Source organism: Variovorax sp. 10N420 (assembly GCF_056394705.1).
The window spans coordinates 791,714-845,614 of the sequence record NZ_JBFTIJ010000001.1 but is presented as its reverse complement, the minus strand read 5'-3'; the positions used below and the strand labels follow the sequence as shown (position 1 = coordinate 845,614).

Sequence of the window (53,901 nt, the reverse complement as noted above, 5' to 3'; positions counted from 1 at the left end):
AAATCAGCCGCCGCGAAATTGCCGGGCTGACCTTGCTGAACCTTCGCATTGCCCGATTGCTGCAGCAGCACGGGCAGCCATCCGATCTCCAGCTCGGCACCGGTGCAGACAACGAGGTCGGCACTGCGCGCGCGGGAGATCAGGCTCGGCTTGGCCTGGATCTGGTGCGGATCCTGCAGCGCATTGGTCGCCACGGAGACATCGACCAGACTACCGCCGAGCTCCTGTGTCAGCGCGCCCCATTCGGGCTCGCAGGCGAAGACGCGTAGCGCCGCGTGAGAGGGCAGCGCCAGCAGCATCAGTGGCACGGCGAGCAGCCCGAAAAGAGAAGAGTGAGAAGCGCGAGAAGAGTGGATCTTCATGATGTGTTCCTTTGATGCCTTTACATGGAAAGCGGCACGGGCGAGGCCAGAAACCCCGCGGAACCGGCTTTGCCGGGCCGCAGGGGTTGCCCCCGGAGAGGGGGGTGGTGGCCACACGAAGTGGGCAAGCCTGGGGGAGAGCCTCATTTCAGTAGCTGTGCGCACCATGCGCGCCGAGGCTCATCTGGTATTGCAGGAAGATCTGGTTGTCGGTGCGACCCTGCGCCGCGCGGTCTTGCGCGAATTGCAATCGGATGCGCGAGAACTCGCTCGGGTTGAAGTCCAGCATTACCGAGTTCTTGCGCGGCTTGTAGCTGCTGAAGAGCAACGGCGACGCGAACCCGAAGTCCGGCGTGCCGGGGTCCAATGCCTCCGTGCGAACGCCGATGCGCCAGCGCGGCATGAATTGGTACACGCCCTGCACATACCAGCCTGATTGCGCAACCCGGTAGTTGCCGAAGGCGTCGAGGTTGCCCACGTCGTAAAGCAGGTTGCCGCTGCGCGTGCTGTGCAGGTATTCGCCTTGCAGCTTGAAGTTGGTGCGCGTGGCGTTTCCGTTGGGCGCCCACTTCCAGACGCCGTCGAGCACCCAGACGCGCGTATTGCCGTTGAAGATGTCGTTCACCGAGGCGCCGGCTGCGTCGGTTGCGACGAGCGCCTGGTCGCTCGCCTTCGCGTTCAACACCGACGCGCCCGCGCGCCAACTGCTGCTGTTGCCGATGTCGCCGCCCGTGTGCAGACTCAGTGCCGTCATGCCCGCGCCGTTGATGCTCGAATTGCTGCCCGGATAGGTGAGGCCGCGCCCGACTTCGGCGTTGATTTCCAGGTACTGGTCGATGGGCGCGATCCAGCTCAGTTGCATGCCGTCGTCGCCGTACTGGTTGCCCAGCATGGCCTGGTAGGCCAGCGGGCTGTCGACGAAGTCCCAGGTGTGCGAATGCTGCGGATTGAGATAGCCGATGCTGGAGAAGAAGCGGCCGCCCTTGAGCGACAACCCATTGCCGAGCGAAGTCGTCTGCACGTAGGCTTCTTCGATGGACACCGAGTTGTCCGCCTCAAGCGCGATGTTCGCGGCGCCGCGCAGCCAAGGGTCGATGCTTGCCGAGAACCCCAGTTCTGTTTCGGCCAGGCTGAAGCCGCGCGTACCAGGTCCGATTTCGGCGTTGGGCGGCAGCGGAAAGCCGCTGATCGTGTATTTGGCGGGGTCTTGCGATGTGTTGGTGTAGCCGCCCGAAAGGATCAGCGACATCGCAGGGTTGAAGGCATTCGCGCCGCCGCCGCCGCCGCCGCCGGTGGACGCCACTGCCGACGCCGCCGGCAGGGCAGCGGGCGCTGCACCGGCAACGGTTGCCGGCGGTGCGCTCGTCGCTGCGGCGGTCGCACTCGCGGCAGTCGCTTCAGCCGCCTTGACGCGCTGTTCGAGTGCCTCCATGCGCGTCTCGTAATCCGCGCGCATGGATTTGATCTCCTGTCGAAGTGCTTCGACGTCAGAGGAAGATGAGTCGGCCATCGCGCCGAATGGCGTGGCCAGGGCCAGCGCAAGGCTGACCCGGGAAAGGGTATGCATGAAAAGAAAACTCCTCGCAAGGACGTTGGATGGCACCCGCCCGCTCTGTGAGCGGACCGGGGGCCGGCGATCAACGGTCGAAGCGAGGTGTCGGGGGTGCGCGGCTTTCGTAGATGCGCGGGGGCAATCCTGGCCATACGCTTGCGACGGCTACAGCCGGCGCTTCGTGCGGCGCGGAATACGGTGCAAAGACAACCGGCGTGCTGGGCAGCGCGCCCCCGTGAATGGCCGCGGCGGCCAGGCAGAGGTCGCAATGTGCGGCGTCCGGTGTCTGCTTGCCCTTGAGGTCGCCACTCTCGGAATTGCCCTCGGAAACGGCCTCGGAACTGGCTTGGGCCGTGTGCGAGACCGTATGCCACGTCGTGGCCGCCTGCGCGACCGGAAGCAGCAGCACGAGCCACAGCAGCCATGCGAGATGGCGCGGGGGGCGGGTGCGGAAGCGAAGGGCGCGAAGGGCGGACATGGCGAAGACCCGCATCTTAGCGACTGCGGGAGCCTCGCCCGCCGGACTACGGCTGTGATCGCCAGGGCATGCTGCGCATCCGTTCGCGGTTTTCTTCTTCGTCGAAATGCACGATCGATGGCTTGATCAGATCGCTGCGCGCCACGATGCCGACGAGCGCCATCGAGACTGGATCGGCGACGACGGGAAGGCGTTCTATCCGATGCCTCGCCATCCGCGTGGCGACCGTGCGGCAGCTCTCGCCCGGCAGCGCGTAGTGTGGCACCGAGCCTTCGCAGGCGCTGCCCACCGTGGCGCCGGGCGTGCGAAGTGCATGCGCCAGCATCCCGCGATCCACGATGCCGCGCAGTGCACCGCCGCTGAGCACCGGGAACGCCCGGTGCGCCTGCCCTTGGCCGAAGTGGGTCGCCATTGCATGGTCGATGGTCGATGCGGCATCGATCGCCACGACGTCGCGCGTCATTACTTCCTCGACGAAATGACGCTCCAACGGATCGATGCCGTATTCGCGGTAGATGTGATAGCCGCGCCGCGCGATCTTTTCGGTGAGGATCGAGCGCCGCATCGTCAGCACGGTGAACCCATACGCAACGGCTGAAGTCGTGAGCAGTGGCAGCAGCGCATTGCTGTCGTGCGTGAGGCCAAAGGCGAAGATGGTTGCCGTGAGAGGCGCACGCATCACGCCACCCAGCGTCGCGGCCATGCACACCAGCGGCCACAGCATCGGGTCGTTGCCAGGCAGCACCTGGGCCAGGCCAACACCGAGGCCCGCTCCCATCATCAGCAGCGGCGCCAGCACGCCGCCCGATGTCCCGGAGCCAAGCGCGATCACCCAGATCACCGCCTTGACCGCAAGCAGCGCCAGGACGACGCCAATCGCAAGATGGTTGTGCAGAAGATCGCCGATGACGTCGTAGCCCACGCCGAGTGCGCGGGGCTGGAGATAGCCCCCGATGCCGACCGCCAGCCCGCCAATGGCCGGCCACCACATCCAATGGACAGGCAGCTTGCCGAAAAGATCTTCGACCTTGTAGAGCGAGGCGGACAGCGCCGCCGCCAGCAAGCCGCACATCAGCCCGGCAATGATGCAGGACATCATCGCCACCGGACCGGGCACGGCCGTCTGCAGCGGAAAGAGCGGCCCGGGATCCATGAGCAGCGGGCGGGTGAAGCCGGCTACCGCACAAGCGACAGCGACTGGCAGCAGGCTGCGCGGGCGCAACTCGAACAGCAATAACTCCACCGCGAGCAGCACCGCCGCGACCGGCGTGCCGAAGACAGCCGTCATGCCGGCGGTGGCGCCCGCCACGAGCAGCGCCTTGCGTTCGGCAGAGGAGAGGTGAAAGTACTGAGCGATCAGGGAGCCGATGGCGCCGCCCGTCATGATGATCGGCCCTTCGGCCCCGAACGGGCCGCCGCTGCCGATCACGATGCCCGACGAAAGCGGCTTGAGCACCGCGACCTTTGCCGACATCTTGCTTTTGCCGAACAGGATGGCTTCGATCGCCTCGGGGATGCCGTGGCCGCGGATCTTGTCCGAGCCATAGCGTGCCATCAAGCCGACGATGAGGCCGCCGATCACCGGCACCGCGATGACCCACGCGCCCAGTGTGTTCGTGGCCGGCGATCGCTCGGCGATGGACAGCGTCTGAAAGAAAAAGAGATTGGTAAAGAAGCGAATGAGGTCCAGCAGCACGAAGGCCGCGACCGTACCGAGCGCGCCGATGGCGGCGGCCATGGCCGTGATCTGCAAAAGCCGCGCATTGAGCGCGAAATCGCCGCGATGGCCGTGATGGCTGTTGTGGCCGCTATCGCTATGGGATTTGCTCATGGTGCGTCCGGGTGATCGATATGGGGAACCTGGAACACGCCCTTCAGGGACTTGAGCTCCGCCCGGTGAACGGCTGCGAGGCGCTGCAGCAGTTGTTCGCCGCGCTCCAGAAGGTGTACCTCGACCTGGCGGCGATCCGTCTCGCTCGGCCTGCGCTCGACGAGATGCAATGCCTCGCAGCGGGTGACCAGGGCCACCGCGCCATGCGCCTGCGATTGAAGCCGTTGGGCGATTTCGCCCACTGTCGCCCAGGTACGAGCCGGAAAGCCCTTGATGTGCAGCAGCATCAAATACTGCTGCGGCGTGATGCCTTCGGCTTGCGCCGCGCGCTCGGAGAAGCGCTCGAAACGGCGCATCTGGTAGCGAAATTCGGAAAGGGCTTCGAAGTCTTTCTTGATGAGTGCGCGTGCGGGAGGCGACATCGGGTGGCGGCGTAGAAAGCCGCATTTATATCACGACGTGATATATCTGAGCCGCCTCCAGGGCTCTTCAGGTCATGAACGCCGCAGGCACCGGCGCTTCGCCGACGGCTTGGCGCAGAACCGCCCAGTGCATGGCTTCGTCGCCGAGGATGCTGGCCGCCGCCTTCGCCAGATCGCGCTCGCTGAACAGTGGCACTGCGCCCAGATAAGCACTGACGGCGCCTTGTTCGAGCTTGGCTGCGAACTTCAGTACGTCGGCCTGTGATTTCAGCTGATCGGCCGGGAAGTCGTACTTCGCCTTGGCCGAGACGGGTTGGCCGCCGAGCTTCGCGACGGTGGCGGCAAGCAACGCCGCGTGCGCCTTGTGATGGCCTTGGAAGGTCACGGCGAGGTCGAGCACCGGCTTCTCCAGCAGTTTGCTGTCGGCGCCGAGCTGGTAGGCCGCAATGGCTTCGAGTTCAGCACCGAGCGCGGTGTTGAGGATCTGCACGTCGTTGCCCTCGGAACCGCCCGTTTTCGCTGCGAGCGCATCGTTTCCGGCCAGCAGCGCGACTGCGGCGCCCGACAACATCAACCCCGACTTGCCCAGGAACAGGCGCCGTGCGGCGACGGGTGTGGGCATTTGAAGAAAAGACAGGGACAGCATGATGATCTTCCTTTCGAGTGGTGAGTGGGGGGTGGTGGGTGGTGATCAGCGGTTCGGGAGCCTGGTGAGCACGCCGGCGACGATGCGATCGCATCGCACGCCATCGAACGAGAAGGCGTCATCGACCGCAATATCGATGTCGCGCGAAAGCGATTCGCGCAACATGCTGCGGGCCCGCAGAAAGCGCGTTCGCACCGTTGCTTCGGTGAGCTCGAGCACCATGGCTGTTTCGGCCACGCTCATTTCTTCGACCGCGCGCAGCACGAATACCGTGCGATATGCATCGGGCAGGCGGTCGATGCGCCGTTCCATGAGTCGACGAATTTCCTCACGCATGGCGACGCGCTCCGGCTGGTGGTCCGGGTCGTCGGGCGCCTGCGATTCCACCGTTTCTCCGGAGGCGGACACCGCCGGATCCAGGGGAATGACCAATGCGCTGCGGCGGCGCAGGCGACCCAATGACTCGTTGATGACGATGCGCGCGAGCCAGGTCGAAAGCCGGGCGTCTTCCCGAAAGCTCCCGATCGCCCGCCAGGCGCGAAGGTAGGCCTCCTGCAAGGCGTCTTCCGTTTCTTCGTCGCTCTTGAGGATGCTTCGCGCCGTGCGGAACAGCAGCTGGTTGTGGCGCCGCATGATGCATTCGAATGCGAGGGGATCGCCGCGCGAGGCGCGTGTCGCGAGTTCGCCATCGGACGCCTCCCCAGGCGGGGGCGGTGCGGCGTCGAGGTTGGGGTGGGTGGAGGGCATGGCTTGTTTGCTTCCTTCGCCCATTAGATGGCTTGGCGGCGCGGCACGTTTCAAGTTTCTGGCTGGAGCGCCTCCTGCGGGCTTCGCGGGGCAGAAACTGCGGCAATATCGCTGCTTCGCCCGGAGAATCGGTGCAACAGGAGAAGTTATGGATCGGGTTCAGCGCATGGCGCGCGCGATCATGGTTCTGGTGCTTGCGTCGGCATTCGGCGGGCAAGGCAGCGCCGCGACGAAAGAAGACATGGAGCGAGAGATCCAGCGCTTCAGCGTCGCCTGCGCCAAGAACGAGATCTACCCCGAGCTATACGACTGCCAGTGCCTGACCGAGGGGTACCGGAAGGGTGTGCAGGCGGCGGATTCGACGCATCAACGCAAGGCGATCGTGCGCGAGCTGAAGCTGCTGGAGTCTTGCCCCGCTCCGAAGCCGAAGATCTTCGGATGGTTCAAGCGAGACTGCCTCACGAGCTTTCGCAAGCAGGCTGATCGTGTCGAGCGCTGCGACTGCGGCGCGGAGCGTTTCACGACGGCTTTTCATGGCAGCCCGCCGACTTCGCGCCGTGAGATGGATGCGATGAAGAAAAGCTCGCTGCAGGCCTGCGGGCTGCCGGGCAAATAGCTGCGCAAACAGCTGCGCAAACAGCGGCAGTGACCGCCTGTACGCCGCCGCTACAACTGCCGGCTGCGCGCCAGGGGCGGGTTCTGCGCAAAGTAGCGCTGGATGCCGCGCATGAGCGCGTCCGCAAGGTCTTCCTGGTAGGCGGTGCTGCGCAGCTTGGCTTCTTCTTCGGGATTGCTGATAAACGCTGTTTCGACCAGCACGCTCGGAATGTCCGGTGCCTTGAGAACGGCAAAGCCGGCTTGCTCGACCTGACCCTTGTGAAGACGGGCGCCGATGCTGCGGATCTCCCCTAGCATCGCGCCGCCGAGCTTGATGCTGTCGTTGATCTGCGCGGTGGTGCTCATGTCGAGCAAGGCGCGTTGGACCTGCACTTCGTGGCTCCCGACGTTCACGCCGCCGACGCTGTCGGCCTGGTTTTCCTTGTTAGCGAGCCAGCGTGCGGCGCTGCTCGACGCGCCGCTCTGGCTGAGGGCGAACACGCTCGCCCCGCGTGCATCAGGCGTGGTGAACGCGTCGGCGTGGATGCTCACGAAGAGGTCGGCCTGTACGCGGCGCGCCTTCTGCACGCGCACGCCGAGCGGCACGAAGAAGTCGGAGTCGCGCGTGAGAAAGGCGCGCATCGGATTGCCGTTGACGCTGCTGGCGTTGATGCGTTGGCGCAGCCGGTGCGCGATCTGCAGCACGATGTCTTTTTCACGCGTGCCGTTCGATCCGGTCGCGCCGGGGTCTTCACCGCCGTGGCCCGGGTCGAGCGCGACGATGATGATCCGATCGGTCTGGCTGGCGGTCGCGCCTCCGCGTGCAACGGCTGGGGGCGCTGCGGGTGGCGGCGCGCTCGCGGCGGGAGGCACTTGCAGCGGCAGGCCGGTGCCCGCGGGCGCCCGATTGCCAGGCGCCAATGAGGACGGCTGCGGCGGGCGTGCCGATTGCTGGGCCATCAGCTCACCCAACGGATCGGGTGCTTCCGGGCCGGGCCGGGCCGGTTGACTTGCAGCCTGCGGGGCCTTCTGGGCATCACGCATGCGCTCCGTGATGAGTGCTTCGAGCGGGTCAATGGCTTGCTGCGGATAGAGATCGAGCACAAGCCGATCGCGGTAGGCCGCCACCGGCGCGAGCGAAAAGACCTGCGGTGCGACCGCCTGCTTCAGATCGAAGACGATGCGTACCACGCTGGGCGCGAACTGCCCGACGCGCAAGCCATTGATGTAGGGGTCGTCGGGCTTGATCTTGCCGACGAGCTCGCGCAGGGCCGGATTGAGGTCGATGCCTTCGACGTCCACTGCCAGGCGGGGTGGGTTGCCGACCACCAGTTGCTGCGACTTGAGCCGGCCGTCCGATTCGATGGTGACGCGTGTGTAGTCTTCAGCGGGCCAGACGCGGACTGCCACGATGGTGGCGCCACGGGCGATTTCCTGCACCCCGAGCAACAGGGCCAGGCTACCGCCTTGCAGCAGGGTGCGTCGCTTCAGTCCGGCGCTCATGCGGCGTCGGCCAGCAACTGGGTGCCGCGCGGCGTATTGGCACGAAGGGTCACGGTGCGAGTGTCGTCGGTCATTGCTTCGATTTTAATAGCGAGGTCCGCAAGTGGAATGCGCCCCGCGGCGTTTTCTGGCCACTCAGCCAACTTGAGGCCGGGGCCGGCGAAGATGTCGCGGAAGCCGGCGTCTTCCCATTCGCGCGGATCGCTGAATCGGTAGAAGTCGAAATGGAAGATGGCGAGCCCGTCCGGCGCCTCGTGCGGTTCGACCACCGCATAGGTTGGGCTCTTGATGCGACCGGTGATGCCCAAGGCGCGCAGAAGGTGACGGACAAAGGTCGTCTTCCCGGCGCCGAGGTCGCCCTGCAGCGCGATGAAGGCATCGCGCAGCGCGGGCGATCGAGCCAGCGCGAGTGCCAGTGCATCCGTGTCGTCCTCGGTGCGCCACACGCGCGTGGCGCTGTGCGTTTCTACAATCGGCAGGTGATCGGCAGCCATCAACTCGTCATTCGGATTCAGGCCTTGGCCCGGGAGCTCGGATTCTCCCAAATCGGGGTCGCAGGTGTCGACCTGTCGAGTGCGGAAGAGGGCCTGATGCAGTGGCTCGCCGAGGGATTTCATGGCGACATGCACTACATGGCCGCGCATGGGACCCGGCGCGCAAGGCCGGCAGAGCTGGTCCCGGGCACGGTTTCGGTGATCACCGCGCGCATGGACTACTTGCCGCGGGACACGCCTGACGGGTGGCAAGCCATCGAGTTCGCGCGGTTGCAGCGGCCCAGCGAGGCCATCGTGTCGATGTATGCGCGAGGCCGCGACTATCACAAGGTGCTGCGGTCCCGCCTGTCGAAGCTGGCCGAGCGCATCGCAGAAGAAGTCGGCCCCTTCGGCCATCGTGCGTTCACCGATTCAGCCCCCGTGCTCGAAGCCGAACTGGCGTCGCGCAGCGGCCAGGGCTGGCGCGGCAAGCACACGCTGGTGCTCGACCGCGAGGCGGGCTCGATGTTTTTCCTCGGCGAAATCTACGTGGACATGGCGCTGCCGCCCAGTGAGCCTGTTACGCCGCACTGCGGAAGCTGCAGCGCCTGCATCGACGTGTGCCCGACGCGCGCCATCATCGCGCCTCATCGGCTCGACGCGCGTCGCTGCATCTCCTACCTGACGATCGAACATGCAGGTTCCATTCCGCTCGAACTGCGGCCGCTGATGGCCAACCGCATCTACGGCTGCGACGACTGCCAACTGATCTGTCCGTGGAACAAGTTTGCAAAGAAGAGTGCGCTTGCCGATTTCGATGCGCGGGAGGGCCTCACGGGCCGGCAGCTCGGCGAACTCTTTGCATGGACCGAGGAAGAGTTTCTCCGCTACACCGAAGGCAGTCCGATCCGCCGTATCGGCCATGAACGCTGGCTGCGCAACGTGGCCGTGGCGCTCGGCAATGCGCTGCGGGCCGGCGACGAAAGCGCTCGTGCCGCATTGGCCCCGCGCCTCTCGCACCCCAGCGCGCTCGTTCGCGAGCATGTCGAATGGGCGCTGGATGTCAGTGTCGGATGATGGCCGAAATCTGCGCCGTGCCCGCGTCCATCGAGCGAATCGAACTCAATCGGAGCGATGCGTACTTCAACGCCGGGTTGTTGAGCAGCTTGCCGTTGTAGTGGCCATTGAAGCGCGTGTCCCTGCAGCCGCTCACATCGAGGTCGATCGATGCATTGATGGGCGAGACATAGTCGGTGCTGGACCCTTTCATCATGCAGGCCGCATCCGGCACGCTGCCACCCACTGCGCCGTCGGCCTCGATCTGGAGCGTGCCGGGATAGACCTCCGGCGGACCCAGCGCGCCGGTGTCCTGCTGCGCCACATAAAACAAGAAGGAACCATTCCAGGCGCCCTGATAGTGCGCGTAGTCCTGTGCCTGTGCCGCACCTGCAAAAGACGCTGCGGCGACAACGACCAGAAGGGAAGGGCGCATCGCCGAATGGTAGCCGTGGACCACGGTCAACGGGGCGCTACTTGCTGATCAGTGCCAACCCGAAAGGCAGGCTCGCCACGCCCAGCACGGTCGAGAGCGTCACCAGTCCCGCGACGTAGGGGCCGTTGTAGCCCATGCGAGCGGCCAATACATAGGCGCTCGAGGCGGTCGGCACGGCCGAGAAGGTCATCAGCACTGCGGCCTGCGCAGGATCGAGCTTCAACACCACGGCGAGGCTCCATCCGATCAGCGGCAGCGCCAGGTGCCGGATGGCGAGCACCGAAAAGGCAAGCACCTTGCCACGCGCGAGCGTCGCGAACTGCATGCCGGCGCCCGCAGCCATCAATCCCAATGCGAGCGATGCGGCACCGATGCGCGACAACGTCGGCGTCAACCAAGTCGGCACGCCCAGACCGAGCAAATTCGCGATGAGCCCTGTCACGGTGGCGATGATCAGCGGATTGCGCGCCAATTGCCGCAGGAACCCGCTTTGCGCGTGTCTCGCCATCGGCCACACCGCCGCGATATTGAAGAGCGGCACGCAGACGCCGATCAGCACCGCGATCATGAGCAGTCCTTCAGGGCCCGCCAAGCGTTCAGACAATGCCAGACAGATGAAAGAGTTGAAGCGAAAGGACACCTGCGCACTCGCCGCGTGATCGCGTCGGTCGATGTGCGGCCCGATCACCGGCAGAAATGGCAATGCATAGGCCAGGGCGATGCCGGAAAGCCCGACTCCGACACCCGCCGTAATCAGGTTCGACGTGGCTCCGAAATCGAGCGGGCTGCGGATGATGGAATGAAACAGCAGCACCGGAAAAAGAAAGTAGTACACCAGGCTTTCGACGTGGTCCCAGACACGGCGATCGAGCGCCGTGTAGCGACACAGCAACCAGCCGCATGCGATGAGTGAGAAGTCGGGGAAGAGCAGTTGCGCATAGTTCACCCGGTCGAGGATAAACGGCGGCTGCCTGTGGGTTATCCACGAAGCGGCGGGAGGACCGAGCCGGTAGCATGGCGGCTTTCGTTTACTGGCTCAAGGAGGCCAATCAATGAACCGTCGTCAATGGAATGCGATCGCCGGCGCCGCCGCGCTTGCCGCGTTCGCAACATCCAGCTGGGCGCAAAGCTATCCGAACAAGCCGATCGAACTTCAGGTCCCGTTTGCACCCGGAGGCACGACCGACATCGTAGCGCGAGTGATTTCGGAACCGCTGAGCAAGGCGCTTGGCCAGAGCGTGGTCGTCATCAACCGCGCGGGCGGCGGCGGCATCGTGGGCGCGGCCGAAACCGCGCGGTCCGCGCCTGATGGGTACAAGCTCGGCGTGGCAACGGTGTCGAGCACGGCGGCCAATCCGGCCATCAATCCGAAGACGCCCTACGACCCGATCAACGACTTCACGCCGATCGTCAACATCGCGGCCACGCCGAACATCATCGCGGTGAACCCGAGCTTCCCTGCGAAGAACTACGCAGAGTTTGTTGCCGAACTGAAGAAGAACCCGGGCAAGTATTCGTACGCCTCGTCAGGCACCGGCGGCATCGGGCATCTGCTGATGGAGCTCTACAAGAGCCTCACCAACACCTACGTCACGCACATTCCCTATCGCGGCGCGGGGCCGGCGCTGAACGATGTCGTGGCCGGACAGGTGGCGATCATGTTCGACAACATCCCGTCGACGCTGCCCTTCATCAAGGCCGGCAGGCTGGTGCCGATCGTGGTGTCGGCACCGCAGCGGCTGAAGGAACTCCCGAATGTGCCCACCTTCAAGGAAGTGGGCCTGGAGCCCGTGAACCGCATGGCCTATTACGGCATCCTCGGTCCGAAGGGCCTGCCAAAGGACGTGGTCGACAAGGTCAACGCGGGCGTCAAGAAGTCGGTCGAAGATCCGGCTGTTCGCAAGCGCATCGAAGACACCGGCTCGCTCGTCGTGGCCAACACGCCCGAGCAGTTCGCCGAGCAGATCAAGGCGGAGTTCGCCGTCTACAAGGACGTGGTCGTCAAGCAGAAGCTGCAGCTCGACTGAGGAGGAGCCGCGGAGGCAGGGCGGCGACACGACGCCCTGACGACGCGGCGACCTACAGCCGACCGCTTGAGATTCACCAGAGAATGACAAGGGCCCTCTCGACAAGGGCCCTCCCAAGAATCGTCGAAGGATGAAGCGCCGCCAGCCAAAGGAGATGGATCGTGCATGAGTTGACCTTTCGCACTCTCGTGTATCGCTACTTCTTCTTCGAGTGGCTTTTCGTCGACGTTACGCTGGGCAATGTCTTCGAACGATCCGCAGCCATGCGGCACAACCGGTCGCAGGCGCACTGGCTTCTCATCTATATGCGGCGGTGGCTGTGGTGCGCCGTGTTGTTTTTCGGCTTGGGTGGAATCGTCGAGATCCTGTTGGGCGCCCCCGCGATATCGGCACTGTTTTATGTGCCCAGCGCCCTGAGTGTGTCGGTCAATGCGGTCATCGCGGCTGCCTGGCTGGGACTCAAAACCCTTGCCGAGCCGGCTTGATGTTCAAACTGTTGCAATTAAACAAGACATTTCCCCCAAAAGGTCCGGAGTCGACGACAATAGCCGCGCGTCGCGAGCTTTACAGCCCGCACGTGAACCGGTGATCGGTCAGTTTCGCGCCACAGCGCCTGTTTAGTTTGTTGTGATATAGGGACTCCATCGCTTTGTGTTTTTGGTTTGATTTAGGAGTCCCTCCATGGGCAAGAAACTTTACGTAGGCAACCTCGCTTACTCCATCCGTGACAACGACCTCGAGCAGGCTTTCAGCCAATACGGCACTGTCGCCAGCGCCAAGGTCATGATGGAGCGCGACACCGGCCGTTCCAAGGGCTTCGGCTTCGTCGAAATGGGTTCGGACGCCGAGGCGCTTGCAGCTATTGAAGGCCTCCACGAGCAAGCGCTCGGCGGTCGCAACCTCACCGTCAATGAAGCCCGTCCGATGGAGCCACGCTCGCCCGGCGGCTTCGGCGGCGGCGGTCGCAGCGGTGGCGGCGGCTACGGCGGCGGCGGCGGCGGTGGTTACGGCGGTGGTGGTGGTGGTGGCAACCGCAGCGGCGGTGGCGGCGGCTACGGCGGCGGTGGTCGCGGCGGCTACTAAGCACACACTGCTGCAGCACCCTGCAGCGCACCGGCAACGGTAAAAAGGCTCCTTCGGAGCCTTTTTTGTTTTGGGCGCCCGTCTTTTGTTATCTTGCACCGCATGACCACGGCCATCGAAACGCCTGAAATCGACGACTTCATCGACGCCTTGTGGCTCGAAGACGGACTCTCCAAGAACACGCTGGCGGCTTATCGCCTCGATCTCGAGCTCTTTGCGAACTGGTTGGAGGCCGAGCGCGGCAAGCCACTGGGTGCCGCACTGGAGAACGACCTACAGGCCTACATGGGCGCGCGCCTCTCGGACAACGGCAAGGCGACCTCGGCCAACCGGCGCCTCACGGTGTTCAAGCGCTATTACCGGTGGGCGCTGCGCGAGCAGCGCATCGCGGCGGATCCCACCTTGCGCCTCGCGCCGGCCCGGCAGATGCCGCGCGCGATCAAGACCTTGTCTGAAAAGCAAGTCGACGACCTGCTGGCCACGCCGGACGTCGACACACCCCTTGGTCTGCGCGACCGCGCCATGCTGGAACTGATGTACGCAAGCGGGCTACGCGTGAGCGAACTCGTAGCGCTCAAGGTGTTTGAGATGAGCCTGAACGACGGCGTGCTGCGCGTGCTAGGCAAGGGCAGCAAGGAGCGCCTGGTGCCTTTCGGCGGCGAGGCCAGGCGCTGGATCGAGCGTTATTTGCAGGAGTCGCGTCCCGTCATCCTCGATGGCCAGCAGACTTCCGATCTTTTCGTGACCCACCGAGGGGCTGGCATGACCCGGATGATGTTCTGGGTCATCGTGAAGAAGACAGCCTTGGCGGCGGACATCCACGTGCCGTTGTCTCCGCATACCCTGCGCCATGCCTTTGCGACGCACTTGCTCAACCATGGTGCGGATCTGCGTGCGGTGCAGATGCTGCTCGGCCACGCCGACATCTCCACCACCACCATCTATACGCACGTCGCGCGGGAACGCTTGAAGCAACTGCATGCCAAACACCATCCGCGCGGCTGAATCGCTTCGCCGATTGCCGGAAAATCGCATGACCGAGGAGTTGAATCGATGCTTTTGAGTTCTTGCCGGCGCGCCGTTGTGGCCGCGCTGGGTCTTTCGTTGATTGCCGTGGCGGCGCAGGCCCAGGTCGTGCCGAAGACGGTGCGGATGGTGGTCGCTTATCCGGCGGGCGGGGTCAGCGATGTCGTCGCGCGCGCCTTGGCCGACAAGCTTGCAGCGCAGCTTGGCGTGACCTTCGTCGTCGAGAACAAGGCCGGCGCGAGTGGCACGATCGGCATGGATGCGGTTGCGAAAGCGCCACCCGACGGCGCAACATTGGGCTTTTCGGCAATCAGTCCGTTGGTGCTCAACCCGCACCTGGGCAAGTCGCCTTTCGACCCGATGAAGGACATCGCCCCCGTCGCGAGCGTGATGTATTCACCCGTGCTGCTCCTCGCGACGACGGCCACCGGCACGCGCGACTTTCGCACCTTGCTGGATGACGCGCGTGCCCGGCCGGGCGCGATTCGATGGGCCACATCGGGGCAAGCTTCGCTGGGGCACGTCGTGCTTGAACAACTTCGTTCGGCGGCCAGGATCGACGTCACGCACATTCCGTACAAAGGCGGCGGGCAACAGCTCAACGATGCGATCGGCGGGCAGTTCGAGATCCTGTCGACCAATGCGGGCGCAACCGTTTCCGCGCAGATCCAGGCGGGCAGGCTGCGTCCGCTGGCCGTCGCTGCGCCAGCGCGCCTGGACAAACTACCCAAGGTGCCGACGCTGGCCGAGCTGGGCTATCCCGCCGCCAACATGTCGTCGCTCTTTGGCGTGTTTGCGCCGGGCGGCACGCCGTCCATCCTCATTGAAAAATACAACGTCGAGATCAACAAGGCGCTGAACAACCCCGATCTGCGCGCGAAGCTGCTTGCGACAGACAACGTGCCGACCGGCGGCCGGGTGGAAGATTTCGAGAACGAGATCGCGAGCGAGTACGAGAGCAACGGGCGCATCGTGCGGTCGGCGGGGATCAAATCAGATTAGCCTGTTGCTCGCCCCCAGGCTGCGCGCACTTCGTGTCGCTTCTCCTTCCCCCTGACCGGGGGCAACACCGGTGGCCCGGCGAAGCCGGTTCCACGGTGTTCCACTGAGGGGGCTGGCTGCGCCGGCCGGGGGACAGGTGGACAATGGCGCGGGTGCATGATCTAGGAACACGCCATGGCTCAATTGACGTCTGCTACTCGGAATCTCTATCTTGAAGACTTGAAGGTGGGGGATCGCTTTGTCAGCGACGAGCATGCGCTGGATGAGGCGCAGATCATTGAATTTGCTGCGCGGTTTGATCCGCAGCCTTTTCATCTGGATGCTGAGGCTGCCAAGAACACTTTTTTTCATGGACTGGCGGCGAGTGGGTGGCACACGGCGGCGATCACGATGCGGTTGCTGGTCACGAGCGGGATTCCGCTGGCCGATGGCGTGATCGGGTCGGGGGGCGAGCTTCAGTGGCCGAAGCCGACGCGGCCCGGTGACGTGCTGCGGGTCGAGAGCGAAGTGATGGAAGTGATTCCGTCGCGCTCGCGGCCCGAGCGGGGGATGGTGCTGATGCGCTGCGAAACGAAGAACCAGCACGGCGACGTGCTGCAGCGCTTCTCGCCGAAGATGGTTGTCTCGCGGCGGCCGACCTGACGGCTTAGGGCCCAAGGGCCCAAGGGCTTGAGGCGCTAGAGCGACTCGGACGGGGCGAAATCCAGCTCGACCTTTGCGCCGTTGGGATCGTGGCAGAACAACTGCCAGGTGCCCGCGCCGGGTATTTGGCGCAGTTCGTACTTGGTGCCGCTCTGGTCGAAGCGGGCTTTGACTTCCTTGAGGCCGCGCGCGGTGAAGGCCATGTGGTCGATCACGCCTGCGCGCTGTTCCGGCGGTTTGCGATCGAAGTACAGGTGCAGCACCGCTTGGGGCGCTTCGCCGTACAGCCATGCGCCGTCAAAGCCGAGATCGGGCCGTTGGCCAACCTTGAGGCCCAGCAGGCCGGTGTAGAAATCCAAGGTGGCTTTCGGGTCTTCCGCGATGACGGTGAAGTGGTTCATTCCGACGATCATTGCTTTCTCCTGGCAGAGTGGATTCGAGATTCAAGGCAGCAGCACGAGGGCGCCGATGGTGCCGCGCGATTCAAGGCGCGCATGAGCATCGGCCGCAGCATCGAGGCCGAAGCGTTGGATGGGCGGCAGTTTGATCGTGCCGTCTGCCAGCGCGCTCCAGACGCGCTGCGCGCGCACCGCAAGTTGGTCGTTGGTGGCCACGTAGTCGAACACCACCGGACGTGAAAAGCTCAGCGATTTGGCGACGAGCGCGTCGGGCGGCAGGGGAGACAGCGGTCCGCTCGCCTGGCCGAGGCTGATCCAGTGGCCGCGCCTTGCGAGGGCGGCGAGATTTTCTTCGCGCGCGGCATCGCCCAGACCGTCGATCACGACGTCGGCGCCACCGCAGGCGCGTTGCACGGCATCGGCGAAGCGGTAGTAGCGCGTCACGATGACGTGTTCGCAGCCGTACTCGCGTGCGATGCGGGCTTTTTCTTCGGTGGACACGGTGCCCAATACAGTGGCGCCAAGACGGCGCGCCCATGCGCACACGAGCAATCCGACGCCGCCGGCAGCCGCATGTACCAGCAGACGTGTGCCGCGTTGCACGTGGCCGAGGTCGTGAAGCAGGTAGTCTGCCGTGATGCCTTTCAGAAGCAAGGCGGCGGCGGTCTCGTCTTCCACGGCTGCGGGCAACCGCACCACCCAATCGGCAGGCACGCAGCGCACGCCGCAATACGCGCCGGGCATCGGGCCGAGGTAGGCGACGCGATCGCCAGGGAGAAAGCCTGTCACCTGAGGACCGACGTCGAGCACACTGCCCGCGGCCTCCATACCCGGCACGCCGGGCGCTTGCGGCGAAACCGGCATCAGTCCCGGCACCCAGCCCCGACGCAGATACACATCGAGATAGTTCACGCCGACAGCGCGCTGCTGAATGCGAATCTCGCCCGCGCGAGGCGCTTCCACTTCGCTGGTTTGCGTGTGCATCACTTCGGGTCCGCCATAGCGCTCGACGGCGACGCGGCGCGTGGGGAGGGGCAGGGCGGTCGGCATCGCCGCGCTGCCGCCAGGTCGCAAATCGCCGCCGCGCCGCAGATGCCGACGCAGGTTCTCGAAGCCTGCTTCGTACACGTCCTGCGCAACCATGTCGCGCAATTCGCGCTCTCTGCCCGGTGGCGTCGAGAAGGTCGACGTCCAGTGCCAGAAGGTGCGGTTGCCGTCCGTCACGCGCTTGAGGGTGAGTGTGGAAACGTAGCGCTGCAGCGGCACGGTTGCTTCGACGATGCAGTAGGTGCTCCTGTGCTCGGTGTCCGACAGCGTCAGCAATTGTTCGCGGATTCGATGGCCGTCGCGCAACGTGAAGCTGCGCACACAGCCGACCTGATCGCCGCGCTCCTGCGCTTCGATGCGGCTCGCTTCGACGACGTCGTGCCATTGCGCATGGCTGTTGAAGTCGCGCAGCACGGCCCACACGCGCTCGATGGGCGCATCGATGACGGTCGATCGAACCACGCGCTGGAGCATGTCAGCGGCTCGATCCGAAGTGGCGCTTGAGCGCGTCGAAGCCACCCTGGAACACGCCGCCGCCGATGGTCTCGGTCAGGTCGCGCTCGCGGCCTTCGTCGCAATCGAATTCGACGCTCCATTCGGCAAAGCAGCGCGCACCGTCAGTCACCGGCGTGAGCTTGAGCGTCGAGATGTAGTTCGACACGCCCATCGGGCTTTCGAGGATTTCGTAGGTGCAGCTGTACTCGTAATCGGACAGCGCCAGCAATCGCTCGCGGATCGCACCGCCATCGCGGGTGTGAATGTGGCGGATGCAGCCGACTCGATCGGCCGGCTGGCTGTTCTCGATGCGGCTGTCGGCAATGCCGGGGTGCCAGAGCGGCAGGCCGTTGAAATCGCGGATGCGGGACCACACATTGTCCGCGCTGGCGTCGATGACGCTCGAGACGTAGACCTGCACCATGCGCTATTCCCTTTCCTGGGGAGCCCCCGATGGCAGCGCCGTCTGTGCGCCGCTGACCTCGCCGACGAGACGCTGGATGTCGCCGCCTTGAATGCCGATTTCGCGCAGCAACTGATCGACCAGTGGCGCCTGTGCCCGGAATCGCAATGCCGAATTGACCAGCCCGTCCGCGAAGCCGCCGCCGTCGCCGTTGCGCTCGCCGCCGCCCGACGAGCCGCCGAGGCCGTCCACGTGCAGGATCTTGATGCCCTCGATGCGCTCCATCGGCTTCACCGACTCGCGAATGATGGCCTCGGCCTTCTCCACCAGCTTCATGCGCAGTGCCGACATGCGTGCTTCGGGCGACAGCATGTTGTGGGCTTCGTTCATCATGCGCATCGCCTCCGCTTCGATCTCTGCGCGGACACGCATCGCCATCGACTTGATTTTCTCGGCGTCGGCATCGGCTTCGGCTTGCGCGCGCACTGCCGCACCCCGATCGGCGCTTGCATCCTTCTCGGCCTGCGCGGCAGTGGTGAGGCGCAGGGCGTCGCGCTGGGCAACCTGTGCGGCGCCGATCAGGTCGATCGCCTTCTTGCGTTCGGCCATCTCGACCTCGCGTGCGGTAAACACCTTTTCTTCGGCAGAGACGGCCTGGGCGCGCGCAGTTTCGGCCTCGGCCTGGGCCTCGCTCTGCGCCTTGCTCTCGCGGGCGATGGCGATCGCACGCTGTTGCTCGGCGAGTTCAAGCGACAAGCGACGCTCGATCTCGGCACTCTGGATCGCGCGCTCCTTGCCGATGCGTTCCTGCTCGATGGTCTGTTCGGAGCGGATGCGCGCCGTATCAATGCTCTGCTTGGCGGTGATCTGTGCGCTTTCCGCATCCTGCTCGCGATGGGCGCGCTCGGCGGTCAACTCCGCACGCTGCCGTGCGCGGGCGATTTCCACTTCTCGCTGCTGGGCCAGGCGGGCATGCTCGCCTTCGCGATCGATCTCCAGCGAGAGCTTCTCGGCTTCGAGGTTCTTGTTGCGGATCGCGATGAGCGTGTCCTGCTCAACGTCGTTGCGTTGCTTCTTGCGGTGCTCGATCTGTTCTGTCAGCCGTGTCAAACCTTCGGCGTCGAAGGCATTGCTTGGGTTGAAGAATTCCATGCCGGTCTGATCGAGTTGCGTGAGCGATGCGGCTTCGAGTTCGAGTCCGTTCTTGGTCAGGTCCTCGGCCACCGATTCGCGCACCCGCTTCACATAAGCGCCGCGCTTTTCGTGCAGTTCTTCCATCGTCATCTCTGCCGCCGCAGTGCGCAGCGCATCGACGAACTTGCCTTCCACCAGTTCCTTGAGCTGATCGGGCTCCATGGTACGCAGGCCGAGCGTCTGCGCAGCGGCGGCGACGGCTTCAGCCTTCGCTGCCACGCGCACGTAGAACTCGGCGATCACGTCGACGCGCATGCGGTCCTTGGTGATGAGCGCCTTGTCGCGCCCCCGGCTGACTTCGAGCCGCAGCGTGTTCATGTTGACGGGGATCACGTCATGCACGATGGGCAGCACGAAGGCGCCGCCGTCGAGCACCACCTTCTGGCCGCCAAGGCCCGTGCGCACGAAGGCCCGTTCCTTCGAACTGCGCAGGTAGAGCCAGTGCAGCAGCCAGACCGCGAGCGCGACGATGATCGCGACCACGATGAGACCAAGGATGAAGTTGCCGAATTGAGCACCTGACATGGACGTCGTCTCCTCTTATTGCGTGTCGCGTGTGATCTGGACGAAGCGGCGCGTCGTCTCGGTGAGCGCCGTTTCCGCAGGCAGCCGCTCCATCGAGCTGGCGCCGTAGAAGCCGTGGCATTCGGGACAGCGCGAGAGCACATAGCGCGCGTCGTTCGGGGTGGCGATCGGGCCGCCGTGACACAGCACGATGGCATCGGGCTTGATCTTCTTCGCCGCAGCCGCCCATTGGTTGATGTGCTCCACGCAGCCGTCGAGCGTCAGCGCCGTCTCGGCGCCGATCGCGCCGCCGGTGGTCAGTCCCATGTGGCAGACCACGATGTCGGCGCCGGCCCGTGCCATGGCGCGCGCATCGTTCTCGCTGAAGACATAGGGCGTCGTCAAGAGATCGAGCTTGCGGGCGCGTTCGACCAGTTCGACTTCCAATCCGTAGCCCATGCCGGTCTCTTCGAGATTCGCGCGAAAGGTGCCGTCGATGAGGCCCACCGTTGGAAAGTTCTGGATGCCGGAGAACCCGAGCGCGATCAACCGCCGCAGGAACTCGTCGGGAATCATGAACGGATCGGTGCCGTTGACACCCGCAAGCACCGGCGTGTGCTTCACGACGGGGAGCACTTCGCGCGCCATCTCGCAGACGATCTCGTTGGCATTGCCATAAGCGAGCAGGCCAGCGAGCGAGCCGCGCCCCGCCATGCGGTAGCGCCCCGAGTTGTAGATCACGATCAGGTCGATGCCGCCGGCTTCCTCGCACTTGGCCGAAAGGCCCGTGCCGGCGCCGCCCCCGATGATCGGCCGGCCGGCCGCGATCTTTGCGCGCAGCCGTTGCAGGAGCGTGGAGCGATCGATGCGTGGCATAGGGCTGGGCTGCTCCTGGGTTCAGGCGCGAAGGGCGCTGGTGGTCGGGCGCGATACCTCGTGCCACGCGGCAGCCAGCGCATCCGCAAAGGCTTCGTCGTTGATGTGCAGCGGCAGCCGCATGAGCTTGCGGTTCCCGCCGGGCCGGAACCCCTGCTCGATGGCGGCGAACAGCGCGCGGTCTGCTTCGGGATCATGAAACGGCTGGCCGGGCCGGTCGATGGCGGACACGCCGCCTTCCGGAATGAGAAAGCGCACCGGCCCGCGCATCGCGTTGAGCTTGGCGGCGATGAATTCGCCCATGGCGCGGCATTCGTCGGGTGTGGTGCGCATCAGGGTCACCGTGGTGTTGTGCCGATAGAGCTTGCGGGCGCGAAAGCGCTCGGGCACGCTGTCCCAGGCGCCGAAGTTCACCATATCGAGCGCGCCGCACGAGCCCACGTAGGGGAGGGCATGGCGCGCGAACACGTCCATGCGCGTGGGGCCGGCGGAGAGCACGCCTCCCGCAATCTCGTCGGCGATCTCGGTGGTGGTGACATCGATGACGCCGGCCAGCAAACCGGAGTCGGCGAGCTTCTCCATCGACTGGCCTCCCACCCCTGTCGCATGGAAGACGAGGCAGTCGTGGCTGTCTTCCAGCCGCTTCGTCAGCATCTGAACGCAAGGCGTGGTGACGCCGAACATGGTGAGTCCGACCGCCGGCTTTCCGTCATTGGAGACAACGGGCGGGTGAGCGATCATGCCGGCCAGCGCGTTCGCGGCGTTGGCAAGAACGCGTTCGCTGATCCGGTTGATTCCCTGTACATCGGTGACCGAATACATCATGCAGATGTCGCTCGGGCCGACATAGGGGCGCGTGTCGCCGCTCGCCATGGTCGACACCATCATCTTCGGCACGCCGATGGGCAGCGCGCGCATGCCTTGCGTTGCCATCGAAGTGCCGCCGGAGCCGCCTGCTGAGATGATTCCACCCAGATCGCGCCGCCCTTGCACGAAGGCTTCGAAGGCGAGCGCCATTGCAGCGGTCGCGTTGCCGCGGTCGCCGCTGAAGACGGCCGATTCGCCATTGGGATGGTGGCGCGCCACTTCGCGCGGATGCACGTTGGCAGGCGAGGTCTTGCCCGAGGTCGACAGATCGACGGTGACGACCCGCAGACCGAGCCGCTCCAGGCATTGCCGCAGGAAGAGCAGCTCTCGACCCTTGGTGTCGAAGGTTCCGGCGACGTACGCGGCGCGCACGCTGCTGGCAGCGACGGGAAAGTCGAAGATCTGCGGTGCGGCGGTTTTCGGAGGCGCAGCCGGCTGGCGCTCGATGTCGGCCACCGGCGCTGCGGTGCCGCCGGCGTTCCAGCGATTGAAGCCTCTCACCGTGCGCGGCGCGAGGTCGTCGAGAGTGGGCGCGCCATCGCCATGCGTGCGGCGCACCGTGAAGACCTGCGTCGGCTCGGGGGCGCCCTGAGTCGCCAAGCCGGCACTTTCGGCAGCTTCCTCGTCGTGCCCGTTGGAACGCACGCCGAGCAGCCTTTCCTGCAAGTCGAGATCGGCCGCCAGTTCGGCTGCCGGCATCTGCTGCGCAATCCGGCCATTGACCATCACGCCGATGCGATCGGCCACCGAGATGGCGACGCCGAGGTTCTGCTCGATCAGCAGCACGGCGATGCGGCCTTCGACTGCCAGGTCGCGCAGCGATTGCGCCACCTGCTCGACGATGATCGGCGCGAGGCCTTCGGTGGGCTCGTCCATCACCAGCAGCTTGGGATTGAGCAGCAACGCGCGCCCGATGGCGAGCATCTGCTGTTCGCCACCCGAAAGTTGCGCGCCGCCGTGCCCGCGCCGTTCAGCAAGGCGGGGGAACATCGCGTAGATGCGGTCGACCTCCCGGCGCCGGCTCGCGACCAGCCGCAATGTTTCGTCGACTGACAACGACGGCCATACGCGGCGACCCTGCGGCACGTAGGCGATGCCGCGCCGCGTGATTTCGTTGGGCGCGAGGCCGAGGATCTCTTCGCCCGCCAGCCGGATGCTGCCGCGCGCCGGGACCATGCCGGTGATCGCGTTGCACAGCGTGGTCTTGCCCATGCCGTTGCGACCGACGATGCCGAGCACGCCGCGTTCGACCGACAGGCTCACACCTTGCAATGCATGGGCGTGGCCGTAATACACGTCGAGGCTGTCGATGGCGAGCACCGGCGTGTTGCCGCCCACCACGTTGTCGCCTCCGCTCTCGCGCTTGATGCCGAACCAGGCCATCAGTGACGGCTCCCCATGTAGATCGCCTGCACCTGGGCGTCGCCTTCGATTTCTTCAGGGCTGCCAGTGCGCAGCGTGCGGCCGTTGTGCATCACAGTCACCCGATCGACCACGCGCAGGGCAATCTCGAGGTCGTGCTCGATCAGTACGAAGCTCATGTGCGACGGCAGCGAGCGCAGCAGCGCGACCAGTTCGCGGCGCTCTGCCGGCGACAAGCCTGCCGCCGGTTCGTCCAGCAGGATCAGCCGTGGCGCGCCGGCCAGCGCCATGCCAATTTCGAGTTGGCGTTGCTGCCCATGCGCGAGGTTGGCGACCTTCTCTTCCGCGATGTGCGTCAGCCGCGTGCGTTCGAGCAGGTCCTGCGCGGCCCGGGTCGACGCATGCCCTTCGCGTGCCCGCAGAAAGCTGAAGCGCCCATTGGCGACGCCGCGCACGGCGAGGAAAAGGTTGTCGCGCACCGTCAGCTCCCGGAACAGAAGCGACGATTGATAAGTACGGCGCAACCCTTTGCGGATGCGCTCATAGGGCGGCAAGTCCGTGATGTCCTCGCCGAAAAAATGGATGCGACCCGCCGTCGGCGGAAAGTCGCCGGTGATCGCGTTGAACAGCGTCGTCTTGCCGGCGCCGTTGGAGCCGAGGATGGCGTACTTCTCGCCGGCTGCGACGGTGAGCGAAACATCGTCCACCGCACGCAGTGCCCCGAAGGCACGCGTCACCCCCGCGAGCCGCAAGGCATCGCCCGTCAGCAGCTGGGTGCTGCCGCCGGCATTTACGGCACCGCGTGACGCGGCCGATCGCAGGGGGGTGATCGTGGCCATTCGGGCTCAGGTCCTGCAGTCGGGTACGTCGCGCGTGCCGAGGCCCATCTTCTTGAATTCGGCTTCAGGCAGTCCCAAGGTTTGCGAGATGTCGGGCACTGTCTTCACGACTTTGTTGTAGAAGGAGCCGTCCGGTGCCTTCGTCACTTCGGTGATGTAGGTCGTGCCGACGCCGTTGCGGTTGCCGTCGATCTTCACCACACCGGCCGGCCCTTGGAAGTTGGTCTTCTGAAGCGCCTCGCGATAGGCCTTCTGTCCATTCGAGAGATCGCCCTTGACTGCATCCAGCGCATCGAGCGTCGCCTTGGTGTTGATGTAGTAGAGGTAGGCAAAGAGCGAGGGGCTCGGGAAGCCGTCCTTGAAGTTCGCCTTGTAGTCGGCCACGAACTTCTTCCACTCCGGCGTGTCGATCGAATCGGCCATCGGGCCTGCCGATGCAGTGCCCAGCAGCGACTCGCGGCGCTTGCCCTTGAAGTTGAGGACCGTCTGGTCGACCGTGATGGAGCCGCCGATCATCGGCTTGTCGCCGCCGGCTTGCTCATACTGCGTGAGGAAGTTCACCGCGTCGGAGCCGCCCAGCACCACCAGCAGCGCATCCGCCTCTTTGGGAATTTTCGCGATCACCGATGCGTAGTCCTTGGTGCCCAGCGGCACCCACGCCTTGTCGATCACCTTGCCGCCCTTGGCGCAGTAGCTGGCCATGAAGCCCTGCACCTGCGAATACGGAAAGCCGTAGTCCTCCGCAATCAGGAAGGTCTTCTTGTAGCCCTTGGAGAGCGCATGCTCGCCCAGGCCCACCATCCATTGAGCGCCTTCGGTGTTGAAGCGATAGAAGTTGGGAGCAGGGTCTGCAAGCGTCGCGCCCTGCGCACCTGAGGAGCCGTTGATGAAGGTGATGTTGGGCTGCGTCTTCGCGTAGTTCTTGACCGCGATGCCTTCGTCGCCCGACAGCGGGCCGATCATGATCTGCACCTTGTCCTGCTCCACGGCCTTGCGGGTGGAGTTCACGGCCTTGTCCGGCGTGGCGTCGGATGAGACCTTGACGAACTCGATCTTCTTGCCGCCCGCCATGCCGTTCTTCTGCTTGAGCGCGAGGTCCGCGCCACGCATGCCGTCCTGCCCGGGCGCTGCGAACGGGCCCTCCAGCGATGCGAGGAGCCCGATTTTCACGGTCTCCTGCGCGTATGAAATTCCGGTCACTGCAATCAGCGCCGCCGCGGCGACGATGCTGCGCCCGAACATTCTTCTGCCTTTGCTCATGTCTCGCTCCTGGTTGTCATTGATGAATGCGGCTCCGGCCGCGCTGGGTGAAAAGGCGGGCCAGGCGTGTGCGGCTCTGCCACAAGCCCAGAAGCCCGTCGGGGGAAAACAGGACGATCGCGAGGAAGACGCCGCCGATCACGAGATTGAAGCGTTCGCGATCGACGAGGTCGATGGCGAAGTTCTGCAGCAGCACGAAGACAATCGCACCGACGAAGGCACCGATCGGGTGCTTCATGCCGCCGAGCACGGCAATGATGAGGATGTTGATCATCGCGCCGGTACCGATGGTGCCGGGCGAGATGCGGCCGTTGTACCAGACCATCAGCACCCCGCCGACCGCAGCCAGGAGCCCCGCGACGGCATACGCGGCGACTCGGTGCGCGGTGACGTTGTAGCCCAGCGCCGCCATGCGGCGCGGGTTGTCTCGAATACCTTGCAGCGCAATGCCGAAGGGCGCGCGAATCAGATACTTGACCCAGAAGTAGCCCGCGAGCGTGCAGGCCAGCACCAGGAAGTAGAAGGGGACCGGCTCGTGCAGGTCCAGCCCGAACACGGTCGGCGGCCCGAGCTTGCTGAAGCCCTGGAAGCCGTTGAACATCGTGTAGTTCTGCTGCGCGAGATAGAAGAAGGCGACGCCGACCGCGAGCGTGATCATGATCGTGTAGATGCCTTCGGTGCGCACCGAAAGCCACCCGATGCCGGCCGCGAAGATCGTGGCCAGCGCAACGGCAATCACGAGTGCCAGCCACCATGGCCAGCCGAGGCTGATCGCGATGTTGCTGCTGCTGCCGAAGATCGCAAGCATGTAGGCCGCGAAGCCCGCGATCGTCATCTGTGCGAGCGAGACCATTCCGCCATAGCCGCCCAGGAAGGTGAGCGACAGTGCGATGAGCCCGAGTGCGAGCGATTGCGCGCCGATCTGGAAGGTGAAGAAAGGCGAAGCAACGAAGGGATAGACGAGCACAAAGGCCAGCACCACCACGTGATACCAGTGCACCGCCCGCCACGCGGAACGCCAGCGCTGAGATGGCGCGCTTGTGGCCAGGCCCGTGGCGGTCGGCGCCGTTGCAACCGGATGAAGCCTACCCGTCTCACCACCGCGCCGCGCGACGCCAGCCGCCGCAGCCGATGAGTTCATGGCCCGTCGCCATTGCGCTGCGCTCATTACGTAACCTCCGTGCTGCGCACTGCGGTGCGAGCTTGCTTGGGGCGGCCCGGCGCGGCGCTCATGCGTTTCTCCCCATCAGCCCGCGCGGCTTGAACGCCAGGGCGACCACCATGATCACGAAGGTGAACACCACGCTGTACGTCGGCGCGTACGCCAGCCCGAATTGCTCTGCCAAGCCAATGAGCAGTGCGCCAATCGCCGCACCGACCACGCTGCCCATGCCGCCGACGATCACCACCACCAGGGATGCGAGCAGGTAACGCGTGTCCTCTCCTGGCGAGATTGAAAGCGCGGTGCCGCCGACCACGCCGGCGAGCCCGGCCAGCCCCGCACCGATGGCAAAGGTCAGCGCAAACACGCGTTGGACGTTCACGCCCGATGCCGCGAGCATCCCGCGGTCATCCACACCGGCGCGGATCATCATGCCGATGCGCGTGCGTGCCAGCAGCAGCCACAGGCCGACGCCGATCACGATGGAAGCCAGCAGCACCATCAGCCGATAGGTCGGGAATTTGTTCACCAGCGGCAGCGTGGTCGAACCGTAGATCCAGGCGGGAGGATCGAAGGTGTAGATCTCCGCGCCCCAGATCCAGAGCGCGACGTCGGCCATCACGATCGAAAGGCCGATGGTCACCAGCGTCTGCCGCAAGTCCTGGCCCTGCATGTGCCGGAAGATCAGCACCTGCATCAGCAGCCCCAGCACCGCTGCCGAGAGAAAGCCGGCAACGACCGCGAGCACCCAGGAGCCCGTGTGTTCGCCGACGACCCATCCGACGTAGGCACCGATCAGATAGAGCGAGCCATGCGCCAGATTGACGTTGCGCATCAGCCCGAACACGAGCGTGAAGCCGCTCGCGACCAGAAAGTAGAGTGAAGCCAGCGTGAGCCCGTTGAGCAATGTCTTGAAGAAGAGCGATGCGTTGTCCGTGACCGCCCAGACTGCGAACACGGCGACCGGGATGCCGAACACGAGCAACGGCACCCACTGGCTGCGTTTCATGCGGCGCGCTCCCACAGGCGCTGCGCGCTGAACTCCGGCGCCTTGGCGAACTCCCCGTCCTTCATCACGGCCAGGATGCGCTTTGGGTCACGCAGGATCGAGAGATTGGCGAGCGGATCGCCATCCACCAGCAGCATGTCGGCGAGGTAGCCGTCCTGGATTGTGCCGAGTTCGTTGCCGCGCATCATGATCTGCCCGCCGTAGAGTGTGGCCGAGCGGATTGCCTCCATCGGCGTGAAGCCGAGATACTTGACGAAGAACTCCATGTCGCGCGCGTTCTGGCAATGGGGCGTGAAGGCAAATCCGTAGTCGCCGCCCGGGAGGATGCGCACGCCGCGCCGGTGCATGGCCTTGAGCGACTCGATGGCGGCATCCCATTCGATCTGGTAGCCCATTGCGCAGGCCTTCTCGTAGGTGATGCCGTAGGCCTCGGCTTCGTGCAGCATCGCGTAGATGATGGCAATGCCAGGTGCGACGAAGACGCGGTCCTTCGCGGCTTCGAGCATGTCGAGCGTTTCCTCGTCCGTGAAGCTTGCGTGATAGATCACGTCGATGCCGTGCCGCAGCGCCTGCTTGACCGATGCGGCTGAGCGCGCGTGCGCCGTGCCGCGCTTTCCGCGCACGCGCACTTCGGTCATGGCCGCATCGACCTCGGCGTCGCTCATCCAGGTGGTCTCGGCCGGCGAATCCGGCGTGAAGTTGTCGCCCGAGAGATTGAGCTTGATCGAGTCGACACCGTACTTGAGGAACATCCGCACCACCTTGCGCATCTCGTCCGCGGAGTTGACGTTGACACCGAAACTGAACTCAGGAAAGGGCAGATGCGGCAAGGTCTCGTCGCCCAGTCCGCCGGGCACTGTGATCTCCTGGCTGGCCGCAAGATAGCGCGGCCCCGGAATCTGGCCGGCAGCGATGGCGTTGCGGATCACCACATCCAAGCGAGGCTTGGCGCAGGCGGCGCCCACGCAGGACGTGAAGCCCGCCTGCAGATATCGACTGGCGACTTTGGCGCACCACAGCACGTGCTCTTCGAGCGGCATGCGCTGGATGGCGGAGAGGGTGGCCGCGTCATTCCACGAAAAGTGCGTGTGCGCCTCGCACATGCCCGGCATCAGCGTGGCGCCCGCGGCGTCGACGACCATCGCACCACTGGGTGCGATCGGTGCCGTGCTGCGCCCCACCTGGCGGATGCGATTTCCACGCACCAGCACGCTGCCGTTGAAGGGGTTCTGCCCCGTGCCGTCGATGATTCGAACGTTAGTGAAGACGACGTCAGCCATGATCTTCTCCTGTGTTCAAGCAGTTGCCCAGCGCGTGGTGTGCGAGCGTCGCACGGGCGGAGCGCGATGAAACTCACCATCTTTCATCACGGCCAGGATGCGCGCCTTGTCCTGCAGCACCGTGATGTCCGCAAGCGGGTCGCCGTCGATGAGGAGGATGTCCGCGAGATAGCCTTCGCGGATGTAGCCGAGCACTTTGCCCATGCGCATCATCGGACCGCCCCATGCGGTGGCTGACAGCAGCGCTTCCATGGTGCTCATGCCCACATACTTGACGAAGTACTCCAGGTCCTTCGCGTTGGTGCCGTGCGGTGTCCACGCAAAGCCATAGTCGCCGCCCGGCAGGATGCGGATGCCGCGCTTGCGCATCGCGCGCATGCTTTCGACCGCTGCTTCGAGTTCCCGGTGATAGCCCATCTTGCGGGTGACTTCGGGCGTGAGGCCCCATTCGCTCGCGTGATGGCAGGTGTTGATGAGCCATGCCAATCCTGGCGCGATGAAGTGCTCGAACTTGTGCGCTTCAAGCATGTCGAGCGCTTCCTCGTCGGTGAAGCTCGCGTGGTAGATGACTTCAATGCCCTGCTTGACGCACTGCTTGATCGACCATGTGGAGCGCGCATGCGCCGCGACGCGCCGACCCCATGCCTTGGCCTCCTGCACGCAGACGGCGATCTCCTCTTCGGTGAACTGGCTCATCTCGCTGGGCATGCCGGTGATCGATTCGCCCGACAAATTGATCTTGAGCGAATCGACGCCGTACTTGACGAACATGCGCACGCAGCGCCGCATCTCCTCGACCCCACTGACCACTGCGCCGAATGCGAATTCGGGCTGCGGCAGGTGCGGCTGCGTGGTGTCGCCCAAGCCACCAGGGACGGTGATCTCCTGGCTCGCGGCCAGGTAGCGCGGGCCGATGATGGTGCCGTCGGCAATCGCGTTGCGGATCACGACATCCAGGCGCGGCTTGGCGGTCGCTGCGCCGACGCAACTGGTCCAGCCCATGTCGAGATAGCGCTTGGCGACTTCGGCGCACCACAGGATGTGTTCCTCAGGCGGCATGCGCTGGATTGCATCCAGGCTAGGCTGGTCGTTCCATGAGAAATGCGTGTGGGCCTCGACCATGCCGGGCATCAGGAAGGCGCCCGCGCCATCGATCACGCGCGCTCCGGTGACCGGCGCGGATTGCATGCCATAGCCGGTCCGCACGACACGTGCGATACGGTTGCCCTGCACCAGCACATCCCCGGTGAAGGGCGCTTCGCCGCCCCCATCGAAGATGCGCACATTGGTGAACATCACATCGGCCATGTTCAGGTCCTCGCTTGTGCCGCCAAGAAGTCGCGCAACTCGCGCTGGCATTCCTCATGGCGTTCGATGGGTGTCCAGTGGCCGCAGCGCGGCAGCACTACCACGCGCTTGCTGGCTGCACGGTGCAGCTTGTCGGCCATGGCCCTGACGGATTGCGGCGGTGCGACGCCGTCTTCGTCCCCGGTCACCAGCAGCACGGGCGCTTCGATGCGCTCGACCGCCGCCGCCTGCGCGCCTGCCAGAGCCTCGCAACTGCGCGCGTAGGCTTCGCCGTCCTGGCGCATCAGGCTTTCGCGCACGAAGGCGACGGCGACGGGAAGGCGCTCGCGCGTGTCGGCGGAGATCGCGCCCTGCAGCAATGCCTGGGTGATCTCCTGCATGCCGGCCGCGCCTTCGCGTGCCTTCAAGGCGCGAGCCTTCATTGCGGTGCGTGCGGCATCGGGTGGTGCGATCAGCGGACCGAAGAGCGCGATGCTCGCCACCTTCCCGGGATGATCGGCTGCGATGTGCTGGCAGACGATGGTGCCCATCGAATGTCCGATCCAGTGGGCACGGGAGACACCGAGCCGCTCGCAGAGGCGCAACAGCGTTTCGACATAGCGCTCGATCGTCAGCTCGCCCTCGGCACGCTGCGAGCGCCCGCTGCCGGGCAGGTCCACGCGAATCACACGGTGCCGGGCCATCGCGGGCATCAGCGGCGTGAAGGTGTTGCCGCTGCCGCCCAGGCCGTGTACGCAGACGATGGCGGGGCCTTCACCTTCTTCCTCGACTGCGATTCGATCGATCAGTTGAAATGCCATGGCTTACTCGAATCTGTTTTCAATGACGCCAATGCCGTCGATTTCGATGCGCACCACGTCGCCCGATTTCAACCAACGTGGTGGATCGAGGCCCATGCCGACGCCGGCAGGGGTGCCCGTGGCGATCACGTCGCCGGGATAGAGCGTGATCCCGCGCGAGCAGGTTTCGATGAGCGTGGGGATGTCGAAGATCATGTCCTTCGTCAATCCGTCCTGCCGCAGTTCGCCGTTGACCCAGCCTCGCACCCGGGTCGCGCGGCCGTCGACTTGATCCGCGGTCACGATCCATGGGCCCATCGGACAGAAGTCGTCGAAGCTCTTGCCCAGGTCCCATTGCTGGTGACGCATCTGCACGTCGCGTGCCGTCACGTCATTGACGAGGGTGTAGCCGAACACGTGATCCATGGCGCGGGATCGTGCGATGTCGCGCCCACCGCGGCCGATCACGACGGCGAGCTCGGATTCGTAGTCGACCTGCACGGTGGTGGAAGGCGAGGGCAGCCGCACTGCATCGCGAGGCCCGATCACGCATTCACCGAGCTTGCCGAAGACGATCGGCCAGGGATCGCTCGCGGGCATCGATTCGCGGAAGACTGTGCCGGCAAGCTCCTTCGCATGCGCCCGGTAGTTGCGTCCGACGCAGAACAGGCTGCGCAAGGGGCGTGGCAGTGGGGCGCGCAGCGTGATGACCTCGATCGGCAGACGCGTGCCCGACGGCAGCGGGAGCGGTTCGCCGCGGTCCAGCGCCTGGATGAGCGGCAAGACGCCCGCGGAAGCATCGCGCACCGCAAGCGGCGCGGCTTCGCGACCGTCGGCCGAGATCGTGCCGACGTGCTCGCGTCCACCCCAACTCCAGCTGGCCAAGCGCATGCCGTTGTCTCCGGGTTGTCTCGCGTTGCTCAAGCCTTGCGCTCTTTGCCGCGAAGATCAGGGAACCTGCGTTTTTGAGACTTGCGTCTCAAAACGGGATCGGTGCATCATACGATCCGTCCTCGGACACACACAAGCCAAGTCAGGCCCCCTAGAACCCGTATAAACCCCATGGCTCGCCTGAAACACAAGCTGAGTGAACCCCCCGTCCCGCCGGAACGCGGCGTCAAGGCCGCTACCTTCAAGTTGCTGCTCGGCGCAGCGATGGACATCATCCAGCAGAGCGGACACATTCCTTCGGTCGCGGAAGCGGCAGCGCGCTCGAAAGTGTCGCGCGCCACGGCCTACCGTTACTTCCCGAGCCGCAGCGCGCTGGTCACCGCCGTGATCGACAGTTCGCTCGGGCCGGTCAGAAAGCTGGCTTCGGACATCCCGACCGGGCGCGAGCGCGTCCACGAACTCTTCCTGCAGACTTTTCCACGCTTCAAGGAATTCGAGGCGCAGTTGCGTGCTGCCGCGCAGCTCTCGCTGGAGCAGTGGGGGTTGGAGCGCGCCGGCCTTCTTGAAGAAGAACCCTACCGGCGAGGCCATCGCGTGCGCATCCTCGAACATGCGATTGCGCCGCTTGCACCGCAGTTGCGCCCGGCCGTGAGAGACAGGCTGCATCGCGCGCTGTCAGTGGTCTATGGCATCGAGCCTTATGTGATCCTGAAGGACATCTGGGGGCTGCGCGACCGCGAGGTCGAGCGCACTGCGCTGTGGATGGCCGATGCGCTGATCGACGCCGCGTTGCGCGAGTCCGCGCAGAAGGCGCCGCCGCGAGTCGTGCGTTCCAATGGCGCGGCCGGTGCGGCCCGCTCGGCTGTGGCAGCAAAGCGGAACGGCGTTTCTGGCCGAAGTCCCGCCGTAAAAAAGCCGAAGTCGCCACGCGGGTCGTCACGCGGCCAAGCGAGGATCGCCGAATGACCGTCAGGCCTGTGCAAGCGCCTGCAACTCTTCTTCGGTAAAGCCGGCGCGGGCGCGCGCATCCATGTTGAACGGCGCCTTCAGACGCGGCGCCTCGTGCCGGCGATAGAGCAGGCGATAGTGCAAGACCGGATCGAGCGCATCGCGTGTGCACAGCCAGCGGTACCAGCGATTGCCGATTGCCACATGCCCTACCTCGTCGCGCAGGATGATGTCGAGGATGGCGCACGCCTCCAACGCATCAGGCGTGTTGACGCGGCGCAGCTTGGCCTGGATCAACGGCGTCGCGTCGAGGCCGCGGGCTTCGAGCGTACGCGGTACCAGGGCCATGCGCGCGACCACATCGTCCTTGGTCTTCTCGCACATGTTCCAGAGGCCGTCATGGCCGCTGAAGTCGCCGTAGCTGTAGCCCATGCCACGCAGGTGATCGTGCAGCAGTGTGAAATGCTGTGCTTCCTCGTCGGCCACCCGCAGCCAGTCGCTGTAGTAGGCCTCGGGCATGCCGTCGTAGCGCCACGCGGCATCGAGCGCGAGATTGATCGCGTTGAACTCGATGTGGCAGATCGAGTGGATCAGCGCGGCGCGGCCTTCGGGCGTGAAGGGCGAGCGCTTTTCGACGGCGGTGGCGGACACGCGCAGCGGTCGCTCCGGACGGCCGGGGACGCCGGCTTCGTCACCGGGCTGTCGCACGGGCGTGGCGAGGGCGTGAGCGCCTGGCGCACCGAGTTGCGCGAAGACCGCGCGCGCAGCCCCCACCTTCTGTTCGGGATCGGTCAGGCGAAGCGCTGCCAGAGCGCGAAGGCGGGGGTGCATCCCTACAATTCTAGTTTTTGACCTTGGAGACTCCGCGATGGCCTTGTATGAACTCGACGGCGTGGCGCCGCAGCTTGGCGAAGGCGCCTGGGTCGCCGACAGCGCGCAGGTGATCGGCAATGTCGTGCTCGCGGAAAACGCGAGCGTCTGGTTCGGCGCGGTGCTGCGCGGGGACACCGAATCGCTCAGCATCGGTCGCAACAGCAATGTGCAGGACCTGTCGGTGCTCCATGCCGACCACGGCTGCCCGCTGACCATCGGCGAAAACGTCACAGTCGGCCATCAGGTCATGCTGCACGGCTGCACCATCGGCGACAACTCGCTGGTCGGGATTCAGGCGGTGATCTTGAATAACGCCAGGATCGGCCGCAATTCGATCGTTGGCGCCGGCAGTGTCGTGACCGAGGGCAAGGAATTCCCGGACAACTCGCTCATCATCGGCTCGCCCGCCAAGGTGGTTCGCACGCTCGACGATGCGGCTGCCGCCAAGCTGCGGCAGAGCGCCGAGCACTATGTGGAAAACGGCCGTCGCTTTGCGAAGGGCCTCAAGAAAATCGCCTGAAGCGGCGGGAGAGCGAGTTCCAATTGAGCGAGTTGCACAAGTTCCTGTTCGACGGCCTGCCGGTGCGCGGGATGATCGTGCGCCTGACGGATGCCTGGCAGGAAATCCTGGCGCGCCGCGCGTCCAATACGGCGACAGGCGCGTATCCCGCGCCCGTGGCTGAGCTCCTCGGCGAGATGACGGCCGCGGCCACGCTGATGCAGTCCAACATCAAGTTCAACGGCGCGTTGATCCTGCAGATCTTCGGTGACGGCCCGGTCAAGATCGCCGTCGCGGAGGTCAAGCCGGATCTCAGCCTGCGCGCCACCGCCAAGGTGACTGGCGAGCTGTCCGCCGACGCACGGCTCCCTGACATGGTCAACGTGCACAGCAAGGGGCGATGCGCGATCACGCTCGACCCCAAGGACAAGCTCCCGGGCCAGCAGGCGTACCAGGGTGTGGTGCCGCTCGTCGGTGACGAGGGTCAGAAGCTCGATCGCCTGAGCGACGTGCTGCAGCACTACATGTTGCAGAGCGAACAGCTCGACACCACGCTCGTGCTGGCGGCCGACGACAAGGTGGCGGCGGGCTTGCTGATCCAGCGCCTGCCCGTCAAGGGCGAGGCCAATCTCGAAGGCACCGCGAAGGGCAATCAGGACCAGGCCCAGCAGGACCAGATCGGTTTCAACGAGGACTACAACCGGATTTCGATCCTTGCTTCGAGCCTCACGCGCGACGAACTGCTGACGCTGGACGTCGACACCATTCTTCGCCGCCTGTTCTGGGAAGAAAAGGTCCTGCGCTTTGAGCCGCAATCCGGAATGCTGGGGCCGCATTTTGCGTGCACCTGCGGACGTGCCCGCGTGGAGGGAATGATCCGCGGGCTCGGTCAAGAAGAGGCCGAGAGCATCCTCGCCGAGCGCGGCGACATCGAGGTCGGTTGCGACTTCTGCGGCAAGCAATACCGTTTCGATGCGGTCGATGCCGCGCAGATCTTCACGGCGCCGGGCGACCAGATGCCCGGCACGGCCATCGTGCAGTAGATCAGTCGCGCGGCGATGCCTCGAATCCGCTGAAGCGGATGTCGGGTGCGCTGGTGTTGTGACGCGATGGAATCGTTCGTCCGAAGCGGACTTGTGCGGCCTGCAGCGTCGTGACCTGCTGCAGTGGCGTCTTCTGCGGTTCGGCCGACCGGCTTGCTTGCCATTCGATGTCGCTCATGTCGGCGTTGTCGGCCGCCACATACATCGATCGCAGCACCGCGAATGGCCGCGTGGCCTGCGTCGGCGGTTGAAGTGCCACGTCGAGCGCGGTGCGCTTCTGGCTGATCTCGGCAACCTTGACCACCGCGCTGCCGCCATCCGCGAAACGAAGGTGAATCGACAAGGGCTGCGGCTGGATCGTGATCGAGGCGATGTTCACCACCGGGCGGCCATCTTGCGCCACCGGCCCCATCAGGAAAGACGATCCGTACACGCCATCGCCAAATCCGGGCAGCGGCAGCGGCTTGAGGCGCCAGTAGCCGTCGGCGGGATAGAGCACCAGCGCCTCCATCGGTTTGCTACCGTGACCTTTTGCTTTGCCTTTGGCGAAGATCTGGATCAGGTGGAAATCGTCGCCCGAGTGCGCACCCACCTTGACCGGCACCCGGTTGGGGCGCCAGAAGGTCGGCAGGGTCATTCCGACGATCGTCCATTGCTTGCCGTCGTGAAGCACGACGCGACGCTGCTTGAATGCGAAGCTTGGATCCGTCGGATGCGCGCCGCCGTCGAAGTTGCAGCCGGAGAAATCCGGTGCGGTGACGTCACCCTTGATCGAATTGATATACGCCGGCTGCAGCGCTTCGACCCGGAATCGCCGGATGCCTTCGCCCCGAAGCGTCAGGGAGACGTTGTCTTCCTCGGCGCAGGCCGTGGGGCGCGTCTGGTTTTCGACGATGACGCTGGCTGGCGCCGCCCAGGCTGCCCCGAAGGAACAAGCCAGAGTGATGAGAAAGCCGGCGGCGGCAAAGGCTCTGGAGTGCAACGAACTTGCCATCTGGTCTTTGATCGTGAATGAGGTGTGGACCCGGGGTGCGCCGTGAACTCTAAGAGCGCTTGGCCAGGAGATCGCGAAACAGCCGGTGTTCGCAAGCCGGATCGGAGCATTTGTCGCAAGGCCAGAACCAGGGCCTCTCGCCGTTCGCCGATCGGCCTGAGGTGGACGATACGCCCGCCGATTCGGCACGGGAATTGATCGCGTTCCATGCGCTGGCAAGACGCTCCGGGCCGCGGCCGTGGATGACGGCGAAAGGTGAGCCAAAGCGCGTGAGGGCGGCTCGCAACAGGGCATCGGTCCTTTGCGCTCGATTATTCGTCGCGGGCTCTTCCCGGCGTGGCAAGTCGAGCGCCATCAGCAGCGTGACGGCATAGCCGCGGTGTGCGGCCAGTGCCAGTTGATACAGGGAGTTCTCGTTCGAGGGGCCCGACCGCTCCGATCGCACTTCGCCTTCGACCGCCGTGGTCAGGGCGGTGGTGTCCGCGACGACCACGCCCTGTTCAGCCGCCGATGCGATGCGAAACGCTTGTTCGGCGGCCATTTCGGCCCGCTCGATATCGTCCGGTTCACGCGCGAGGCGCGTCCGCCATTCGAGCGAAACGTCGGGCACGAGTTCGGCGGCGATGCCGCGCTGCACGAGGCGCGCGGTGAGAGCACTTGCGAGCTGGGTCTTGCCGGTGCCTTGCGCACCCAGAACCGCGATGACACAGCCAATGGGGAGAGCGGGCGTCACGTTGCCGCCGAGCTTGAAGCCATTCAGTGCGTGATCTGCACGAACACTTCGTTGGGCTTGACCATGCCCAACTCCTGGCGGGCGCGCTCTTCGACCATTTCCAGCCCCTCCTTGAGATCGTTGACTTCGTTCGCCAGCCGCTCATTGGCGAGCGCGGCGCGGGCGTTGGCCTCTTTTTGCTGGGTCAGCTTCTCTTGAAGTTGCGCCACGTCGCGGACGCTGCCGCGCCCGGTCCAAAGCTGCCATTGAACAATCAGCAGCAACAGGACAAGGATGATCGGGACGATGCGTGAGCGCATGGGAATGGCCGGTACGCCTTCAGGCGGACTTCACCGACCCCAGGGCCGCTGGATCAGTGATCCTGGGGGCGGGCTTCATTTCAGGTTGTAGAAGGCCGCACGGCCGGGGTAGCTCGCGACGTCGCCGAGGTCTTCCTCGATGCGCAGCAACTGGTTGTACTTGGCGATGCGGTCCGAGCGCGACAGCGAACCCGTCTTGATCTGACCGGCGTTGGTGCCGACTGCGATGTCCGCGATGGTGCTGTCTTCGGTTTCGCCCGAGCGGTGGCTGATGACCGCGGTGTAGCCCGCGCGCTTGGCCATTTCGATGGCGGCGAAAGTTTCGGTCAGCGTGCCGATCTGGTTGATCTTGATCAGGATCGAATTGGCGATGCCCTTGTCGATGCCTTCTTGCAGGATCTTCGTGTTGGTCACGAAGAGATCGTCGCCGACCAGCTGCACGCGCTTGCCGAGGCGCTCGGTCAGGTGCTTCCAGCCGTCCCAATCGCCTTCGTGCATGCCGTCTTCGATGCTGATGATCGGGTACTTGTCGACCCAGGTCGCCAGCATGTCGGTCCAGCTTTCGGCGGAGAGGCTGAGGTTTTCGCCGGAGAGGACGTACTTGCCGTCCTTGTAGAACTCGCTGGCGGCGCAGTCCAGGCCCAGGGCAATCTGTTCGCCGGCCGTGTAGCCGGCCTTGTCGATGGCTTCGAGGATCAGCTGGATCGCCGCTTCGTGGCTTTCGACGCTCGGCGCGAATCCGCCTTCGTCGCCCACCGCCGTGCTGATGCCGCGGTCGCCGAGGATCTTCTTGAGCGCGTGGAACACTTCGGCGCCGTAGCGCACGGCCTCGCGGAAGCTTGTCGCGCCCACGGGGATGATCATGAACTCCTGCAGGTCGAGACTGTTGTTGGCATGCGCGCCGCCGTTGATGACGTTCATCATCGGCACCGGCAACTGCATGCCGCCCATGCCGCCGAAGTAGCGGTAGAGGGGCAGGCCCGACTCTTCGGCAGCCGCACGGGCCACGGCCATCGACACGGCCAGCGTGGCGTTCGCGCCCAGGCGGGCCTTGTTGTCCGTACCGTCCAGGTCGTTCAGCGTGCGGTCCAGGAAAGCCTGTTCGCTGGCGTCCAGGCCGAGCACCGATTCCGAAATCTCGGTGTTGATGTTCTCGACTGCCTTGAGCACGCCCTTGCCGAGATAGCGGCTCTTGTCGCCGTCACGCAGTTCGATCGCTTCGCGCGACCCGGTCGAAGCGCCCGAAGGGACGGCCGCGCGGCCCATGGTGCCCGATTCGAGCAACACGTCGCATTCGACGGTGGGGTTGCCGCGGCTGTCGAGGATTTCGCGCCCGACGATGTCTACGATTGCACTCATTGTTCTCTTGCTCCGAAAAAAACCTTGTAATCACTCAGCGATCAAAACATGCACAGTCTCATCCCAGGGATACCGCAGAACCGGCTTCGCCGGGCTGCTGGTATCGCCCCCTGAAAGGGGGTGGGCGGCTACACGAAGTGAGCCAACCTGGGGGTCAGCTTATTAAATACCTTCGACGACGATCATTCGCATGACCGCGGCACCCTGGCGCGAAGCACGCGCCTTGCTGTATTCGGGCGAATCATTGAATTTCTTCGCGGCCTCCACGTTGGGAAACTTGAGGATCACGATGCGCTCGGGATGCCAGTCGCCTTCAAGCACTTCGACCTTGCCGCCGCGCACGCAGACTTCGGCACCATACGCCTTCATGGCTTCCGAGGACCACTTCTTGTAATCCTCGTACTGCGCGGGATTGGTGACCTGGACGCTGGCGATGATGTAGGCGCTCATGCTTGAAAAGTATCCTCGAGGAATGGGTTCTTCTTGGTAACGGTGTCGAGCGCGACCAGCGTTTCGAGCAGCGCCTTCATGTGCTTGAGAGGCACGGCGTTGGGGCCGTCGCTCAGTGCCTTGGCAGGGTCTGGATGGGTTTCCATGAACAGGCCTGCCACGCCCACCGCCACTGCGGCACGCGACAGCACGGGCACCATCTCGCGTTGTCCGCCGGAAGTGGTTCCCTGGCCGCCGGGCAACTGCACGGAGTGCGTGGCATCGAAGACCACCGGGGCGCCGGTCTCGCGCATGATCGCGAGCGAGCGCATATCGGAAACGAGGTTGTTGTAGCCGAAGCTCGCACCCCGCTCGCATGCCATGAAGAGGTCTTCGGGCAAGCCCTTTTCCTTGGCCGCCGCACGCGCCTTGTCGATCACGTTCTTCATGTCGTGGGGCGCGAGGAACTGGCCCTTCTTGATGTTCACCGGCTTGCCCGATTGCGCCGCGGCGCGGATGAAGTCGGTCTGGCGGCACAGGAACGCGGGGGTCTGGAGCACGTCGACCACTGCGGCCGCAGCAGTGATGTCGTCTTCGGTGTGCACGTCCGTCAGCACCGGCAGGCCCAGTTCGCGCTTGACCTTCGCGAGGATCTCAAGACCGCGCTCCCGGCCCGGACCGCGAAAGCTCGTGCCCGACGAGCGATTGGCCTTGTCGAAGCTGCTCTTGAAGATGAAGGGGATGCCCAGCGAGGCCGTGATTTCCTTCAGCGTGCCGGCGGTGTCCATCTGAAGCTGCTCGGACTCGACCACGCACGGGCCCGCGATCAGGAAAAACCTTCTATCCAGCCCGATGTCGAACCCGCAAAGCTTCATGCCACCACCTTCAAAGCCTTCTTGTCCGCATTCTGGTGTTCCAGCGCTGCCTTGATGAACGCGTTGAACAACGGATGGCCGCTCCATGGTGTGGACTTGAATTCGGGGTGGAATTGCACACCCATGAACCACGGATGCACGCCTTGCGGCAGTTCGACGATTTCAGTCAGGTGCTCGCGCTGGGTGAGGGCCGAGATCACCAGGCCGGCACGGCGCAATTCGTCGAGGTAGTTGACGTTGGCTTCGTAGCGATGGCGGTGGCGCTCGGTCACGACGTCGCCGTAGATGCTGTGCGCTAAGGTGCCGGGCGCCACGTCGGAGCTCTGCGCGCCGAGGCGCATCGTGCCGCCGAGATCGGACTTCTCGTTGCGGACCTTGACGGTGCCGTCCGCGTCCTTCCATTCGGTGATCAGCGCGATCACGGGGCAGGGCGTGTCGGGCTCGAATTCGGTGCTGTTGGCGTTCTTGAGGCCGGCCACGTTGCGGGCATATTCGATCGTCGCCACCTGCATGCCGAGGCAGATGCCCAGGTACGGAACCTTGGTTTCGCGTGCGAAACGCGCGGCGGCAATCTTGCCTTCGACGCCGCGCTGGCCGAATCCGCCGGGCACCAGGATCGCGTCGTACTTGGCGAGCCGCGCAACGTCCTGCGGCGTGATGGTTTCGGAGTCGACGTAGTCGATCTTCACGCGCGCATGGTTCTTCATGCCCGCATGGCGCAGCGCTTCATTCAGCGACTTGTAGCTGTCGGAGAGGTCCACGTATTTGCCGACCATTGCAATGGTGACTTCCTTCTGCGGATGCTCGACCTCATACACGAGGTCGTCCCAGCGCTTGAGCTTGGCCGGCGGCGTGTTGATGCGCAGCTTGTCGCAGATGAGGCCGTCCAGACCCTGCTCGTGAAGCATGCGCGGCACCTTGTAGATGGTGTCCACGTCCCACATCGAGATCACGCCCCATTCGGGCACGTTCGAGAAGAGCGAGATCTTGGCGCGCTCGTCGTCGGGAATGGGCCGGTCGGCGCGGCACAGCAGGGCGTCGGCCTGGATGCCGATTTCGCGCAGCTTCTGCGCGGTGTGCTGGGTTGGCTTGGTCTTGAGTTCGCCGGCGGCGGCGATCCAGGGCACGTAGCTCAGGTGCACGAAAGCCGAATTGTTCGGTCCCATGCGCAGGCTCATCTGGCGCACGGCTTCGAGGAAGGGCAGGGATTCGATGTCGCCGACCGTGCCGCCGATCTCGACGATCGCGACGTCGACTTCATGGGCGGTACCGATACCGGCGCCGCGCTTGACGTATTCCTGGATTTCGTTGGTGATGTGCGGAATGACCTGCACCGTCTTGCCGAGATAGTCTCCGCGACGCTCTTTTTCGAGCACGGTCTTGTAGATCTGGCCGGTGGTGAAGTTGTTGGCGCGCCGCATGCGGGTCGTGATGAAGCGCTCGTAGTGGCCGAGGTCGAGGTCGGTTTCCGCCCCGTCGTCCGTGACGAACACTTCGCCATGCTGGAACGGCGACATCGTGCCCGGGTCGACGTTGATGTACGGATCGAGCTTGATGAGGGTGACTTGGAGGCCGCGCGATTCAAGAAGGGCGGCGAGCGAGGCGGAAGCGATTCCCTTGCCCAGGGAAGACACCACGCCACCGGTGACGAAGACAAATTTGGTCATGCCAGCTCCGGATGCAGATCCGGGAAGTGGGAAATGGGGATTGTATAGGCTCCCCCCCAGGCTTCGCGCACTGCGTGTCGCTGCGCCTACCCCCTGCCGGGGGCGGGCCGGCCGCTTCGGGCGGCCGCGCGCGGCGGCCCTCGCGAACACCCAGTGCGGCGCGCGTGGGCGGCATTAAACTGCTTTGATGCAACAAGAACTTGCGGGCAAACACATCGTTTTGGGACTGACGGGGGGGATCGCCTGCTACAAGTCGGCCGAGCTGTGCCGGCTGCTGGTGAAGGCGGGCGCGACCGTGCAGGTGGTGATGACGGAAGCGGCGACGCAGTTCATCACGCCGGTCACTATGCAGGCGCTGTCGGGGCGGCCTGTATACACCTCGCAGTGGGATGCGCGCGAGCTCAACAACATGCCGCACATCAACTTGAGCCGCGAGGCGGATGCCATCGTGCTGGCGCCCGCGAGCGCGGATTTCATCGCGCGGCTAGTGCAGGGGCGCTCGGATGAACTGTTGAGCCTGATGTGCCTCGCGCGGCCGATGGATCGCGTGCCGCTCTTGATCGCGCCGGCGATGAACCGCGAGATGTGGGGCCATCCGGCGACGCAGCGCAATCTCCGCCAGGTGGACGCCGATGGTGCGCGTGTGCTGGGGGTCGGAAACGGCTGGCAGGCGTGCGGCGAAACGGGCGATGGACGCATGCTGGAGGCCGAGCAGCTCTTCGAAGAAATCGTCGCGCAGTTCCAGCCCAAGGTGCTCTCGGGCCAGCGCGTGGTCGTCACCGCCGGGCCGACTTTCGAGGCACTCGATCCGATCCGCGGCATCACCAATCATTCGTCCGGAAAAATGGGCTTCGCCATCGCACGGGCAGCACGCGATGCCGGCGCCCAAGTCACCTTGGTGGCCGGACCGGTCCATCTGCCGACGCCGCGCGGCGTGCAGCGTGTCGACGTCAAATCCGCGCAGGAAATGCTCGAAGCGACTCTCCGCTCCGTGGCGACGGCATCGGTCTTTGTTGCGACCGCGGCGGTGGCCGATTGGCGTCCGGCTTCTCACAGCGCGCAGAAGATCAAGAAGGACGGCAGCGGCAAGCCGCCCGTCCTGCACTTCGTCGAGAACGAGGACATCCTCTTGACGGTCGCGCAGGGCAAACGAGCCAAGGGTGGCGAACTCTTCTGCGTCGGCTTTGCGGCGGAGAGTGAGAACCTCCTCGAGCACGCCAAGGCCAAGCGAGAGCGCAAGGGCATTCCGCTGCTGGTGGGCAACATCGGTCCGCTGACCTTCGGGCAGGACGACAACAGCCTCCTGCTGGTCGACGCGAATGGTGTCCGTGAACTGCCGAGGGCGCCCAAATTGACGCTGGCGCGCGAGCTGGTGGTGGAGATCGCCTCGCGGCTCCCCGCCTATGCCGCCGCCGGCAAGAATCCGTAGATCAACCCATCCCAACCCATCCGAAAGCCAAAGGCATCTTCAGTGAAAGTCGACGTTCGCATCCTCGATCCCCGCATGCAGGACCAACTGCCAGCCTACGCAACCCCGGGCAGTGCCGGGCTGGACCTCCGGGCTTGCCTGGATGCGCCCATCACCCTTGAGCCGAACGGCTGGCAGCTGGTGGGAACCGGCATCGCGATCCATCTCGCCGACCCGGGCTTTGCCGCGATGATCCTGCCGCGCTCCGGGCTCGGTCACAAGCACGGCATCGTGCTGGGCAACCTCGTGGGCCTGATCGACAGTGACTACCAGGGCGAACTCAAGATCAGCGCCTGGAACCGCAGCGACACGCCCTTTGTCCTGCAGCCGATGGAGCGGCTGGCGCAACTCGTGATCGTGCCAGTGGTGCAGGCGCAATTCAACGTCGTCGGCGAGTTTCCGCCCAGCGAACGTGGCGAGGGCGGTTACGGCTCGACCGGTAAACACTGATCGCTTTTGTAGGCAGCCACTCGCACTGCCTTGAACACGTTTCCCACGCGTAAAGACAGGAACCCGATACGCGCCGCAGCGTCGAAAGTTTCAGCATGTGTCCACGTCAGTCATCGTGGCCGCTGCCCGGACGTTAAGTCATGGATGGGGCGCGTCAATGGCGCCGTATTTTGAGGAAGCAATACATCATGAAAAATCCAACCCGTCTCTTGGCTGTCACCGCTTCGGTGCTCGCCATTTCTGCTCTTACCGCTTGCGTGGCGCCGCAACCGGTTTATGAAACGGGGCGCTATCCGTACCAGCCGCCGCAACCTGTGGCGCAAGGGCCCTACGTCGAATACGGTCGCGTGGCCAACATCGAGGTCATCCGCAGCCAGTCGTCCGGCGCGCCCACTTCTGGTGGCGGTGCAGTTGCCGGCGGCTTGGTCGGTGGTGTGCTGGGCAACCAGATCGGCAGCGGAAACGGCCGCGCAGCGGCAACCGCGCTGGGCGTGGTCGGCGGTGCCTTGCTGGGCAACAGCGTCGAAGCCAACAACAACCGGCCTCGCGTGTATGAAAGCTACCGCGTGTCGGTCCAGACGGACAACGGCGGCTATCGCGCTTTCGACGTTCCTTCGCCCGGCGACCTTCGCATCGGCGACCGTGTGCGAATCGACAACGGCCAGATTTCGCGCTACTGAGCAGCGCGTCGTAGCGGTCCGGTCCAACGGAAAAAGCCGGGCAATGCCCGGCTTTTTTATGCCCGTTTCCGGATGGTTCGCGGATGGTCTGCGGGGGATGCTCAGTGCAGGAGATCATTCCCCGGCGCCGTCGTCGGGATCTTGAAAAAGCCGGTGCCGGCTGTGCCGCGTCCGATTTCTTCTTCCGTCGCTTCGCGCACCGATCTCACCGTCATGTCCAGCCGGATCGCGATACCGGCCAGAGGATGGTTGCCGTCGAGCACCAGGTGATCCGGATAGATCTCGCTCACTGTGTAGAGGACATCTTTCGGCATGTCCGGGTTCACGCCTGCCGGAAGTGCCGCACCGTCGAAGGTCATGCCTTCTTCAGTCCCTTCGGGGAAAAGATTGCGAGGTTCAAGAAACAGCAATTGGTCGTTGAAGTCGCCGAAAGCCTGCTCGGGCTCCAACTGCAGTTGCACCCGGGCGCCCGGCTCATGGCCAAGCAGCGCAGCTTCGATCGCGTCGAAGAGATCCTCACCACCGACGAGGAATTCGACGGGCTCGTCCAGCACGTCCAGCACTTCGCCCAGCGTGTCTTTCAGCGTCCAAGTCAAGCCGACCACGCATTGTTCAGAGATTTCCATTGCAGAATTCTCCCATGGAGATTGATCAACCCTTGCCCCTGCTTGGCGGCTTAAGTGCTCAGCAGTTCATGCGCCGTCACTGGCAGAAGAAGCCGCTGCTGATTCGACAGGCAGTGCCCGACATGGTGCCACCAATCGAGCGGGCACAACTGTTCGATTTGGCTGCGCAGGAGGGCGTCGAATCTCGCCTGATACGCCATGCGAAGACCGGTTGGTCACTGCGACACGGGCCGTTCGCTCGGCGGGCGCTGCCGTCATTGAAGCAAGCCGCGTGGACGCTTCTGGTCCAGGGAGTCGATCTGCACCATCAGGGTGTGCATGAGTTGTTGCAGCGGTTTCGATTCGTGCCCGACGCGCGGCTGGACGATTTGATGATCAGCTACGCGAGCGACGGCGGTGGCGTCGGGCCGCATTTCGACAGCTACGACGTGTTTCTGCTCCAGGCGCAGGGTCGCCGCCGCTGGTCGATCGGTCGTCAGCGCGATCTGCGGCTTCAACCGGATGTCCCGCTCAAGATCCTCGCGCAGTTCGAGCCTGAACAGACTTTCATCCTCGAGCCTGGCGACATGCTGTATCTGCCGCCGCGCTATGCGCACGATGGCGTCGCGGTTGGCGGCGATTGCGTGACCTACTCGATCGGTCTTCGTTCGCCTGCCGCTGCGCCGCTCGGCGCCGACCTGCTGGCGCGCATCGCCGAAGCGCAGGCCGATGCCGTGCAGGACGCAGTCGGCCAAGCCGCGGTGCACTACCGCGACCCCGCTCAGCCTGCGCTCGCCAATCCCGCGGAAATGCCGGCTGGGCTGCAAGCTTTTGCGCGCCAAGCCGTCCTTGCCGTCATGCGCGATGAAGACGTGATCGATCGCGCACTGGGCGAATCCATGACCGAACCCAAGCCGACCGTCTGGTTCGACCAGGGCGAGCCGCCTGCCGATCTGAACGCCATTGCACTGGATCGGCGCACGCGCATGCTGTATGACGCGCGCCATCTCTACATCAACGGCGAGAGTTTTCGTGCCTCGGGTCGCGATGCCAAGCTCATGCGCCGGTTGGCGGACCAGCGCACCCTCGGCCCGCGCGACTTGGCCGCCGCGAGCGACGATGCGCTAGCGCTATTGAGCGACTGGTGCGAAGCAGGATGGGCCCATGCCGAGTGAAAGCGAGGGCGCCGCCGCCATTCAACTGCCCAAAGGCGCATTCGACGGTCGCGATGCGTTCGACCTTCATCTGCGCAGCGCCTTGGCGGCCGCATCGCAGCAGAATTGGCGCGAAGTCGTATGGAGCGATCCGGACTTCAACGACTGGCCCCTCGGCGAACGCTCGGTCATCGAAGCGCTTCAGGCATGGGCGTCTTCGGGTCGCAGTCTCGTTCTGCTCGCCAGGACCTTCGATGTGTTTCAGCGCCACCACGCGCGATTCGTTCACTGGCGCCGTATGTGGGGCCACATCATCGACTGCCGCGTTTGCGATGGACCGGGTCTTCCGCAGGTGCCGAGCGCCATCTGGACGCCATCATGGTTTTTGCATCGCATCGACGTTGAGCATGTGCGGGGTGTCTGCGGGCACAGTCCGGAGGGGCGCCGTGCCATTCGCGAGCGTATCGAAGAGTGTCTTCGCCATGCGAAATCCGGCTTTCCGACCTCGACTCTGGGCTTGTAAGCCAATGCCGCGAATCGGGGCCTGAGACTTATCCGCGTGCAGATGCGGGTCTAGAATTTTCGAAACCTTCATCCAAAGGAGCCACGTAATGAAGAAGTCTCTCTTGCTCGCATCATTGATCGCCGCCGCCGCGTTGACGGCCTGCGGAAAAAAGGATGAGTCTGCGGTCCCACCGGCAGCACCAGCAGCATCAACAACGCCCGCTCCGGCGACAACCGCTCCGGCGCCTGCACCTGCTGCGCCTGCTGCATCGTCGACAGCGACGCCCGGCGCTTCGTCTTCAGCGCTCGACGCGGCCAACTCGGCGACGGATCAGGCCAAGAAGCAGCAGGACGGAACGGCTCCTTCCAAGCCCTGATGTGTCCATCCGTGAATGCGAAGGCCGCCCGAGGGCGGCCTTTTTCATGGACTGGGTTCTGATCTTCAGAGCGAGTCCATCAGATCGTCAGAGATCCAGCCAGGGCGAGCCTTCGGCGGCGGTGGCGGTGAGCATCTCGTGTTCGCTCGCACCCAGAGCTTCGGCCATGGCACGCCGCACGACGTCCGGCCTGTTGTTCTGCTCGCTCAAATGAGCGCCAACCACATGCCGAAGCCCCGGATGACACACCGCGCGCGCAATGGCCGCCGCGGCGATATTCGACAGATGGCCGTAGTTGCCCCCGACGCGCATCTTGAGAAAGGGTGGGTATGCAGAGCCCGCCAGCATTTCGCTGTCATGGTTGAACTCGAGCAACAAGGCGTCCAGCTGCATCAGCCGGGCCAGCACGTGCGGCGTTGCATGGCCTAAATCGGTCAGGATGCCGAGGCTGCGCGCGCCATCGGTGCAACGAAGCTGTAGCGGTTCGCGCGCATCATGCGGCACGGTGAAGGGCTGCACGAGCAGATCGCCCATCACGATTTCGAGGCCGTCCCTTGCGAGGTTCAGGCGGCCCTGGAAATCGCGGCCACCGGTGGCGAGCCATGTTCCTTCGCTCATCCAGACCGGAATGCGTTCGCGCCTTGAGAGCGCGTGCGCGCAGCCGATGTGGTCGCCGTGTTCATGCGTGATGAAAACGGCGTCGATGTCACAGGCAGCGACGCCGGCGTGCGCGAGGCGGGCGTCCAGGTGACGCAGCGCAAAGCCGCAGTCGACCAGGAGCCGTGACGTTCGGCCGCCGCTGGTCGCTTCGACCAGCGTGGCGTTGCCGGTGCTGCCGCTGCCCAGGCTGCGGAAGCGGAGCATGCGAGCCTGGCTTTACTTCAGGTCGTCAGCGATGACCTGGACGATGCGCTGCGCGTTGGCGGTGCTGTCCGGTGCGCCGGTGCCGTCGAGCACAGACACGGTGCTCGTATCGCCCTGGCTCTTGACGAGGATGCGGAACTTGAGCGGTGCCTCGGACTTGCTTGAGCCGAAGGTGAACAGCTTGCCGAAGAAGCCCGCCTCGTTCTTGTCTGCCTTCGGCGGCACGTAGCGGACGAAGTAGGTGCCGGCGCTGCGGTCGCGGTCTTCGACGGTGAAGCCGGTACGGTCGAGCGCCAGGCCCACGCGGCGCCATGCGCGTTCGAAGCCTTCGCTGATTTGCACGACCGGTTGGCCGCTGACGTTCGCGACGCGGGCGGTTTGCGCAGGGGCGGCAGCCGCGGCGAGCACCTTCGATTGCTCTTGCGACACGCCGAGCTTCACCATCAGGCGGCGGAGGAATTCGGCTTCGAGTTCAGGATCGCTCGGGCGCGGCTGCCACACCGTCTGGTCCTTGGTGTTGGTGCTGTAGACCTCTTGCATGCCGCGGTGGCTGATGAAGATCTCGGTGCCCGTCGGCGTGCGTTCCATGCGCGTGCGGAAGCGGTCGAGTTCGCCGGTCGAATAGACCGAATCCATGAACCTGCCGACCGTGCTGCGGATGATGTCCTGCGGCAGCTTGGCGCGGTTTTCGGCCCAGTCGGTTTCCATGATGCCGAGGTTGCGCTGCTCGGTGGTGAGCAGAAAGCCGCTCTCTTGCCAGAAGTCCTTGACGGGCTCCCAGAGTTGGTCCGCCGGTCGGTTGATGACCAGCCAGCGCTGCGTGCCCGAGCGTTCCATGCGCACGTCGCCCACGGAGCTCACGGCCGTCGGAAGGCTCGGCGCATTGGCAAGGCCTGCCTGGTAGCTGTTGGCGGTGACGGCACCGCCGGGCACCACGTAGCGGTTGTCGCGCGACAACTGCGTCAGGTCGGGCGGCACTTCGAGTGTGGGTGCCTTGCCGGCGCTCTTGTAGTCGATCTTGTCGCTTTCGAGGACCGAGCAAGCGGCAAGACTGGTGACCAGCGCCAGCAGTGCGAATCGCGAAATGGTGTTCAACGTCGTCTTCCTTCTAGGAATGTTTAGCTCAATCGATGGGCTGCAGCGCCCGCAGTTTCAGAGCGCAGTCCGGGCAAAAGGTTGCCGGGTTCGCAAACAGCGCAGTAAAGATGGGTCAATCCTTGAGGAGGCCGCTGGCGCGCAGGGCTGCCTCCACGACCGGCCGGCCGGCTTCGGCAAGCTCGGTCAGGGGCAGGCGCAACGCGCCGCCGCACAGGCCCAGCCGTGCCATGGCCCACTTGACCGGAATGGGGTTGGGTTCAACAAAGAGATGGCGATGCAGCGGCATCAGCTCGAACTGGATCTGCATCGCGCGCTTCACGTCGCCGGCGATTGCCGCCACGCAAAGCTCGTGCATCTTGCGTGGCGCCACGTTGGCGGTGACGCTGATGTTGCCTTGACCGCCGCATAGCATCAGTGCGACGGCGGTGGGGTCGTCCCCCGAATACACCGCGAAATTCTTGGGCACTTCGCGGATCAGCCATTGGGCGCGCTCGATGTTGCCCGTCGCTTCCTTGATGCCGATGATGCCGGGCACTTGCGCGAGGCGCAGCACGGTGTCGTGCGCCATATCGGCGACGGTGCGGCCTGGCACGTTGTAGAGCACGATCGGGAGGTCACCCACAGCTTCGGCGATGGCCTTGAAGTGCTGGAACTGGCCTTCCTGTGTCGGCTTGTTGTAGTAGGGGACGACCTGGAGCTGGCAATCGGCGCCGACGCCCTTGGCGAACCTGGCGAGCTCGATGGCTTCCTTGGTGGAATTGGCACCGCAGCCGGCCATGACTGGAACGCGGCCCCGGGCCTGTTCGACCGAGACGCGGATGATTTCGCAGTGCTCTTCGACGTCGACGGTGGGGGACTCGCCGGTGGTTCCGACCACGCCGAGACAATCCGTTCCTTCGTCGATGTGCCAGTCGATGAGTCGGCGCAGTGCGGGATAGTCGACGCTGCCGTCGTCAAGCATCGGCGTGACCAGTGCGACGATGCTGCCTGTCAGTTGCTCCAAGGGGATCTCTTTGTCGGTTGGACGAAAAGAGAGCATTCTACTGATCCGCCGCGGCGCCCGACTCAGGACCTGCCCGTGGTGAGCAGGGCCGCGAGCCTACGGGTCCTGGAGCGGATACCGCGATGGCGCGCCCGGCGCCGTCGGCTCCGGACGGACGGCCGCGATGCGCTGGACGAAGCGATCGGGCGAGGCGAGGAAGCCGTTTTCATACGCGATGACCTGCAGGTCGGCGCAAGCGGCCAGCAGCTCGCCGGGCTTCAGCAGGAAGTCGGGCCGGGACGGTTTGCCGACCGTTTCGTTGCCTTGCGCAAAGGTTTCATAAAGCAAAACCCCGCCCGGCGCGACGGCTGCCACGATATCTGGCAGCCGCGGACGCCAGAGATACCGGGTAACGACCACTGCGCCGAACACCTGTCCGGCGAAAGGCCACGGGCCTTCCTCGATGTCGGCCTGAAGAACCCGCCCGTAGGGTGCCGCCGTCGCGACCGCTTCCGGCGACCGATCCACACCCGTGACCGCATGGCCGCGTTCGGCGAACCAGCGCATATGGCGGCCCGAACCGCAGGCGACGTCCAGCACGGTAGCGCCCGGCGCCAGCAAAGACGACCAGCGGACGATCCAGGGCAACGGGGCCAGCGAGTGGTGATCGGGTGGCATCAGAAGCAAGCCCAGAGCTGGTCGATCAGGGTCACGAGGAACGCGGGGCGCGTATAGAGGGCGAACACGCCCGCCAGCGCGGCCATTGCTGCCGCGAGCCAGCCGGCGTGGATCAGGCGTTCGCGGTTCGGGCTTCGCATGGCGCTCTCAGGCCGGTTGCGCCGCCGGGCGCACGATGGCGCCTTCCTTCACCGGCAGGTTGATCAGCGCCGCGAACACGCCGAGCGCGATGGCCATGTACCAGACGACGTCGTAGCTGCCGGTGCGATCGTAGAGATAGCCGCCAAGCCACACCCCCAGGAACGAACCCACCTGGTGGCTGAAAAAGACGACGCCGCCCAGCATGGAGAGATGCGCCACGCCAAAGATCTGCGCCACGATGCCGCTCGTCAGCGGCACGGTCGACAGCCACAGGAACCCCATCACGCTCGCAAAGACATACACCGTCAGGGGCGAGATCGGAACGACCACGAACAAGGCGATCGCCAGCGCGCGGGCGATGTAGATCGCTGCGAGCAGCTTGCGCTTTGCCAGCCGCGCGCCGAGCGCTCCGGCGGTGTACGTGCCGAAGACGTTGAAGAGGCCGACCAGCGCGAGCGCGTAGCTCGCGACTTCGGGCGGCAGGCCCTTGTCACGCAGGTAGCTCGGCATGTGCACGCCAATGAACGCCAGCTGGAAGCCGCAAACCAGATAGCCGGCGGTCAGCAGCATGAAGCTCCGATATTTGAGGGCTTCCCGGATGGCTTCGCCAATGGTCTGGCTGCGGCGCACGGAACTCGCCGCCACGCGCGGCTCGCGAAGGCCGAAGGCCAGTGGTACGATGATCAGCACCATCATTGCGAGCACCACCAGTGCGGTCTGCCAGCCGAGATGGGCAATCAGCAGCCCTTCGACCGGCACCATGAGGAACTGCCCGAACGAGCCCGCGGCCGCGGCCACGCCCATGGCCCAGGAGCGCCGCTCGGGCGCGATTTGCCGGCCGATCACGCCGTAGATGACTGCGTAGGTCGTGCCGGCCTGCGCGGCACCGATCAGCACACCGGCCGTCAGCGCGAAGATGAAGGTCGAAGTCGAAAAGGCCATGCCGACCAGGCCCAGCGCATAGAGCACGGCGCCGGCCAGCAGGACGCGGAAGGCCCCCAGCTTGTCGGCCAGCATCCCGGCGAACACGCCGATCACGCCCCAGGAAAGATTCTGGATGGCGATGGCCAGCGAGAAGGCCTGCCGCGACCATCCGTTTTCCTGCGTGATCGGCTGCAGCCAAAGCCCGAACCCATGCCGGATGCCCATGGACATCGTGACGATCATGGCGCCGCAGATGAGAACCTGCTTGACGCTGAGAGGCTGGGTGGGGGAGGAAGTCATTCCGGGCAATGTACCGAAAAGGCGCATCGCGCGTGTGCGGCGAACGCGATGCGATTGTTGATATTTGCTCATCGGACTGATGCGCCACCGCGCTGTCGGGCGCGAGCCCTAGAATCCCGCGCCATGGCAAGCAAGGAACCAGGCAGTTACGGCGAGGCGTCTATACGCGTCCTCAAGGGGCTCGAGCCCGTCAAGCAGCGGCCGGGCATGTACACCCGCACCGACAACCCGCTGCACATCATTCAGGAAGTACTGGACAACGCCGCCGATGAGGCGCTCGCGGGGTACGGCAAGAAAATCAAGGTCACGCTGCACGCCGACGGCTCGACCAGCGTCGAAGACGACGGTCGCGGCATTCCATTCGGGTTGCATCCCGAAGAAAAGGCGCCGGTCGTCGAGCTGGTGTTCACGCGCCTGCACGCCGGTGGCAAGTTCGACAAGGGCTCCGGCGGCGCCTACAGCTTCTCCGGCGGCCTGCACGGGGTGGGCGTGTCGGTGACCAACGCGCTTTCGAAGCGGCTGGAAGTGACGTCGTACCGCGAGGGCTCGGTCGCGCAGATCGCTTTTGCCGCCGGCGACGTCATCGACAAACTGAAAGTGCGCCCGCAGGAAGTCGCGGCCGCCTCCAACGGCGACGGCCCGCGTGACCGCAAGCAAGGCACCACGGTGCGGGCATGGCCCGATCCGAAGTACTTCGAATCGCCGGCGCTCCCGATCAACGAGCTCACGCATCTCCTGCGAAGCAAGGCTGTTCTGATGCCGGGCGTCACCGTCACGCTCGTGGTCGAAAAGACCAAGGAAACACAGACGTGGCTCTACAAAGGGGGTCTTCGCGACTACCTGATGCAGACGCTCAACGGCGACCCTGTCATTCCCCTTTTCGAAGGCGCAGGACATGCGGACAAGAACGCCGACAACTTTGCCGAAGGCGAAGGCGCGGACTGGTGCGTCGCCTTCACCGAAGACGGCCAGCCCGTGCGCGAGAGCTACGTCAACCTGATCCCGACCAGCGCCGGCGGCACGCACGAGAGCGGCCTGCGCGATGGTCTCTTCAATGCGGTCAAAAGCTTCATCGAACTGCATTCGCTGCTGCCCAAGGGCGTGAAGCTGCTGCCCGAGGACGTCTTTGCGCGCGCTTCGTACGTGCTCTCGGCCAAGGTGCTCGATCCACAGTTCCAGGGCCAGATCAAGGAACGGCTCAATTCGCGCGATGCGGTGCGGCTGGTGTCCAGCTTTGTCCGGCCGGCGCTGGAGCTGTGGCTCAACCAGCATGTCGACTACGGCAGAAAGCTCGCTGAACTGGCGATCAAGGCTGCGCAGACGCGCCAGAGGGCCGGCCAGAAGGTCGAGAAACGCAAGGGTTCCGGCGTGGCCGTGCTGCCGGGCAAGCTGACCGACTGCGAGAGCAAGGACATCGCGCACAACGAAGTCTTTCTCGTCGAAGGGGATTCGGCTGGCGGCAGCGCCAAGATGGGCCGCGACAAGGAAAGCCAGGCGATCCTGCCGCTGCGGGGGAAGGTGCTCAACACCTGGGAGGTCGAGCGCGACCGGCTGTTTGCCAACACCGAAATCCACGACATCTCGGTGGCGGTCGGCGTCGATCCGCACGGGCCGGACGACACGCCCGACATGACCGGCCTGCGCTACGGAAAGATCTGCATCCTGAGTGATGCGGACGTCGACGGTTCGCACATCCAGGTGCTGTTGCTGACGCTGTTCTTCAGGCACTTTCCGAAGCTGATCGAAACGGGCCACGTGTATGTGGCCAAGCCGCCGCTCTTTCGCGTCGACGCGCCCGCACGCGGCAAGAAGCCGGCTTCCAAGGTGTATGCGCTGGACGAAGGTGAATTGACCGCGATTCTCGACAAGCTCCGCAAGGACGGCGTGCGCGAAGGCGCATGGAGCATCAGCCGCTTCAAGGGCCTTGGCGAAATGAGCGCCGAGCAGTTGTGGGAAACGACGCTCAACCCCGACACCCGCCGCCTGCTGCAAGTCCGCCTCGGGCGTTTCGACGTGCTCGGCACGCAGGGCGAGATCACCAAGCTCATGGGCAAGGGCGAAGCCGCCGCGCGCCGGGAACTGATGGAGCTGCGCGCGGACGACGTCGAGATCGATGTGTGACCCCCTCGAACAATTTGTGACGTTGCGGACGGTCTGGTGGGGTCGCTCGACCTCATAGTGGCGGATGGTCGTTCCCATGCGGATGTCTTTGCTGTCGATGTTGCTGGCCTGCGGGCTGGCGGTGCTGGCGCCACCGGCGCTGGCGGCTGACATCTACGGCTACGTCGACGACAAGGGCGTGGGGCATTTCGCATCTGAGAAGCTCGACGGTCGCTACCAGCTGTTCTTTCGTGGTGGACAGAGTTTCGATACCGCCAATGGCATTGGCGTGTGGGGTCG

The 53,901-nt window shown here is 64.8% G+C and carries 59 protein-coding genes and 1 pseudogene (2 of these 60 only partly in view); 19 read left to right on the top strand and 41 right to left on the bottom strand.

Going from position 1 to position 53,901, the window contains the following annotated elements; translation table 11 throughout:
- The 7 genes from AC1DEK_RS03920 to AC1DEK_RS03890 form a co-directional block, all read right to left on the bottom strand.
- On the bottom strand, positions 1 to 362 hold the beginning of the coding sequence (locus AC1DEK_RS03920; RefSeq protein ID WP_478123869.1) for a metal ABC transporter substrate-binding protein. Its footprint begins 574 nt before the window's first position; only the first 362 of its 936 coding nucleotides appear in the window; it begins with the start codon at positions 360 to 362; its stop codon lies off the left edge, out of view.
- A 148-nt stretch (positions 363 to 510) separates the two neighbouring features.
- Positions 511 to 1,929, bottom strand: a complete 1,419-nt coding sequence (locus AC1DEK_RS03915) for a hypothetical protein (protein ID WP_478123868.1) — start codon at positions 1,927 to 1,929, stop codon at positions 511 to 513.
- 70 nt (positions 1,930 to 1,999) lie between these two features.
- Entirely contained in the window at positions 2,000 to 2,392 is a 393-nt protein-coding gene (locus AC1DEK_RS03910) for a DUF2946 family protein (RefSeq protein ID WP_478123867.1), read from the bottom strand.
- Positions 2,393 to 2,438: 46 nt separating this feature from the next.
- Positions 2,439 to 4,223: a chloride channel protein gene (locus tag AC1DEK_RS03905; RefSeq protein ID WP_478123866.1), complete on the bottom strand. Its 1,785-nt coding sequence runs from the start codon at positions 4,221 to 4,223 to the stop codon at positions 2,439 to 2,441.
- Entirely contained in the window at positions 4,220 to 4,645 is a 426-nt protein-coding gene (locus AC1DEK_RS03900) for a MarR family winged helix-turn-helix transcriptional regulator (RefSeq protein ID WP_478123865.1), read from the bottom strand. The genes AC1DEK_RS03905 and AC1DEK_RS03900 overlap by 4 nt, the downstream gene beginning before the upstream one ends.
- A gap of 67 nt (positions 4,646 to 4,712) precedes the next feature.
- The gene (locus tag AC1DEK_RS03895; protein WP_478123996.1) at positions 4,713 to 5,282 is read right to left on the bottom strand and encodes a ferritin-like domain-containing protein; all 570 of its coding nucleotides are present in this window, start codon (positions 5,280 to 5,282) and stop codon (positions 4,713 to 4,715) included.
- Between the two features lie 54 nt (positions 5,283 to 5,336).
- Entirely contained in the window at positions 5,337 to 6,038 is a 702-nt protein-coding gene (locus AC1DEK_RS03890) for an RNA polymerase sigma factor (protein ID WP_478123864.1), read from the bottom strand.
- A gap of 148 nt (positions 6,039 to 6,186) precedes the next feature.
- On the opposite strand from AC1DEK_RS03890, the gene AC1DEK_RS03885 reads away from it, so the two are divergent.
- A complete protein-coding gene (locus AC1DEK_RS03885) occupies positions 6,187 to 6,654 on the top strand; it encodes a hypothetical protein (RefSeq protein ID WP_478123863.1) in 468 nt (155 codons plus the stop codon).
- A gap of 50 nt (positions 6,655 to 6,704) precedes the next feature.
- On the opposite strand, the gene AC1DEK_RS03880 is transcribed toward AC1DEK_RS03885, so the two are convergent.
- Positions 6,705 to 8,138, bottom strand: a complete 1,434-nt coding sequence (locus AC1DEK_RS03880) for an N-acetylmuramoyl-L-alanine amidase (RefSeq protein ID WP_478123862.1) — start codon at positions 8,136 to 8,138, stop codon at positions 6,705 to 6,707.
- Entirely contained in the window at positions 8,135 to 8,632 is a 498-nt protein-coding gene (gene tsaE / locus AC1DEK_RS03875) for a tRNA (adenosine(37)-N6)-threonylcarbamoyltransferase complex ATPase subunit type 1 TsaE (protein ID WP_478123861.1), read from the bottom strand. The genes AC1DEK_RS03880 and tsaE overlap by 4 nt, the downstream gene beginning before the upstream one ends.
- Between tsaE and queG the strand changes: the two genes are divergently transcribed.
- Positions 8,618 to 9,688, top strand: coding sequence for a tRNA epoxyqueuosine(34) reductase QueG (gene queG / locus AC1DEK_RS03870; RefSeq protein WP_478123860.1), 1,071 nt, complete (start codon positions 8,618 to 8,620; stop codon positions 9,686 to 9,688). The genes tsaE and queG overlap by 15 nt on opposite strands.
- Here queG and AC1DEK_RS03865 read toward each other — a convergent pair.
- Positions 9,675 to 10,103 carry a hypothetical protein gene (locus AC1DEK_RS03865; RefSeq protein WP_478123859.1) on the bottom strand — a complete coding sequence of 143 codons (429 nt, stop codon included), beginning with the start codon at positions 10,101 to 10,103 and terminating at the stop codon, positions 9,675 to 9,677. The genes queG and AC1DEK_RS03865 overlap by 14 nt on opposite strands.
- A gap of 37 nt (positions 10,104 to 10,140) precedes the next feature.
- Positions 10,141 to 11,049 carry an AEC family transporter gene (locus AC1DEK_RS03860; RefSeq protein ID WP_478123858.1) on the bottom strand — a complete coding sequence of 303 codons (909 nt, stop codon included), beginning with the start codon at positions 11,047 to 11,049 and terminating at the stop codon, positions 10,141 to 10,143.
- Positions 11,050 to 11,155: 106 nt separating this feature from the next.
- Between AC1DEK_RS03860 and AC1DEK_RS03855 the strand changes: the two genes are divergently transcribed.
- The 6 genes from AC1DEK_RS03855 (at position 11,156) to AC1DEK_RS03830 (ending at position 15,883) form a co-directional block, all read left to right on the top strand.
- Complete coding sequence (locus AC1DEK_RS03855; RefSeq protein ID WP_478123857.1) at positions 11,156 to 12,130, top strand: tripartite tricarboxylate transporter substrate binding protein BugE; 975 nt, start codon at positions 11,156 to 11,158, stop codon at positions 12,128 to 12,130.
- A gap of 161 nt (positions 12,131 to 12,291) precedes the next feature.
- The gene (locus AC1DEK_RS03850) at positions 12,292 to 12,615 is read left to right on the top strand and encodes a hypothetical protein (protein ID WP_478123856.1); all 324 of its coding nucleotides are present in this window, start codon (positions 12,292 to 12,294) and stop codon (positions 12,613 to 12,615) included.
- Between the two features lie 196 nt (positions 12,616 to 12,811).
- Positions 12,812 to 13,213 carry an RNA recognition motif domain-containing protein gene (locus AC1DEK_RS03845; protein WP_478123855.1) on the top strand — a complete coding sequence of 134 codons (402 nt, stop codon included), beginning with the start codon at positions 12,812 to 12,814 and terminating at the stop codon, positions 13,211 to 13,213.
- A 102-nt stretch (positions 13,214 to 13,315) separates the two neighbouring features.
- A complete protein-coding gene (gene xerD / locus AC1DEK_RS03840; RefSeq protein ID WP_478123854.1) occupies positions 13,316 to 14,218 on the top strand; it encodes a site-specific tyrosine recombinase XerD in 903 nt (300 codons plus the stop codon).
- Between the two features lie 48 nt (positions 14,219 to 14,266).
- Positions 14,267 to 15,241, top strand: a complete 975-nt coding sequence (locus AC1DEK_RS03835) for a Bug family tripartite tricarboxylate transporter substrate binding protein (RefSeq protein WP_478123853.1) — start codon at positions 14,267 to 14,269, stop codon at positions 15,239 to 15,241.
- Positions 15,242 to 15,415: 174 nt separating this feature from the next.
- Positions 15,416 to 15,883 (top strand): MaoC family dehydratase, encoded by a 468-nt coding sequence (locus AC1DEK_RS03830; protein ID WP_478123852.1) that lies wholly within the window; start codon positions 15,416 to 15,418, stop codon positions 15,881 to 15,883.
- A gap of 35 nt (positions 15,884 to 15,918) precedes the next feature.
- Here AC1DEK_RS03830 and AC1DEK_RS03825 read toward each other — a convergent pair whose 3' ends face one another.
- The 15 genes and pseudogenes from AC1DEK_RS03825 to AC1DEK_RS03755 all read right to left on the bottom strand — a co-directional run bounded on the left by AC1DEK_RS03825 (position 15,919) and on the right by AC1DEK_RS03755 (position 31,557).
- Entirely contained in the window at positions 15,919 to 16,284 is a 366-nt protein-coding gene (locus AC1DEK_RS03825; RefSeq protein ID WP_478123851.1) for a VOC family protein, read from the bottom strand.
- Between the two features lie 42 nt (positions 16,285 to 16,326).
- Positions 16,327 to 17,802 (bottom strand): SRPBCC family protein, encoded by a 1,476-nt coding sequence (locus AC1DEK_RS03820; protein ID WP_478123850.1) that lies wholly within the window; start codon positions 17,800 to 17,802, stop codon positions 16,327 to 16,329.
- 1 nt (position 17,803) lies between these two features.
- The gene (locus AC1DEK_RS03815) at positions 17,804 to 18,247 is read right to left on the bottom strand and encodes an SRPBCC family protein (protein WP_478123849.1); all 444 of its coding nucleotides are present in this window, start codon (positions 18,245 to 18,247) and stop codon (positions 17,804 to 17,806) included.
- A 3-nt stretch (positions 18,248 to 18,250) separates the two neighbouring features.
- The gene (locus tag AC1DEK_RS03810; protein WP_478123848.1) at positions 18,251 to 19,945 is read right to left on the bottom strand and encodes a flotillin family protein; all 1,695 of its coding nucleotides are present in this window, start codon (positions 19,943 to 19,945) and stop codon (positions 18,251 to 18,253) included.
- 15 nt (positions 19,946 to 19,960) lie between these two features.
- A complete protein-coding gene (locus AC1DEK_RS03805; protein WP_478123847.1) occupies positions 19,961 to 20,800 on the bottom strand; it encodes a phosphoenolpyruvate hydrolase family protein in 840 nt (279 codons plus the stop codon).
- Positions 20,801 to 20,821: 21 nt separating this feature from the next.
- Positions 20,822 to 22,039 carry a Tm-1-like ATP-binding domain-containing protein gene (locus tag AC1DEK_RS03800; RefSeq protein WP_478123995.1) on the bottom strand — a complete coding sequence of 406 codons (1,218 nt, stop codon included), beginning with the start codon at positions 22,037 to 22,039 and terminating at the stop codon, positions 20,822 to 20,824.
- Between the two features lie 501 nt (positions 22,040 to 22,540).
- A pseudogene (locus tag AC1DEK_RS03795) lies at positions 22,541 to 23,050 on the bottom strand (ABC transporter ATP-binding protein); the annotation flags it as partial.
- The gene (locus AC1DEK_RS03790; RefSeq protein WP_478123846.1) at positions 23,050 to 23,868 is read right to left on the bottom strand and encodes an ABC transporter ATP-binding protein; all 819 of its coding nucleotides are present in this window, start codon (positions 23,866 to 23,868) and stop codon (positions 23,050 to 23,052) included. The pseudogene AC1DEK_RS03795 and the gene AC1DEK_RS03790, both read right to left, overlap by 1 nt.
- Before the next feature lie 6 nt (positions 23,869 to 23,874).
- Positions 23,875 to 25,128 (bottom strand): ABC transporter substrate-binding protein, encoded by a 1,254-nt coding sequence (locus tag AC1DEK_RS03785; protein WP_478123845.1) that lies wholly within the window; start codon positions 25,126 to 25,128, stop codon positions 23,875 to 23,877.
- Between the two features lie 16 nt (positions 25,129 to 25,144).
- Positions 25,145 to 26,269 carry a branched-chain amino acid ABC transporter permease gene (locus tag AC1DEK_RS03780; RefSeq protein WP_478123844.1) on the bottom strand — a complete coding sequence of 375 codons (1,125 nt, stop codon included), beginning with the start codon at positions 26,267 to 26,269 and terminating at the stop codon, positions 25,145 to 25,147.
- 88 nt (positions 26,270 to 26,357) lie between these two features.
- Entirely contained in the window at positions 26,358 to 27,299 is a 942-nt protein-coding gene (locus AC1DEK_RS03775; RefSeq protein WP_478123843.1) for a branched-chain amino acid ABC transporter permease, read from the bottom strand.
- The gene (locus tag AC1DEK_RS03770; RefSeq protein WP_478123842.1) at positions 27,296 to 28,579 is read right to left on the bottom strand and encodes a metal-dependent hydrolase family protein; all 1,284 of its coding nucleotides are present in this window, start codon (positions 28,577 to 28,579) and stop codon (positions 27,296 to 27,298) included. Before AC1DEK_RS03770 ends, AC1DEK_RS03775 begins: the two co-directional genes overlap by 4 nt.
- Before the next feature lie 15 nt (positions 28,580 to 28,594).
- Positions 28,595 to 29,887, bottom strand: coding sequence for a metal-dependent hydrolase family protein (locus AC1DEK_RS03765; protein WP_478123841.1), 1,293 nt, complete (start codon positions 29,885 to 29,887; stop codon positions 28,595 to 28,597).
- A 2-nt stretch (positions 29,888 to 29,889) separates the two neighbouring features.
- A complete protein-coding gene (locus tag AC1DEK_RS03760; RefSeq protein WP_478123840.1) occupies positions 29,890 to 30,687 on the bottom strand; it encodes an alpha/beta fold hydrolase in 798 nt (265 codons plus the stop codon).
- Positions 30,688 to 30,690: 3 nt separating this feature from the next.
- The gene (locus AC1DEK_RS03755; protein ID WP_478123994.1) at positions 30,691 to 31,557 is read right to left on the bottom strand and encodes a fumarylacetoacetate hydrolase family protein; all 867 of its coding nucleotides are present in this window, start codon (positions 31,555 to 31,557) and stop codon (positions 30,691 to 30,693) included.
- A gap of 171 nt (positions 31,558 to 31,728) precedes the next feature.
- Between AC1DEK_RS03755 and AC1DEK_RS03750 the strand changes: the two genes are divergently transcribed.
- Entirely contained in the window at positions 31,729 to 32,523 is a 795-nt protein-coding gene (locus AC1DEK_RS03750; protein ID WP_478123839.1) for a TetR/AcrR family transcriptional regulator, read from the top strand.
- Between the two features lie 3 nt (positions 32,524 to 32,526).
- On the opposite strand, the gene AC1DEK_RS03745 is transcribed toward AC1DEK_RS03750, so the two are convergent.
- Positions 32,527 to 33,336 (bottom strand): ferritin-like domain-containing protein, encoded by an 810-nt coding sequence (locus tag AC1DEK_RS03745; RefSeq protein WP_478123838.1) that lies wholly within the window; start codon positions 33,334 to 33,336, stop codon positions 32,527 to 32,529.
- 37 nt (positions 33,337 to 33,373) lie between these two features.
- Here AC1DEK_RS03745 and AC1DEK_RS03740 point away from each other — a divergent pair, with 37 nt between their 5' ends.
- On the top strand, positions 33,374 to 33,898 hold the full coding sequence (locus AC1DEK_RS03740) for a gamma carbonic anhydrase family protein (protein ID WP_478123837.1): 525 nt from the start codon (positions 33,374 to 33,376) through the stop codon (positions 33,896 to 33,898).
- Between the two features lie 23 nt (positions 33,899 to 33,921).
- Positions 33,922 to 34,920, top strand: a complete 999-nt coding sequence (hslO, locus tag AC1DEK_RS03735; RefSeq protein WP_478123836.1) for an Hsp33 family molecular chaperone HslO — start codon at positions 33,922 to 33,924, stop codon at positions 34,918 to 34,920.
- A gap of 1 nt (position 34,921) precedes the next feature.
- On the opposite strand, the gene AC1DEK_RS03730 is transcribed toward hslO, so the two are convergent.
- From AC1DEK_RS03730 to AC1DEK_RS03700, 7 genes are all read right to left on the bottom strand, one after another.
- Complete coding sequence (locus tag AC1DEK_RS03730) at positions 34,922 to 35,914, bottom strand: hypothetical protein (RefSeq protein WP_478123835.1); 993 nt, start codon at positions 35,912 to 35,914, stop codon at positions 34,922 to 34,924.
- Positions 35,915 to 35,963: 49 nt separating this feature from the next.
- On the bottom strand, positions 35,964 to 36,647 hold the full coding sequence (locus AC1DEK_RS03725) for an AAA family ATPase (protein ID WP_478123834.1): 684 nt from the start codon (positions 36,645 to 36,647) through the stop codon (positions 35,964 to 35,966).
- Between the two features lie 23 nt (positions 36,648 to 36,670).
- On the bottom strand, positions 36,671 to 36,946 hold the full coding sequence (ftsB, locus tag AC1DEK_RS03720) for a cell division protein FtsB (protein ID WP_478123833.1): 276 nt from the start codon (positions 36,944 to 36,946) through the stop codon (positions 36,671 to 36,673).
- Between the two features lie 75 nt (positions 36,947 to 37,021).
- Entirely contained in the window at positions 37,022 to 38,305 is a 1,284-nt protein-coding gene (gene eno / locus AC1DEK_RS03715; RefSeq protein ID WP_478123832.1) for a phosphopyruvate hydratase, read from the bottom strand.
- Positions 38,306 to 38,467: 162 nt separating this feature from the next.
- The gene (locus AC1DEK_RS03710; protein WP_478123831.1) at positions 38,468 to 38,755 is read right to left on the bottom strand and encodes a DUF1330 domain-containing protein; all 288 of its coding nucleotides are present in this window, start codon (positions 38,753 to 38,755) and stop codon (positions 38,468 to 38,470) included.
- On the bottom strand, positions 38,752 to 39,609 hold the full coding sequence (gene kdsA, locus AC1DEK_RS03705; protein ID WP_478123830.1) for a 3-deoxy-8-phosphooctulonate synthase: 858 nt from the start codon (positions 39,607 to 39,609) through the stop codon (positions 38,752 to 38,754). Before kdsA ends, AC1DEK_RS03710 begins: the two co-directional genes overlap by 4 nt.
- Positions 39,606 to 41,276 carry a CTP synthase gene (locus tag AC1DEK_RS03700; RefSeq protein WP_478123829.1) on the bottom strand — a complete coding sequence of 557 codons (1,671 nt, stop codon included), beginning with the start codon at positions 41,274 to 41,276 and terminating at the stop codon, positions 39,606 to 39,608. Before AC1DEK_RS03700 ends, kdsA begins: the two co-directional genes overlap by 4 nt.
- Before the next feature lie 187 nt (positions 41,277 to 41,463).
- Here AC1DEK_RS03700 and coaBC point away from each other — a divergent pair, with 187 nt between their 5' ends.
- The 3 genes from coaBC to AC1DEK_RS03685 all read left to right on the top strand — a co-directional run bounded on the left by coaBC (position 41,464) and on the right by AC1DEK_RS03685 (position 43,874).
- Positions 41,464 to 42,705 carry a bifunctional phosphopantothenoylcysteine decarboxylase/phosphopantothenate--cysteine ligase CoaBC gene (gene coaBC / locus AC1DEK_RS03695; protein ID WP_478123828.1) on the top strand — a complete coding sequence of 414 codons (1,242 nt, stop codon included), beginning with the start codon at positions 41,464 to 41,466 and terminating at the stop codon, positions 42,703 to 42,705.
- A 42-nt stretch (positions 42,706 to 42,747) separates the two neighbouring features.
- Positions 42,748 to 43,194, top strand: coding sequence for a dUTP diphosphatase (dut, locus tag AC1DEK_RS03690; RefSeq protein ID WP_478123827.1), 447 nt, complete (start codon positions 42,748 to 42,750; stop codon positions 43,192 to 43,194).
- 188 nt (positions 43,195 to 43,382) lie between these two features.
- Complete coding sequence (locus AC1DEK_RS03685; protein WP_478123826.1) at positions 43,383 to 43,874, top strand: outer membrane lipoprotein; 492 nt, start codon at positions 43,383 to 43,385, stop codon at positions 43,872 to 43,874.
- A 101-nt stretch (positions 43,875 to 43,975) separates the two neighbouring features.
- Here AC1DEK_RS03685 and AC1DEK_RS03680 read toward each other — a convergent pair whose 3' ends face one another.
- Positions 43,976 to 44,500: an FKBP-type peptidyl-prolyl cis-trans isomerase gene (locus AC1DEK_RS03680; protein ID WP_478123825.1), complete on the bottom strand. Its 525-nt coding sequence runs from the start codon at positions 44,498 to 44,500 to the stop codon at positions 43,976 to 43,978.
- A 14-nt stretch (positions 44,501 to 44,514) separates the two neighbouring features.
- On the opposite strand from AC1DEK_RS03680, the gene AC1DEK_RS03675 reads away from it, so the two are divergent.
- The 3 genes from AC1DEK_RS03675 to AC1DEK_RS03665 all read left to right on the top strand — a co-directional run bounded on the left by AC1DEK_RS03675 (position 44,515) and on the right by AC1DEK_RS03665 (position 46,514).
- Positions 44,515 to 45,654, top strand: coding sequence for a JmjC domain-containing protein (locus AC1DEK_RS03675; RefSeq protein WP_478123824.1), 1,140 nt, complete (start codon positions 44,515 to 44,517; stop codon positions 45,652 to 45,654).
- The gene (locus tag AC1DEK_RS03670; RefSeq protein WP_478123823.1) at positions 45,644 to 46,156 is read left to right on the top strand and encodes a hypothetical protein; all 513 of its coding nucleotides are present in this window, start codon (positions 45,644 to 45,646) and stop codon (positions 46,154 to 46,156) included. The genes AC1DEK_RS03675 and AC1DEK_RS03670 overlap by 11 nt, the downstream gene beginning before the upstream one ends.
- An 88-nt stretch (positions 46,157 to 46,244) precedes the next feature.
- Positions 46,245 to 46,514 (top strand): hypothetical protein, encoded by a 270-nt coding sequence (locus AC1DEK_RS03665; protein WP_478123822.1) that lies wholly within the window; start codon positions 46,245 to 46,247, stop codon positions 46,512 to 46,514.
- An 87-nt stretch (positions 46,515 to 46,601) separates the two neighbouring features.
- Here the strand turns inward: AC1DEK_RS03665 and AC1DEK_RS03660 are convergent, their stop codons facing one another.
- From AC1DEK_RS03660 to AC1DEK_RS03635, 6 genes are all read right to left on the bottom strand, one after another.
- Positions 46,602 to 47,378: an MBL fold metallo-hydrolase gene (locus tag AC1DEK_RS03660; RefSeq protein ID WP_478123821.1), complete on the bottom strand. Its 777-nt coding sequence runs from the start codon at positions 47,376 to 47,378 to the stop codon at positions 46,602 to 46,604.
- Between the two features lie 12 nt (positions 47,379 to 47,390).
- The gene (bamC, locus tag AC1DEK_RS03655; protein ID WP_478123820.1) at positions 47,391 to 48,473 is read right to left on the bottom strand and encodes an outer membrane protein assembly factor BamC; all 1,083 of its coding nucleotides are present in this window, start codon (positions 48,471 to 48,473) and stop codon (positions 47,391 to 47,393) included.
- Between the two features lie 115 nt (positions 48,474 to 48,588).
- Complete coding sequence (dapA, locus tag AC1DEK_RS03650) at positions 48,589 to 49,515, bottom strand: 4-hydroxy-tetrahydrodipicolinate synthase (protein ID WP_478123819.1); 927 nt, start codon at positions 49,513 to 49,515, stop codon at positions 48,589 to 48,591.
- Positions 49,516 to 49,575: 60 nt separating this feature from the next.
- The gene (locus AC1DEK_RS03645; RefSeq protein ID WP_478123818.1) at positions 49,576 to 50,136 is read right to left on the bottom strand and encodes a class I SAM-dependent methyltransferase; all 561 of its coding nucleotides are present in this window, start codon (positions 50,134 to 50,136) and stop codon (positions 49,576 to 49,578) included.
- Positions 50,136 to 50,276 carry a hypothetical protein gene (locus AC1DEK_RS03640; RefSeq protein WP_478123817.1) on the bottom strand — a complete coding sequence of 47 codons (141 nt, stop codon included), beginning with the start codon at positions 50,274 to 50,276 and terminating at the stop codon, positions 50,136 to 50,138. Before AC1DEK_RS03640 ends, AC1DEK_RS03645 begins: the two co-directional genes overlap by 1 nt.
- Positions 50,277 to 50,283: 7 nt before the next feature.
- A complete protein-coding gene (locus AC1DEK_RS03635) occupies positions 50,284 to 51,501 on the bottom strand; it encodes an MFS transporter (protein WP_478123816.1) in 1,218 nt (405 codons plus the stop codon).
- A gap of 123 nt (positions 51,502 to 51,624) precedes the next feature.
- Here AC1DEK_RS03635 and AC1DEK_RS03630 point away from each other — a divergent pair, with 123 nt between their 5' ends.
- Positions 51,625 to 53,622, top strand: a complete 1,998-nt coding sequence (locus tag AC1DEK_RS03630; protein WP_478123815.1) for a DNA topoisomerase IV subunit B — start codon at positions 51,625 to 51,627, stop codon at positions 53,620 to 53,622.
- Between the two features lie 76 nt (positions 53,623 to 53,698).
- Positions 53,699 to 53,901, top strand: the start of a protein-coding gene (locus tag AC1DEK_RS03625; protein ID WP_478123814.1) for a lytic transglycosylase domain-containing protein. 652 nt of this gene lie beyond the right edge of the window; the window shows 203 of its 855 coding nt (coding positions 1-203); the start codon lies at positions 53,699 to 53,701; its stop codon lies beyond the right edge, outside the window.

Bases quoted from the DNA above. Each gene is read 5' to 3' on its own strand.
- AC1DEK_RS03665 (WP_478123822.1), top strand. From the start codon at position 46,245: ATGAAGAAGTCTCTCTTGCTCGCATCATTGATCGCCGCCGCCGCGTTG.
- AC1DEK_RS03865 (WP_478123859.1), bottom strand. From the start codon at position 10,103: ATGCGCCCTTCCCTTCTGGTCGTTGTCGCCGCAGCGTCTTTTGCAGGT.
- AC1DEK_RS03630 (WP_478123815.1), top strand. From the start codon at position 51,625: ATGGCAAGCAAGGAACCAGGCAGTTACGGCGAGGCGTCTATACGCGTC.
- AC1DEK_RS03660 (WP_478123821.1), bottom strand. From the start codon at position 47,378: ATGCTCCGCTTCCGCAGCCTGGGCAGCGGCAGCACCGGCAACGCCACG.
- AC1DEK_RS03905 (WP_478123866.1), bottom strand. From the start codon at position 4,223: ATGAGCAAATCCCATAGCGATAGCGGCCACAACAGCCATCACGGCCAT.
- AC1DEK_RS03640 (WP_478123817.1), bottom strand. From the start codon at position 50,276: ATGCGAAGCCCGAACCGCGAACGCCTGATCCACGCCGGCTGGCTCGCG.
- AC1DEK_RS03815 (WP_478123849.1), bottom strand. From the start codon at position 18,247: ATGGTGCAGGTCTACGTCTCGAGCGTCATCGACGCCAGCGCGGACAAT.
- AC1DEK_RS03900 (WP_478123865.1), bottom strand. From the start codon at position 4,645: ATGTCGCCTCCCGCACGCGCACTCATCAAGAAAGACTTCGAAGCCCTT.
- AC1DEK_RS03675 (WP_478123824.1), top strand. From the start codon at position 44,515: ATGGAGATTGATCAACCCTTGCCCCTGCTTGGCGGCTTAAGTGCTCAG.
- AC1DEK_RS03755 (WP_478123994.1), bottom strand. From the start codon at position 31,557: ATGCGCTTGGCCAGCTGGAGTTGGGGTGGACGCGAGCACGTCGGCACG.
- kdsA (WP_478123830.1), bottom strand. From the start codon at position 39,609: ATGAAGCTTTGCGGGTTCGACATCGGGCTGGATAGAAGGTTTTTCCTG.
- AC1DEK_RS03790 (WP_478123846.1), bottom strand. From the start codon at position 23,868: ATGGCCACGATCACCCCCCTGCGATCGGCCGCGTCACGCGGTGCCGTA.
- AC1DEK_RS03770 (WP_478123842.1), bottom strand. From the start codon at position 28,579: ATGGCTGACGTCGTCTTCACTAACGTTCGAATCATCGACGGCACGGGG.
- AC1DEK_RS03880 (WP_478123862.1), bottom strand. From the start codon at position 8,138: ATGAGCGCCGGACTGAAGCGACGCACCCTGCTGCAAGGCGGTAGCCTG.
- AC1DEK_RS03855 (WP_478123857.1), top strand. From the start codon at position 11,156: ATGAACCGTCGTCAATGGAATGCGATCGCCGGCGCCGCCGCGCTTGCC.
- AC1DEK_RS03885 (WP_478123863.1), top strand. From the start codon at position 6,187: ATGGATCGGGTTCAGCGCATGGCGCGCGCGATCATGGTTCTGGTGCTT.
- xerD (WP_478123854.1), top strand. From the start codon at position 13,316: ATGACCACGGCCATCGAAACGCCTGAAATCGACGACTTCATCGACGCC.
- AC1DEK_RS03670 (WP_478123823.1), top strand. From the start codon at position 45,644: ATGCCGAGTGAAAGCGAGGGCGCCGCCGCCATTCAACTGCCCAAAGGC.
- AC1DEK_RS03775 (WP_478123843.1), bottom strand. From the start codon at position 27,299: ATGAAACGCAGCCAGTGGGTGCCGTTGCTCGTGTTCGGCATCCCGGTC.
- AC1DEK_RS03845 (WP_478123855.1), top strand. From the start codon at position 12,812: ATGGGCAAGAAACTTTACGTAGGCAACCTCGCTTACTCCATCCGTGAC.
- AC1DEK_RS03745 (WP_478123838.1), bottom strand. From the start codon at position 33,336: ATGCACCCCCGCCTTCGCGCTCTGGCAGCGCTTCGCCTGACCGATCCC.
- AC1DEK_RS03760 (WP_478123840.1), bottom strand. From the start codon at position 30,687: ATGGCATTTCAACTGATCGATCGAATCGCAGTCGAGGAAGAAGGTGAA.
- AC1DEK_RS03680 (WP_478123825.1), bottom strand. From the start codon at position 44,500: ATGGAAATCTCTGAACAATGCGTGGTCGGCTTGACTTGGACGCTGAAA.
- AC1DEK_RS03685 (WP_478123826.1), top strand. From the start codon at position 43,383: ATGAAAAATCCAACCCGTCTCTTGGCTGTCACCGCTTCGGTGCTCGCC.
- eno (WP_478123832.1), bottom strand. From the start codon at position 38,305: ATGAGTGCAATCGTAGACATCGTCGGGCGCGAAATCCTCGACAGCCGC.
- tsaE (WP_478123861.1), bottom strand. From the start codon at position 8,632: ATGGCTGCCGATCACCTGCCGATTGTAGAAACGCACAGCGCCACGCGC.
- AC1DEK_RS03810 (WP_478123848.1), bottom strand. From the start codon at position 19,945: ATGTCAGGTGCTCAATTCGGCAACTTCATCCTTGGTCTCATCGTGGTC.
- AC1DEK_RS03700 (WP_478123829.1), bottom strand. From the start codon at position 41,276: ATGACCAAATTTGTCTTCGTCACCGGTGGCGTGGTGTCTTCCCTGGGC.
- AC1DEK_RS03635 (WP_478123816.1), bottom strand. From the start codon at position 51,501: ATGACTTCCTCCCCCACCCAGCCTCTCAGCGTCAAGCAGGTTCTCATC.
- AC1DEK_RS03915 (WP_478123868.1), bottom strand. From the start codon at position 1,929: ATGCATACCCTTTCCCGGGTCAGCCTTGCGCTGGCCCTGGCCACGCCA.
- AC1DEK_RS03785 (WP_478123845.1), bottom strand. From the start codon at position 25,128: ATGAGCAAAGGCAGAAGAATGTTCGGGCGCAGCATCGTCGCCGCGGCG.
- AC1DEK_RS03830 (WP_478123852.1), top strand. From the start codon at position 15,416: ATGGCTCAATTGACGTCTGCTACTCGGAATCTCTATCTTGAAGACTTG.
- AC1DEK_RS03805 (WP_478123847.1), bottom strand. From the start codon at position 20,800: ATGCCACGCATCGATCGCTCCACGCTCCTGCAACGGCTGCGCGCAAAG.
- AC1DEK_RS03730 (WP_478123835.1), bottom strand. From the start codon at position 35,914: ATGGCAAGTTCGTTGCACTCCAGAGCCTTTGCCGCCGCCGGCTTTCTC.
- AC1DEK_RS03740 (WP_478123837.1), top strand. From the start codon at position 33,374: ATGGCCTTGTATGAACTCGACGGCGTGGCGCCGCAGCTTGGCGAAGGC.
- AC1DEK_RS03825 (WP_478123851.1), bottom strand. From the start codon at position 16,284: ATGAACCACTTCACCGTCATCGCGGAAGACCCGAAAGCCACCTTGGAT.
- AC1DEK_RS03820 (WP_478123850.1), bottom strand. From the start codon at position 17,802: ATGCTCCAGCGCGTGGTTCGATCGACCGTCATCGATGCGCCCATCGAG.
- coaBC (WP_478123828.1), top strand. From the start codon at position 41,464: ATGCAACAAGAACTTGCGGGCAAACACATCGTTTTGGGACTGACGGGG.
- AC1DEK_RS03910 (WP_478123867.1), bottom strand. From the start codon at position 2,392: ATGTCCGCCCTTCGCGCCCTTCGCTTCCGCACCCGCCCCCCGCGCCAT.
- AC1DEK_RS03710 (WP_478123831.1), bottom strand. From the start codon at position 38,755: ATGAGCGCCTACATCATCGCCAGCGTCCAGGTCACCAATCCCGCGCAG.
- AC1DEK_RS03890 (WP_478123864.1), bottom strand. From the start codon at position 6,038: ATGCCCTCCACCCACCCCAACCTCGACGCCGCACCGCCCCCGCCTGGG.
- AC1DEK_RS03750 (WP_478123839.1), top strand. From the start codon at position 31,729: ATGGCTCGCCTGAAACACAAGCTGAGTGAACCCCCCGTCCCGCCGGAA.
- AC1DEK_RS03645 (WP_478123818.1), bottom strand. From the start codon at position 50,136: ATGCCACCCGATCACCACTCGCTGGCCCCGTTGCCCTGGATCGTCCGC.
- AC1DEK_RS03765 (WP_478123841.1), bottom strand. From the start codon at position 29,887: ATGGCCGATGTGATGTTCACCAATGTGCGCATCTTCGATGGGGGCGGC.
- ftsB (WP_478123833.1), bottom strand. From the start codon at position 36,946: ATGCGCTCACGCATCGTCCCGATCATCCTTGTCCTGTTGCTGCTGATT.
- AC1DEK_RS03835 (WP_478123853.1), top strand. From the start codon at position 14,267: ATGCTTTTGAGTTCTTGCCGGCGCGCCGTTGTGGCCGCGCTGGGTCTT.
- dapA (WP_478123819.1), bottom strand. From the start codon at position 49,515: ATGCTCTCTTTTCGTCCAACCGACAAAGAGATCCCCTTGGAGCAACTG.
- AC1DEK_RS03780 (WP_478123844.1), bottom strand. From the start codon at position 26,269: ATGAACTCATCGGCTGCGGCGGCTGGCGTCGCGCGGCGCGGTGGTGAG.